The organism is Alistipes sp. An66 (assembly GCF_002161445.1).
Lineage (GTDB): Bacteria > Bacteroidota > Bacteroidia > Bacteroidales > Rikenellaceae > Alistipes > Alistipes cottocaccae.
In genome coordinates, this window is record NZ_NFHT01000002.1 from 56289 (window position 1) to 113959 (window position 57671).

At 62.0% G+C, this 57671-nt stretch carries 39 protein-coding genes (2 of these 39 cut by a window edge); 24 read left to right on the forward strand and 15 right to left on the reverse strand.

Annotation, left to right across the window (positions count from 1 at the left end; all coding sequences use genetic code 11):
• The 3 genes from B5G16_RS02085 to mnmA form a co-directional block, all read left to right on the forward strand.
• On the forward strand, positions 1-369 hold the 3' portion of the coding sequence (locus B5G16_RS02085) for a 30S ribosomal protein S16 (protein WP_087260616.1). Its footprint begins 222 nt before the window's first position; only the last 369 of its 591 coding nucleotides appear in the window; the start codon falls outside the window, past its left edge; it ends in the stop codon at positions 367-369.
• Positions 370-457: 88 nt separating this feature from the next.
• The gene (gene rimM / locus B5G16_RS02090; RefSeq protein WP_087260618.1) at positions 458-976 is read left to right on the forward strand and encodes a ribosome maturation factor RimM; all 519 of its coding nucleotides are present in this window, start codon (positions 458-460) and stop codon (positions 974-976) included.
• 1 nt (position 977) lies between these two features.
• Positions 978-2180, forward strand: coding sequence for a tRNA 2-thiouridine(34) synthase MnmA (mnmA, locus tag B5G16_RS02095; protein WP_087260620.1), 1203 nt, complete (start codon positions 978-980; stop codon positions 2178-2180).
• Between the two features lie 104 nt (positions 2181-2284).
• Here mnmA and B5G16_RS02100 read toward each other — a convergent pair whose 3' ends face one another.
• The 7 genes from B5G16_RS02100 to B5G16_RS02130 form a co-directional block, all read right to left on the reverse strand.
• Positions 2285-4996: an alpha-L-fucosidase gene (locus B5G16_RS02100; RefSeq protein ID WP_087260621.1), complete on the reverse strand. Its 2712-nt coding sequence runs from the start codon at positions 4994-4996 to the stop codon at positions 2285-2287.
• Positions 4993-8049, reverse strand: coding sequence for a glycoside hydrolase family 2 TIM barrel-domain containing protein (locus B5G16_RS02105; RefSeq protein ID WP_087260623.1), 3057 nt, complete (start codon positions 8047-8049; stop codon positions 4993-4995). Before B5G16_RS02105 ends, B5G16_RS02100 begins: the two co-directional genes overlap by 4 nt.
• Positions 8050-8070: 21 nt before the next feature.
• Complete coding sequence (locus tag B5G16_RS02110; RefSeq protein WP_087260625.1) at positions 8071-10392, reverse strand: beta-N-acetylhexosaminidase; 2322 nt, start codon at positions 10390-10392, stop codon at positions 8071-8073.
• Positions 10389-11975: a sulfatase family protein gene (locus B5G16_RS02115; RefSeq protein WP_087260628.1), complete on the reverse strand. Its 1587-nt coding sequence runs from the start codon at positions 11973-11975 to the stop codon at positions 10389-10391. The genes B5G16_RS02110 and B5G16_RS02115 overlap by 4 nt, the downstream gene beginning before the upstream one ends.
• A 238-nt stretch (positions 11976-12213) precedes the next feature.
• Positions 12214-14136: a DUF5006 domain-containing protein gene (locus tag B5G16_RS02120; protein WP_087260630.1), complete on the reverse strand. Its 1923-nt coding sequence runs from the start codon at positions 14134-14136 to the stop codon at positions 12214-12216.
• A 19-nt stretch (positions 14137-14155) separates the two neighbouring features.
• Positions 14156-15988 (reverse strand): RagB/SusD family nutrient uptake outer membrane protein, encoded by a 1833-nt coding sequence (locus B5G16_RS02125; RefSeq protein WP_087260631.1) that lies wholly within the window; start codon positions 15986-15988, stop codon positions 14156-14158.
• Positions 15989-16006: 18 nt separating this feature from the next.
• On the reverse strand, positions 16007-19222 hold the full coding sequence (locus tag B5G16_RS02130) for a SusC/RagA family TonB-linked outer membrane protein (protein WP_087260633.1): 3216 nt from the start codon (positions 19220-19222) through the stop codon (positions 16007-16009).
• Between the two features lie 233 nt (positions 19223-19455).
• On the opposite strand from B5G16_RS02130, the gene B5G16_RS02135 reads away from it, so the two are divergent.
• Positions 19456-23403, forward strand: a complete 3948-nt coding sequence (locus tag B5G16_RS02135) for an ATP-binding protein (protein WP_162612001.1) — start codon at positions 19456-19458, stop codon at positions 23401-23403.
• Positions 23404-23554: 151 nt separating this feature from the next.
• Here the strand turns inward: B5G16_RS02135 and B5G16_RS02140 are convergent, their stop codons facing one another.
• Positions 23555-24088, reverse strand: a complete 534-nt coding sequence (locus tag B5G16_RS02140) for an RNA polymerase sigma-70 factor (RefSeq protein WP_162612002.1) — start codon at positions 24086-24088, stop codon at positions 23555-23557.
• A 165-nt stretch (positions 24089-24253) separates the two neighbouring features.
• Here B5G16_RS02140 and B5G16_RS02145 point away from each other — a divergent pair, with 165 nt between their 5' ends.
• The 20 genes from B5G16_RS02145 (at position 24254) to B5G16_RS02240 (ending at position 52710) form a co-directional block, all read left to right on the forward strand.
• Complete coding sequence (locus B5G16_RS02145; protein ID WP_162612003.1) at positions 24254-25219, forward strand: FecR family protein; 966 nt, start codon at positions 24254-24256, stop codon at positions 25217-25219.
• 248 nt (positions 25220-25467) lie between these two features.
• Positions 25468-28779: a SusC/RagA family TonB-linked outer membrane protein gene (locus B5G16_RS02150; RefSeq protein WP_162612004.1), complete on the forward strand. Its 3312-nt coding sequence runs from the start codon at positions 25468-25470 to the stop codon at positions 28777-28779.
• Between the two features lie 14 nt (positions 28780-28793).
• Positions 28794-30674, forward strand: coding sequence for a RagB/SusD family nutrient uptake outer membrane protein (locus B5G16_RS02155; RefSeq protein WP_087260642.1), 1881 nt, complete (start codon positions 28794-28796; stop codon positions 30672-30674).
• A 117-nt stretch (positions 30675-30791) separates the two neighbouring features.
• Entirely contained in the window at positions 30792-32156 is a 1365-nt protein-coding gene (locus B5G16_RS02160; protein WP_087260644.1) for a neutral/alkaline non-lysosomal ceramidase N-terminal domain-containing protein, read from the forward strand.
• 9 nt (positions 32157-32165) lie between these two features.
• Entirely contained in the window at positions 32166-34004 is a 1839-nt protein-coding gene (locus B5G16_RS02165; RefSeq protein WP_087260646.1) for a beta-N-acetylhexosaminidase, read from the forward strand.
• 3 nt (positions 34005-34007) lie between these two features.
• The gene (locus tag B5G16_RS02170) at positions 34008-35852 is read left to right on the forward strand and encodes a beta-N-acetylhexosaminidase (RefSeq protein WP_087260648.1); all 1845 of its coding nucleotides are present in this window, start codon (positions 34008-34010) and stop codon (positions 35850-35852) included.
• A 37-nt stretch (positions 35853-35889) separates the two neighbouring features.
• Positions 35890-36714, forward strand: coding sequence for an N-acetylmuramic acid 6-phosphate etherase (locus B5G16_RS02175; protein ID WP_087260649.1), 825 nt, complete (start codon positions 35890-35892; stop codon positions 36712-36714).
• A 36-nt stretch (positions 36715-36750) separates the two neighbouring features.
• Complete coding sequence (locus tag B5G16_RS02180; RefSeq protein ID WP_087260651.1) at positions 36751-38700, forward strand: hypothetical protein; 1950 nt, start codon at positions 36751-36753, stop codon at positions 38698-38700.
• A gap of 60 nt (positions 38701-38760) precedes the next feature.
• Complete coding sequence (locus tag B5G16_RS02185) at positions 38761-39789, forward strand: transglutaminase-like domain-containing protein (protein WP_087260652.1); 1029 nt, start codon at positions 38761-38763, stop codon at positions 39787-39789.
• A gap of 13 nt (positions 39790-39802) precedes the next feature.
• Complete coding sequence (locus tag B5G16_RS02190) at positions 39803-41140, forward strand: putative glycoside hydrolase (RefSeq protein ID WP_087260654.1); 1338 nt, start codon at positions 39803-39805, stop codon at positions 41138-41140.
• Between the two features lie 15 nt (positions 41141-41155).
• A complete protein-coding gene (locus B5G16_RS02195) occupies positions 41156-42004 on the forward strand; it encodes an N-acetylglucosamine kinase (protein WP_087260655.1) in 849 nt (282 codons plus the stop codon).
• Between the two features lie 15 nt (positions 42005-42019).
• Entirely contained in the window at positions 42020-43219 is a 1200-nt protein-coding gene (gluP, locus tag B5G16_RS02200; protein WP_087260658.1) for a glucose/galactose MFS transporter, read from the forward strand.
• 3 nt (positions 43220-43222) lie between these two features.
• A complete protein-coding gene (locus B5G16_RS02205; RefSeq protein WP_087260660.1) occupies positions 43223-44488 on the forward strand; it encodes a carcinine hydrolase/isopenicillin-N N-acyltransferase family protein in 1266 nt (421 codons plus the stop codon).
• Positions 44485-45822 carry a sodium/glutamate symporter gene (locus B5G16_RS02210; protein ID WP_087260662.1) on the forward strand — a complete coding sequence of 446 codons (1338 nt, stop codon included), beginning with the start codon at positions 44485-44487 and terminating at the stop codon, positions 45820-45822. Before B5G16_RS02205 ends, B5G16_RS02210 begins: the two co-directional genes overlap by 4 nt.
• Complete coding sequence (locus tag B5G16_RS02215) at positions 45819-47261, forward strand: amidohydrolase (protein ID WP_087260664.1); 1443 nt, start codon at positions 45819-45821, stop codon at positions 47259-47261. The genes B5G16_RS02210 and B5G16_RS02215 overlap by 4 nt, the downstream gene beginning before the upstream one ends.
• A 601-nt stretch (positions 47262-47862) precedes the next feature.
• The gene (locus B5G16_RS12830) at positions 47863-48090 is read left to right on the forward strand and encodes a helix-turn-helix domain-containing protein (RefSeq protein ID WP_087260666.1); all 228 of its coding nucleotides are present in this window, start codon (positions 47863-47865) and stop codon (positions 48088-48090) included.
• A 28-nt stretch (positions 48091-48118) separates the two neighbouring features.
• Positions 48119-48352, forward strand: a complete 234-nt coding sequence (locus B5G16_RS02225) for a helix-turn-helix domain-containing protein (protein ID WP_239405924.1) — start codon at positions 48119-48121, stop codon at positions 48350-48352.
• A 14-nt stretch (positions 48353-48366) separates the two neighbouring features.
• Positions 48367-49182, forward strand: a complete 816-nt coding sequence (locus B5G16_RS02230; protein ID WP_239405925.1) for an endonuclease/exonuclease/phosphatase family protein — start codon at positions 48367-48369, stop codon at positions 49180-49182.
• A gap of 166 nt (positions 49183-49348) precedes the next feature.
• On the forward strand, positions 49349-52078 hold the full coding sequence (gene ppdK / locus B5G16_RS02235) for a pyruvate, phosphate dikinase (RefSeq protein ID WP_087260668.1): 2730 nt from the start codon (positions 49349-49351) through the stop codon (positions 52076-52078).
• 170 nt (positions 52079-52248) lie between these two features.
• The gene (locus B5G16_RS02240; RefSeq protein ID WP_087260670.1) at positions 52249-52710 is read left to right on the forward strand and encodes an outer membrane beta-barrel protein; all 462 of its coding nucleotides are present in this window, start codon (positions 52249-52251) and stop codon (positions 52708-52710) included.
• Between the two features lie 188 nt (positions 52711-52898).
• Here the strand turns inward: B5G16_RS02240 and B5G16_RS02245 are convergent, their stop codons facing one another.
• From B5G16_RS02245 to rnc, 7 genes are all read right to left on the reverse strand, one after another.
• Positions 52899-53378, reverse strand: a complete 480-nt coding sequence (locus B5G16_RS02245) for a hypothetical protein (RefSeq protein WP_087260673.1) — start codon at positions 53376-53378, stop codon at positions 52899-52901.
• A gap of 109 nt (positions 53379-53487) precedes the next feature.
• Complete coding sequence (locus tag B5G16_RS02250; protein WP_087260674.1) at positions 53488-53796, reverse strand: TRL-like family protein; 309 nt, start codon at positions 53794-53796, stop codon at positions 53488-53490.
• A gap of 1 nt (position 53797) precedes the next feature.
• A complete protein-coding gene (gene def, locus B5G16_RS02255) occupies positions 53798-54343 on the reverse strand; it encodes a peptide deformylase (RefSeq protein WP_087260676.1) in 546 nt (181 codons plus the stop codon).
• Positions 54340-54753: a Holliday junction resolvase RuvX gene (gene ruvX / locus B5G16_RS02260; protein WP_087260677.1), complete on the reverse strand. Its 414-nt coding sequence runs from the start codon at positions 54751-54753 to the stop codon at positions 54340-54342. The genes def and ruvX overlap by 4 nt, the downstream gene beginning before the upstream one ends.
• Before the next feature lie 22 nt (positions 54754-54775).
• Entirely contained in the window at positions 54776-56320 is a 1545-nt protein-coding gene (locus B5G16_RS02265; RefSeq protein WP_087260679.1) for a glycine--tRNA ligase, read from the reverse strand.
• A 436-nt stretch (positions 56321-56756) separates the two neighbouring features.
• Entirely contained in the window at positions 56757-57392 is a 636-nt protein-coding gene (locus B5G16_RS02270; RefSeq protein WP_239405926.1) for a JAB domain-containing protein, read from the reverse strand.
• Positions 57393-57444: 52 nt separating this feature from the next.
• Positions 57445-57671: the end of a ribonuclease III gene (gene rnc, locus B5G16_RS02275; protein WP_087260933.1), read on the reverse strand. The gene runs 532 nt beyond the window's last position; 227 of the gene's 759 nt are visible here — the last part of the coding sequence; the start codon falls outside the window, past its right edge; its stop codon occupies positions 57445-57447.

The window sequence follows — 57671 nt, forward strand, 5'->3', positions numbered from 1 at the left end:
TCGTACAAGGGCGTACTTTACAAGAAACACCTGCTGGGTGGCGTAGCCAAAGGTGCATTCTCGGAGACCGAGGCCGAGGCTCGCTTCAACAAGTGGATGGAGGCCAAGACCGGCAAGATCGAGGCCAAGACCAACAAGCTCGCTTCCGACGCCAAGTCGGCCGAAAAGGCCCGTCTGGCTGCCGAGACCAAGATCAAGGAGGAGCGCGCCGCTGCTCTCGCCGAGAAGAAGGCCGCTGCCGAAGCTGCTGCCCGTGAGGCTGCCGAAGCTGCCGCTGCCGAGGCTGCTGCCGCAACCGAGGAGGCTGCCGCAACCGAGGAGGCTGCCGCAACCGAGGAGGCTGCTCCCGAAACTCCCGCCGCCGAATAAGCAGGTTTTCAAATCCGATAAAACAGGAGATCGCCCGAAGGGGAGATTTCCTGTTTTTTTTGTACTTTTGCCGCAAATCCTTTCGCAAATGGCTGTATCCGCTGGACGTATCAACAAACTTTTCGGAACCGACGGGGGCGTCATGCTCTCGCTCTACCCCGCTTTCCCCGACGATTTCGACCCCGCCACGACCCCGCTTCTGGTCACCATCGACGCCCTGGACGTACCCCTTTGGTGCGACCGCTTCGAGCGCCGAGGCATTTCGGGAGCCACCGCCACCTTCGCCGACATCGACACCGAACGCCGGGCCGAAGAGCTGCTGGGGCTGGAATTCCGCATCGAGGAGCCCGAAGCGGAGGAGGACGACGAATTCTACCTCGAAGATCTGATCGGTTTCGCCGTGGTGGCCGAGGAGGCCGGCAAGGAGGAGAAGGTCTCCGGGACCGTATCGGACTACTACGACAGCGACGCCAACCCGCTCTTCGAACTGGAAATCGACGGCCGCAGCGTACTGGTCCCGGCCGTCGGGGAGTTCATCGCACACATCGACTTCGAAGGCCGCACGATGCACCTCGTGCTGCCCGAAGGACTCTTAACACTGGAATGACATGGCTCGCGTAGTAATCGGACTCTCGGGCGGCGTCGATTCGTCGGTGGCCGCCTGGCTGCTCAAACAACAGGGCCACGAGGTAATCGGGCTCTTCATGATCAACTGGCACGACACCACCGGCACGCTCGAAGGCGACTGTCCGTGGCACGACGACCGTCTCTTCGCCGAACTCGTGGCCAAGAAACTCGACATTCCGCTGCATGTCGTCGACCTCTCGGCCGAATACCGCACGCGCGTGGTGGACTACATGTTCGCCGAGTACGAACGGGGCCGCACGCCCAATCCCGACGTGCTGTGCAACCGCGAGATCAAGTTCGACGTCTTCCTGCGCGAGGCCCTCAAACTCGGCGCCGACTACGTCGCCACGGGACACTACTGCCGCAAGGCCGAAGAGACGCTCCCCGACGGCCGCACGCTCTATCGGCTGCTGGCCGGCAGCGACCCCAACAAGGACCAGAGCTACTTCCTCTGCCAGCTCTCGCAGGAGCAGTTGAGCCGGGCGTTGTTCCCCGTGGGCGGGCTGTTGAAGCCCGAGGTGCGGCGCATCGCCGCCGAGCAGGGGCTGGCAACCGCCAAGCGCAAGGATTCGCAGGGCATCTGCTTCGTGGGCAAGGTGGACCTGCCGACCTTCCTGCAACAGAAACTCGCCGCACGGCGCGGCAATGTTCACGAAATCCTGCCCACGTGGCCGAAATATGTGCGTGCGGAGGTTCCGGGCCCCGGCGAGGAGCCTTCGGACGAGCTGTTGGAGAAGCTTGCCCAACCCTGGCACTACACCGTGCGCGACGGCAAGAAGATCGGCGAACACAACGGAGCCCACTACTACACGATCGGGCAGCGCAAGGGACTCGGCATCGGCGGCCGCAAGGAGTCGCTGTTCATCCTTGCGACGGACACGGTGCAGAATGTCATCTACGTCGGCGAAGGAGATGCCCATCCGGGGTTGTGGCGCCCGGCGCTGCGGATGCTTCCGGGGGAGATCCACTGGGTGAACCCCGCCCGGGAGCTGGCCGTCGGGCAGAGTGCGAGCTTCTCGGTGCGCATCCGTTACCGCCAGCCGTTGCAGGGTGCGCGGCTCTTCGTCCGGGAGACGGGAGCCTGCCTGCTCTTCGACGAACCCCAGCGGGGCATCACCCCGGGGCAGTTCGCCGCCTGGTACGACGGCGACGAGCTGGTCGGTTCGGGTGTGATCGAAGCCTGACCCGGCAGGACCGGAATTTGACACGGCCTCATCGGAACCCGGCTCGACATCATCGAAGCCCGACACATGAAAAACCCGCCTTTTCGGCGGGTTTTTCATCTCCATCAGTAGTATTTCACCTCCGGCGCCGGAGCCCCGGCGTAGCGATCGTTCACGTAGACCCGGACCCAGTCGACCTCCATCGACGGCGGAGCCGCAGGATCCCATTCCGACGGTTCGACAGCCCCCGGCCAGGCTTTCGGGTCGTCGGAGATTCCCGAACTGAAAATCAGGAAAAAGCCCGCAGGATCGCTCCACGGCCAGTCGTTGTTCCCGTCGGCACCCTTGCGGTGCTCGAAATAGGCCGTGCCGTTCACCCCGCCGACAATCCGGTCGGGGTACCACTCCAACCAGTAGATGTTCCACTGGGTCATGTCCGAGAGGTCGGTCGTCGCCGTCACGCTCCCCGCACCGCCGACCACCCCGGCGTAGTGATGTTCGGAGTGAAGCGTGAAGTGAGCCCGCTGGTTGATCTTCCGTTTGGGGTTTTCCAGCAGGTCGATCTCGCCGTTCGCCGGCCACGGACGCCCGTTGTTGCCCATGAACCAGAGCGCATCGTTGAATCCCCGCGTATCGGTCCGGCGGAAGCGGATCTCGATGCGCATGTTCTCGGTGAAGTTGCACCACGCCTCGCGGCTCCCCGGGAGCGAGGTCCGGTAGCAGGCATGCGAATATTTCACCTTCCGGCCGAAGCGGTTGTCGACCGAATCGGGCTCCTCGCGCGCCCACATGTGCAGCACACCGTCCTCGACCTTCGAACAGGCGAGGTTGTCGACCCGGGCCGAGCGGCTCATCGCCCGACCGTTATGCTGCATGAAGCCCAGCGGCTGGCACTGCTGCGTATCTCCGTCGCGGAACTCGTGCGCCGTATAGAAACGCCATCCCCCGACCTTCGGATGCGGATCGCCGGGAGCCAGCGTCAACGGCGCCGAAGGTGTTGCATAGACACACGTCTCGTCGTCCTTCGGGGCTGCGAGCGTCACCCCGAACTCCTCGGAGAGGATCCGCGCCGCACCGCCCTCGGGGGTCGTCGCATCGAGACGCACCCAGCGTCCGACGACCTTGCGCGGGAAGGCGACCGTCTGCGGGAGCGGGTTGTTCACGATATTGCTGAACTCCCCGTCGGAGATGACCGTCCGCCAGTTCCGGCCGTCGTCGCTGACCGAAAGGTCGTAGCGGAACGCCATGTCGGATTTCGCCTCGCCGCCCGCCGGAGCATAGGTGAAGGCCGCGAGCGACACCTCGCGTCCGAAATCGACGGTCAGCGGCGACTCGGAGATCACCCGCCACGTCTCGCGCGGGAGGTCGTTCCACGCCGCCTGTTCGCTCTGCTCGGCAAGAGGTTCGGCCCGGAAGGCACCCACGCGGCAGATCCGGGCATCGAGGCGCGTCTGTTTCAGGCGGATGCGCAGGGCCGAGGCCTCGACCTCCGGAACGCGCAGCAGGCGTTTGTAGCCGATCGTCGTGCCCTCGCCCAGCAGCTGCCATCCGGCAGCCGTCCGGGCCTCCACGCAGAAGCCGTCGACACGCTGTCCGCAGGCGATATTCTCCTGCAACAGCACGACGTTGATCCGCGAACCGGGTTTCAGTTCCCAGATCCGCTCCTCGCCGCCCGCAGCCTGCCACGTCTCACCGCCGTCGAGGACCCGGTCGTCGGCAAAGGTTCTTTCGAGGTAGCCGGCCAGCTCCTGCAAGCGGGTGGAATCCGCGGCATGGATGCGTCCGCGGCGGTCGGGCGGAACGTTGAGCAGCAGCACCGAGTTGTAGCCCACCGACTGGAAATAGATGTCGGCCAGATGTTTCAGGCTCTTGACCTTCGCATCCTCTGTGGCATGGTAGAACCACCCCGGGCGGATCGAGACATCCACCTCCGAGGGGTACCAGAAGAGTTCCGTGGCCTTTTCCAGCATCTTGCGGCTTCCGAGGTCCGGGGCCTTGCCGTAGACGCCCAGCCGTTTGTTGTTCTCGCCGGAACGCGCATAGACACCCGGTGTGAGGACCGTCGCGCTCCACTCCATTTCACGGCCGATGCCCTTCTCGTTGCCGACCCAGCGCACGTCGTCGCCCATGATCGCCGTCACGGCGTTGGGTTGCAGGCGGCGGATCGTCCGGTAGAAGGCATCCCAGTCGTAGACCTGTTTCCGGCCGTTCGGGCCCTCGCCGTTGGCGCCGTCGAACCACACCTCGTGCACCTCGCCGTAGTTGCTCAACAGCTCGGTCAGCTGCCGGATGAAGAAGCGGTTATAGGCCTTCGAATCGCCGTAGCAGGCGGCGTTCCGGTCCCACGGCGAGAGGTAGACGCCGAATTTCATTCCGTGGCGCTCGCAGGCGTCGCGCACCTCGCGGACCACGTCGCCCCGGCCGTCCCGCCACGGCGACGAGGCCACCGAATGGCGCGTGGTCTTCGTCGGCCAGAGGCAGAAACCGTCGTGGTGCTTGGCCGTGAGGATCACCATGCGGAAGCCGGCCTGTTTGAGCGTCCGGATCCACTGGTCGGCATCGAACGCCGTCGGGTTGAACAGCGCCGGGTCCTCCGTACCGTCGCCCCACTCCCGATCGGTGAAGGTATTGATCCCGAAGTGCAGGAAGGCCGTCAGCTCCATCCGCTGCCAGGCCAGCTGGGCTTCCGAGGGGACCAGCCGGGCTGCCAGGGCGACCTTCTCGTCGAGCGTGGCACCCGCGGGGAAGACGAGGTGCTTGACAAACGGCGCCGGTTCCTGCTGGGCCGCGGCTCTTCCCGTCAGAAGCAGGAGAGCAAAGAACAACAGACGTTTCATTTCGACAATCGGGGATAAAGGGTGAATTCGAACGTATGGGGCGTCAGCGGCACCCGGAACTCGGGACGCACGCCGGGACCGCAGGTCGCCGTACCCACTCCGGCCTGCACGGCATCGAGGTGGAGCGTGATGCGGCCGTCGCTCCGCAGTTCATTGAGATGTTCGCAGTCGAAGAGCATCCGGTCCGTGAAGGGCAGCGCTCCGAATTCGAACGGTCGCGACGAGCGCACCCCGACGCCGAAGCCTTCGGCATCGGTCAGCGACACCCAGCGCACGTCGGTGCGGTTGCCCGTAGCCTGCGGGCGGACATAGGTGTGGAACATCCGTTCGGGTGAGGTGCGGTAGCGGCCGATCATGCCGCACTCCTTGCGGTCGGCATAGGTCTCGACATCCCCGCGCCCGAGGTACTCGATGCAGTCGAAGCGGTCGGAGAGTTCGCACGTCAGACCCACGCGCGCCAGCGAGCGCACCTGCGCCGTGTCGGGCGTGAAGGTCACCTGCACGCGTACCCCGCCGTCCGCCGTCGCGGCATAGCGGAACGTCGCATCGCCGACCTTCCCGCCGCGGGCGTTGCGGATCTCCGTGACGGCCTCCGTGGTGTTGCGGCTCCGCTTGAACGAGACGGCCTGCTGGGTCAGCGAGTCGAGTCCGGCCGCCTTCCAGAGCCGTTCGCCGAAGCGGTCGCGGCGGTCGTTGTCCGTGGCCGGGCGCCACAGGCAGAGCGTCAGCGGCGAGGCCAGCAGTTCGCGGCCGTCGAGCGTCAGCGACCGCAGGGCGCCCGTCGCCTCGTCGACCGCAAAGTCCGTCCGGCCCTCCGCAGCCGGGAACGGCGTCGCGGATTTCGCCGGACCCGCCAGCACGAACTGGTCGTAAGCCACGACCCAATCGGTATCGACCAGCGGCGTGGCCTCCTTGCGGCGCCATTCCAGTTCGAGGTAGGCTTCGTGCACGCCGCGCGGCAGGCGGACAGCCCCCAGCGTCGTCTCCACCGTCGCATGCGGAGCGCAGGAGAGCGTGGTCTCACCCCCGGCCAGGCGCGTGCCGTCGTCCGCAACCAGCCGCCACGTCAGTCCGAAGCGGTCGAGGTCCGTGAAGTCGAACCAGTTCTTCACCCGGATGCGGAGCGTCCGTGCGTCGAGCAGTTCCGACTTGATGTTCTGATAGATCTTCTTCACCTCCTGCAAGTGCGGATGAGGCTCACGCAGAGCGTTCACCAGTCCGTTGCAGCAGAAGTTCCCGAAGCTCGGGATTCCCTGCGGGCCGTAGTCGCCGCCGTAGGTCCAGTACCAGCGGCCCTCGGCGTCGATCTCGCGGAACGACTGGTCCACCCAGTCCCAGATGCAGCCGCCCTGCGCCATGGGTTCCGATTCGAAGAGGTCCCAGTAGGCCTTCATGCCGCCGCAGCTGTTGCCCATCGCGTGAAGGTACTCGCAGAGGATGAACGGACGGTAGATCCCCTCCTGCGAAAGGTAGGCCCGGATCTCCTCCGTCGAGCGGTACATCCGGCAGTAGATGTCCGTGTTGTAGTCCTGCTCGGCGCGTTCGTACTGCACGGGACGCAGCGTGTCGGCCGCTTTCAGCCAGTCGTAGGTCCGGTGGAAGTTGATGCCGTTGCCGGCCTCGTTGCCCAGCGACCAGATGATGACCGACGGGTGGTTCTTCGACCGTTCGTACATGCGGCGCGTGCGGTCGAGGTGGGCCGTGAGCCACGTCGAATCCTTGGCCAGCGACGCCGCTCCGTAGCCCATGCCGTGCGACTCGATGTTCGCCTCGTCGATGACGTAAAGACCGTAGCGGTCGCAGAGCTGGTACCAGTAGGGATCGGCCGGATAGTGCGAGTTGCGCACCGTATTGATGTTGTGGAGCTTCATCAGGCGGATGTCCTGCTCCATGAGCTCGCGGCTCACCGTACGGCCAAGCTGCGAGTGTTCGTGACGGTTGGTCCCCTTGACGAGGATCGGCACGCCGTTGACGCAGAGACGGCCGTTGCGGATCTCCGTCGTGCGGAAGCCCACCGCGCAGCCCGTCGTGTGGAGCGTCCGTCCGTCAGCGTCCGAGAGGGTCAGCGTCAAGGTGTAGAGATTCGGCTCCTCGGCGCTCCACCGCGCAACGTCCGGCAGGCGAAGCCGTTCGAAAGCGTACCGGCCGGGCTGCGCGGCATCGAGCTTCCCGTCCGCCACGCTCCTCCCCTCACGGTCGGTCAGCGCATAGGTGAGCGTCGCCCCGGCCGTCGCGGGACCCTCCGTCAGCACATCCAGACCGAAGAGACCGTCGGTATAACCATCGCGGTCGAGCGTCGCCGTCACCCGGTAGTCGGCAATGTGCGACGGCGCCGTGGCGTAGAGATAGACCGAACGTTCGATACCGCTCATCCGCCACATGTCCTGACATTCGAGGTAGGAACCCGCACTCCACCGGTAGACTTCCAGCGCCACGACGTTCTCACCCCCGGTCAGGTACTCCGTCACGTCCCATTCGGCCGGCGTCTTGGAGTCCTGGTTGTAACCCAACAGGTGTCCGTTCAGCCAGATGTAGTAGAAGGAGTTCACCCCCTCGCAGCAGAGCACCACGCGGCGGCCGTCCCAACCCTCGGGAACCGAGAACGTCCGTCGGTACGAACCCACCTCGTTGTGGGCATAGGGCACCAGCGGCGGGTTCTTCCGGAACGAGAACATCGGGTCGTCGAACTCATAGGTCTCATTCACATAAATCGCCGTGCCGTAGCCCTGCCGCTCCCAGTTCCCCGGGACCCGGATCTCGGCCCAGTTCCCGTCGTAGAACGACGGTTTGTAAAAATCCACGGGCCGCCGGTCGGGATTCTTCGTCCAATGGAACTTCCACAGGCCGTTCAGACTCCGGTACCAGGGCGACTCCTCGCAGACGCCGCCGCGCACCTCCTCCGCCGAAGCATAGGGCCAGACGTAGGCGTGCGGTTCGAGTTTGTTGAATCCGACGGCGTATTGGCTCTGCCATTCGGGTTGCTGCGCGGCGGCCGACGACAGCACGCCGACGGCCGACAGCAGCAGGAACAGGTTTCGTTTCCGGTTTTTCATGTCGGGTTGGTATTCGGTTGATTATTCGATGATGATTTCGTCCAGATAGAGTTTGGCAGACTGTCCCGGCCGGACGTGGTTCTCCGGACAGGGGCCGGCGTCACGCAGGCGCACCTGCACGTAGCGGGCCGTACGTCCGCCGAGGTCGAGCGTCAGATCCTCGATGAAGGTCCCTTCGCGGAAGATCTCCGCCGGGGTGAACCGACGGGAGGCCGCCTCCGTGAAGGTGCGGTTGTCGTCCGAAAGCGCCACGGAGATCTGCGAGGGAAGGTGTACGGCCATGCCGTAGTTGGTGATGCAGCCCGCCGTGAAGCGGTGCAGCGTGTCGCACGCCCCGAGGTCGATCGTGAAGGAGACCTCCTTGCCCGGCTCCCACGTGCACCACTCCGAGTCGGTATATTTGTCGCTGCCCCGCAGGCCGTTGACCAGCACATAGCCGTTCGCACCAGCCCCGAGCACCGGACATGCCGTCGCCTTGTTGAAGTCCAGCGGCAGTTCGAGCACCTCGCCCTCACGGCATCCGTCGCGGAACGTCGCGCATTTCACCGTCACGGGGCCCTCGATGCGCAGCGGCTCCGCGTAGAGCGGCGAATCGGCCGCAGGCTCCGAGCCGTCGGTCGTGTAGCGGATCTCCACGTCGGGACGGATGCACGCCAACTCCACGCGGAGCGCCCCGCCGTCGGGTTCGATCCGCTGCTGGATGTTGAACATCGAACGGGCATAGGTGACCCCCATGGCGTCGAGCCGCGGCAGGAACGTATCCAGCCGTTGCAGGAAGCCCGGCCAGTCCTTCGTGCCGCGCGGCTGCCAGGCCACCTCGGCCAGCGCCGCCAGACGCGGGAACAACAGATACTCGACATCCTCCGGCGTATCGCAGAACTCCGTCCACATCGAGGCCTGCACACCCATCAGCAGCGATTCATACTCCGGCGCCCAATCCTCCTGCACGGGTTCGTAGCCGTAGACATCCTGCAAGGTGTTGTTGCCGAAATAGGTCACCGGCTCGAAACGCTGCGGACCCTGGTAACGGATCAGGTAGAGGACGCGCGCCGGGGTCAGGATGAAGCGGTGCCCCTGCGCCGCGGCTTTCAGCGCGGCCTGTCCGTAGCCCTGCCACCCCTGGATGATAACGCCTTCGGGGAGGCGGCTGTTGGTCAGCTCGTCCCAGCCGATCACCTCGCGCCCCTTCGAACGCACATAGTCGCACACGCGGCGCATGAAGTAACCCTGCAACTCCTCGACCGAAGCCAGCTTCTCCCGGCGGATCCGGGCCTGGCACAGCGGACAGGTCTTCCAATGGGTCTTCCACGCCTCGTCGCCGCCCAGGTGGATGTAGCGCGACGGGAAGAGTTCCAGCACCTCGTCGAGGATGTTTTGCAGGAACCCGAAAACCTGCTCGTTGCCGGCACAGAAGATGATGTCGGCATTCCGGCCGCCCAGTCCGGGCAGCACGCCGATGTATCGGTTCACCACCGGGCAGGCATACTCCGGATAGGCCGCCAGCGCGGCGTTCGAGTGGGCCGGAACGTCGATCTCGGGAATCACCTCGATCTGCCGCTCCGCAGCGTAGGCGACGATCTCGCGGATGTCATCCTGCGTATAGAACCCCCCGACGGGCGTCGGTTCGCCCGGAGCCGGATTGCGCCGCGCCGGGAACGGAACCCCCGGACGGTCGACACGCCACGCCCCGACCTCCGTCAGACGCGGATAACGCTTGATTTCCAGTCGCCAGCCGTTATCGTCCGTCAGGTGCAGGTGCAGTTTGTTGAGTTTGAGCTGCGCCATGCACTCGATCAGCCGCAGCACGTGCTCCCGGGGCATGAAGAAGCGCGCCACGTCGAGGTGCATGCCCCGGTAGGCGAAGCGCGGCGCATCCTCGATCCGCACGGCCGGAACCCGCCATGCCGCATCGGCCGCCCGGCTGCCTTCGAGCGCCGCCGGCAGCAGCTGGCGCAGCGTCTGCATGGCATAGAAGAAGCCGCTCCGGTCGGCAGCCCGGACCGTGATCCCCGTCGGGGTCACATGCAGGGCGTAGCTCTCGGCCGTGCGCGTCGTATCGGTCTCGAAGCGGATGTCGCCCGCAGCCGCCGGGTCTGTCGTCACACGGGGCGTGAAACCCGCCGGAACGGTGAAGAGCGCCGCAAACGCTTCGGCAACGGCCGCCTGTTCGTCATCGCCGACCGCGAAGGTCGTGCGTTCCGAAAATTCGAAGAAACCCGTCTCGGGAACGACGGTCGCCGGCTCCGGAACAACGTGCACCGGCATCGGAGTCCGGTCGCCGCACGCCGTCAGGGCGCCCATGCAACCCAGCGTCAGGGTCAGAAGCAGAATCGGGCGTCTCATCGGGGCATGTCTTTATCGTGTTCGGGACCGAAACGCACCGGATCGCCGTACTGCTCCTGCAAAGCTTGCAGACGCGCTTTCAGATCGGCCGTCACCTCCTCCGTACCGGGCTTTCCGTAAAGGTTGTGCATCTCCGCGGGATCCGCCGCCAGGTCGTAAAGCTCCCAGACGTCGATGTCGTTGTAGAAATGGATCAGCTTCCAGCGATCCGTGCGGATGCCGTAGTGCCGCTTGACCATGTGCTCGGCCGGGTATTCGTAGAAGTGGTAGTAGAGCGCATCGCGCCATTCGGCCGGCTGTTCGCCCCGCAGCAGCGGCGCCAGCGACTCGCCGTGCATGTCGTCGGGGACCTCCACGCCGGCCATTTCGAGGAACGTCGGCGCATAGTCGATGTTCTGTACCAGCTGCGGAATGTCGCCGTGCGCCGCATAACCCTTCGGCAGGCGCATGATCAGCGGCGTGTGCATCGACTCCTCGTACATGAAGCGTTTGTCGAACCAGCCGTGCTCGCCCATGTAGAAACCCTGATCCGAGGTATAGACCACCAGCGTGTTGTCGAGCATGCCCTTCTCCTCAAGGTAGTCCAGCACGCGGCCCACGTTGTCGTCCAGCGACTTCACGGTCTTCATATAGTCGCGCATGTAGCGCGTGAATTTCCACTCGGCCAGTTCGCGCCCCTGCGGATTCTTACGGTAGAACTCCTCGATCACCGGACCGTAGAAGGCGTCCCACGCCGCCCGCTGTTCGGGGTTCATGCGCCCGATGAACTGCTCGTAGAGACTTTTCAGCCGCGTCTCGCGGTCGGGACGCAGCATTTTCAGGTCGTAGATCATGTCCATGTCGCGCACGATCGACATCTCCTGCGCGGCGGCCGCCGGACGACCCTCATAATCGTCGAAGAAGTTTTCGGGAAGCGCGAACGTGCGGTCCTCGTACAACGCCAGGTTGCACGTGTCGGCCATCCAGTTGCGGTGGATCGCCTTGTGGTGGATCAGCAGGCAGAAGGGTTTCGAAGGATCGCGCTCCTGATCCATCCAGCGGATCGCGTCATCGGTAATGATGTTCGTGACGTAACCCTCGCGACGCACCGTGTCGTTCCGCTGCGTCACGAAATCCGGATTGTAGTAGTCGCCCTGTCCCGGGAGGATCTCCCAGAAGTCGAAACCCGTCGGAAGGCTTTCGAGGTGCCACTTGCCCACCAGCGCGGTCTGATAGCCCGCCCGTTGGAGCAGTTTCGGGAAGGTCTGCTGCGAGCCGTCGAAGACGCAGGTCGTGTTGTCGAAGAAGCGGTTCGCGCACGAGTGCTTGCCCGTGATCATGCAGGCGCGGCTCGGACCGCTCAACGAGTTGGCCACGAAACTGTTCGTGAAGCGAACGCCGTCGCGGGCGATCCGGTCCAGATGGGGCGTCTCCATGTAGCGCGTATCGTAGCAGCTCATCATCTGCGCCGTATGGTCGTCCGTCATGATGTAGACGATGTTGGGGCGATCGGGCGTCTTCGGCTGCTCGTGGCAGGCCGTAGCCCCGGCCAGGAGTCCCGTCGTCAGCAAGGCCCCCGTCTTATGGTAATTCCATTCAATCATATTGTCGGTGAGGTTTTTGAGGAATAGTGCCGGAAGCACCGTTGTCTCCCGGTAAAATTAAGCATAAATTTCTGTTTCCGCAAGCGTTCCCGGACCCGGAGGTCCCGTTCCGGATGCGAAAAGCGCCCGCGCGAGGCGGATGCCGTACCGGCACTCTCCTGAATCTGAAAAAGCCCGGACGGAGATGATCCCATCGTCCGCCCGGACCTGTCAACTGGCTGAATCGATATTCAGAACATCAGAAGAAGGCATTCTTCTCCGTGTTCATCGTATAGGGACCGCCGAAATCGTAGTTCTCGTTGATCCAGAGACGGATCCAGTCGATCTCCATCCGCGGGGTGTTCTCGTCGCTCTTCGTCTGTTCGTAGGTCAGGCTCAGGAACTCCGAGGCTGCCCATCCGCCGGCATTGACCTCTTCGAGCGACAGCGGACCGCATTGCCACTCTCCGGCCAGACCTGCCGTCAGCAAGAGATGGAATCCCGTGGGATTCGCTTCATTGGTAAACGGCCAATCCTGGGCAAACCCGCCGAAATCACCGCCGCTGCCGGGCGTGAACGTTGCGGTCGTCTTGCCGTTGATTCCCACATTGATCGTGTTCCCATCGACGATCTCCACCCAGTAGATGTTCCACTCCGAAGGCTGGATGGACTTGTTGACCGTCGGATTGGCATGGGACGCACCGTCTTCCGAAACATTTCCATAGTGCAACGTCTGATGTACCGTAGTACCCGTACCTACGACCTTCCCTTGTGGATACTCCATGATGTCGATCTCACCGCAATAAGGCCACGTCTTGGTCGGAGCAACCTCGTTGCTGTTACCCATCATCCAGATCGCATAATTGAAACCGTATTGGGCGCCCCGGATACGGGCCCGCACCTCGATACGGGTACCCTCCCGGATGACGACGCTCTGGGGCACCGTGCTATTCTTGCCGATCTTGTTGGCGTAGAGTGCCGCAGCACCGAACGTCCGGGTCTTGTCCCCCGTACCTACCGTAACGGTTCCGGGATCATTGGCTGCCCACATGCGCAGGTAACCGTCGTCCGTTACGTTCGTGAACTTGTCGTTGTTCACATAGCAGGTCTCCTGAATGGTCTGCGTATCCTGCGCAGCCCAGCCGTTTGCCGTAAGCAACGGACAGTTGCCATAGCTGTTCTTGGCCATACGGCTGTAAAGACGTCCTTCGATGGCGTGGAACTCATAGGCATTGAGCAGCGTCCACGTATCAGCCAGATTGCGGTTGGGGTGCTTCGAGCCCTCGCCATAGACCGTGCTCTTGCCCATCAGCACATCGCCCTCCTTGTACGACGGGCAGGTCAGGTATTTGGCTGCCGTATTCGTCGAATAGAACGCCTGATCGGGGTTATCGTAAACCCAACGTTCGTCGAGCAGACGGTCGCCCTTGGCCAGGTCGGCGTCAATGCGCGTGATCGTGAAGGGCTTGACCGCATATTTGTCGTTTCCGACCGTTGCGGCGAAATTCCAGTCGTGATCCTCCTGCGTCTCGCCGTCGTCCCACGACACGGTGATCTCCGCACTCTCGGCCACCGTCTCACCCTTCGCAATGGTCAGCGTCGAGGGGAAATTCTCGAAATCTCCCTTCGCAGCTTCATTCTCGGGGGCAATCGCAATATCCAGATCCGCCTGTGCCGGCTCGGCGATCTGCGCCTGCAACACAAACGTCCGACCCTCGACTACGTCCATCGACGTCGCGTCCTTCACCGATACCGTAATATAATGATAGTCGCTCACCGTGATCGTCTGTGCGGCGCCCGTGATGGCACGCCCCTCGGCGCTCACCCACAGCTTCACCGTGTGCTCGCCCGTAAAGCCCGACTCCTTGATCGGGAAGTCGACCGTGATCTGCTCCTGATCCGCCGGGAAGGTCACCTCCGCGGGGAACTCGGCAAACAACTCGGAAGGCGCACCGTTTTCGAGCGACTCGAAATAGAGCTGGAAATCCTTCCGCTCCTCAACGGCATTCTCGTCCGTAGCGTCGAAACGGATCGTTGCCGTCAGCGTCTCACCCCGGCAGAGCGAGGTCGAATTGAGCGTCACTTCAAGCGGCGACCGCTGGCCGGAAAGAAGATCTTCGGTCTTGTCGTCGCTACATGCGACCATCCCGAAAAATCCCAGAAATATAAAGAGTTTTTTCATGTTCCGTCGATATTAATTATTAATAGCCGTAGTTGTTGTCCGCATTGGTAAGCGCGGAGTTCGCATCAATCTCGCTGCTCGGAATCGGCAACAGCAGATTCTTTTTCAGGAAGTGCTCCGAAAGCGCATCCTTCTGCCCGGAATCGAAGAGACGATCGGCAAAGTTGTTGGCATTCGTAGCGTAGTTGGCATCGGTCGCCGCCGTGATATTATGGTTGTTGTTCTTCAACAGCAGCAGCTCCATGTACTTCGTCCCGCGGATGCGCACCATGTCGTAGAGCGAAGGCTCGCCCATCAACTCGAACAGACGTTCGAAATAGAGTTTCTCGGTAACCTGCTCCTTCGTGAGCGACTTCGACCAGTCGGCCGGCTGCGAAGCCTCATAGCTCGTTGTGGAGTTCAGAGGTATCGACTTGCGGGCCCGGGCCAGCACCTCGTTCACCAGATCAATGGCTCTATCCTTCTGATCCAGCTCGTTGTACACATCGGCCATCAGCAGCAACATCTCCGCATAACGGAAGACAATCAGATGCTTGTGTGCATACTGCGCCGATTGTCCCTGATCGTAAAGCTTCGCCAGATAAGGCCATTTCTCGCTGTTGCCCACCTGCGTGAAATTGGTCCACATCCCCTTCACAATGTTCTGATAATCTCCCGTATAGTTGTTGAGCTCCGCCTGCGTGGGGTTGGTCTTGTCGGCAAAGAGTTCGTAGGGCAGCGTCAGCACGACGGCATCGGCATCCGTACCTCCCTCGGGCTTGTAGAGCCGTTTGGGATAGGTGTAAACCGAGTCTCCCGGGCAAAGCTGACCGTCCGTACGGACCGGATCCTTGGGGTTGGGCTGGTTGTTGCTGCTGCGGGCACGCCACTGCGTCAGGAAGTTCGTCTCCACACGCGGGTCGCCCGGGTAGGTGCCGTAATGCAGGTCATAGGCATAGCGGGTCGCCCGGTAGGTTCCCCAGTTGATACCCGAAGTCGAGGCCTGCGGTGCGAAACGGTTGCTGCCGCGGTTGTAGCAGACGCCCGACTCGGCGTTGAAGTTGAGCTGGATGATCGCCTCCTTGCTGTTGGTCACGGCTCCGGCCTGGGTGTAGGGGACGAACAGGCTGTTGAGATTCGGTTCGAGTTCATAGTCGGCGTGTTCGTAAACGTCGTCGAACATCGTCTTCGCATTGTTCAGATTCGCAGCCCGGTCGATGTCGAGCATGGCCATCTTGTAGTAAACCTTGCCCAGGAAGGCCTTCGCCGCCCACGAATTCAGACGTCCTACCGACGAGGTGGCCGAGATGTTCGTTGCGGCTTTCAGGTCGTCGACGATCGTTCCGAAGATCGTCACCCGGTCCGTACGCGGCATGGCGATGCCGTCCGACGACGAGGCTACCAGTTTCAGGGGCACGTCGCCCCACAGCGAAACGAGGTTGTAGTAGGCGATGGCGCGCAGGAAACGGGCCTCGCCGAGTTTTTGCGTTTTGACGGTTTCGTCCAGACTGCTTGCCTCCATGCTTTCGATAAAGGCATTCACTTCGGCGATCACCTTGTACATGCCTTTCCAGGTCGACGACACCAGTCCGTTGCCGGGGACTACGGCCAGCGAGGCGAGTCCGTTCTCGTCGCCGCCGTTGCGCTGTCCCCAGGCCAGACCGCTGCCTACCAGGGGCACCTCCTGCCACATCTGGCCATAGGCGCCGTTCGCCGTCATGTAGCCGTAACATCCCAGCAGGGCCAGTTCGGCATTCTCCTCGTTAGAGAAGATGATCTTGCTGTTCTGCGAGTACTGGGGATCCTCGTCCAGACAGGAGGTCGTGAAGAGCCCTGCCGCCAGCAGCAGTATTCCGTATGCTATCTTTTTCATTTCCGTGATTTTTTGCGATTAGAATGTGAGGTTGACACCGATGATGTACGAACGCGGCGTGGGGTAGGAACTCATGTCCACTCCGGGTCGCAGACCGTCGAAGGCAAAACTGTTGACCTCGGGATCATAGCCGCTGTAATCGGTGATGATGAAGGCGTTCTTCACAGAGAACGACAGCGAGCAGTAGTTGAAACCGATCTTCTTCATCCAGCGCACCGGAAGCGAGTAGCTCAACGTCAGATCCGAGCAGCGCAGGTAACTGGCATCCTCGATATAACGGTCCATCGTGTAGTTGGCGACGTTGAACGTCGAGCTCGGATAACTGTTCGAATGGTTCGTCGGGGTCCACATGCCGAGGAAGGCCTCACGCGTAAGGTTGTTCGCACGCGTTCCGGGCGTATTGATGTAACGGTTGTTGGTGTTGAACCGGTCGATGCCTGACACGCCGTTGAACGAGGCCGAGAACGAAAGACGCCGGAAGGAGAGTTTCGTCGAGAAACCATAGGTGAAGTCGGGATTCGGGTCGCCGATGATCGTACGGTCGTTCTCGTCGATCTTGCCGTCACCGTTCGAATCGAAAAACTTGACATCTCCGGCACTCGGCGTGGCATTGTTGAACGTCGTGTAATAGCCGACCGTGCCGTCATCCTTGATGTACTTCACGCCCTGGTCCGTAATATCCTCGCTTTGAACGATACCCTGCGTGCGATAGCCGAAGAACTGTCCCGGAGCCTCGCCCGCCAGGAAGATATGCGCTACGCCGAAGTGGTCGCCCAGCGAGTTGCCGTAGAAACCGACGCGTTGACCCAGACAGCCGAAGTCCGAAGGTTCGAGACCCAGATCGGTGATCTTCGACTTGTTGAAGCCGATGTTACCGTTGACGCTCCATTTCCAGTCCTTGTTGTCGATGATCTGGGCATTCAACGATACCTCGACACCCTGGTTGTCCAGACCGCCCTGGTTGTAGTAGGTCGAACCGAAGCCCGCCGAACCGGGCAGCGTGCGCGAGATGAGCAGGTCGCTCGTCTTCTTCTTGTAGATGTCCACCGTACCGCTCAACCGCGACTTGAAGAAGCCGAAATCAAGACCGACGTTCCACGAGGAGGTCTTCTCCCATTTCAGACCGCTGTTCGAGAGGTTCGTCACGATCATCGTCGTCAGGGCATCGCCGTTCTGGTCGGCGTAGATCACGTCGCCCGACGAGTTCTGGCCGTACATCGAGAAGGTCGAGTAGGGGGCAATCGACTGGTTACCGGTCACACCGTAGCTGACACGGAGTTTCAACTGGTTGAGCCACGACACGTCGCGCAGGAACTCCTCCTGCTCGATACGCCAGGCCACCGATGCCGAGGGGAAATAGCCCCAGCGGTTACCCTTGGCGAACTTCGACGAACCGTCGGCTCGCATCGAGGCCGTCACCAGATAGCGGTCCAGGAACGACAGGTTCACACGCGCCAGATACGAGAAGAGCTGGTAGTCCTTCTGTTCGGGTTGCGGGAACTCGGTCACACCGGCCTTGCTCAAACCGTTCTCGCGCAGTTCGAAGAAGGAGAACTGACGACCGATCGTATTTTCATTCAGATAGTTATAATCGTCGTAAGTAACACCCAGCGTGGCGTCGATGCGGACCAGATCGCCGATCTTGCCGTTGTAGGTCACCAGATTCTCCACCGAATAGTTGTTGCGGTTGAGGTCCGAAATCGAGAGCAGACCATTGTTGTTCATACCCTGATAGAGTTCCAGACCATACCAGCGCTTGCGGTTGTTGGTCGTCAGGTTGCCGCCCGTACGCAGGTTGTAGCGGAAATTCTTCGAGATGTCCCACGTCAGGTTGAGGCTGGCGCCGAAGACGCGGTTGACGGCCTTGTCCACATAGTCGTTGAGCCAGCTCTGCACCGTCGTCTTGTTCTCGTCGGAGAAGCTCGGGTCCCCGTCCGGCATTTCGAACGGAGCATAGTCCAGAGCCGTACGCGACACGGCTCCCGTCGAACCGCCCAGCGTATTACCGCCGGCCATCATGTCGTTCTCGCGGATCGAGCCGTTGAGCAGCAGTTCGAGTTTCACGCTCCGCGCCAGCTGGGCCGAAAGGTTGGCCCGCAGGTCGCCCTGACGCAGTCCGGTCTGCTTGACCGTACCCTCAATATCCTTGAAGTTGGCCGAAATATAATAGGTTACCTTGTCCGAACCGCCGTCGACCGATACCGAGTAGTTCTGCGAGAAGGCCGACGTATAGATCTCCTTCTGCCAGTTGCGGTTCTTCACGAGCCTGTACGTCGACGGATCTCCCGGATCGTATTTCGACTCCGAGCCGCTGAACACGTAGCGGATCTCGTCACCCACCTTGTGGAAGGGATACTGCTGGATGTCGCTCACACGCGAATTGCGGTAGTCGGCATACTCCGAAAGGTTGATCATTTCGAGCAGGTTCGTCGGCTCGGCAATGGTGAAGGTCGCCGAGGCCCGCACGCGCGCTGCACCGGCCTGTCCGCGCTTGGTGGTGATCAGGATGACGCCGTTGGCACCGCGCGAACCGTAGATGGCCGTCGAGGAGGCATCCTTCAACACGGTGATGTCGACGATGTCCGCGGGGTTGAGCTGCGAGAGAGGATCCTGCTGGATCTGGAAGTCGCCGCCGATACCCGAGCTGGAAAATTCGCCGGTCGACGCCTGCGGAACGTTGTCGATCACATAGAGCGGCTGGTTGTCTCCGCGCAGCGAGTTCGCACCACGGATCGTCACCGACGACGCGGCTCCGACGGCCGACGACGCCGAGCTCACGACCAGACCGGCGATCTTGCCTTCGAGCAGGCTGTTGACCGACGGCAGGGCAATATCCCCTTCCGAGGGCTTGATGTTGGTCAGGGCTCCCGTGACGTCCCCCTTGCGGGCCGTACCGTAAGCCACGACGACAACCTCGTCGAGCGTCTGCGCATCCTCCTTCAACTGAACGTCGATCAGAGTCTTCGCGCCCACGGGAATCTCCCGGGTCGTATATCCGATAAAGGAAAAGACCAGCACCGGATCACTCCCGGAGACATTGAGCTGATATTTACCGTCGATGTCGGTCGTGGTACCGATCGTAGTCCCCTTGACATAGACGCTTACTCCGGGCATACCGATGCTTTTATCATCGGTAACGGTACCGCTTACACTCCGTTGCTGCGCAAAAACCTGGCTGCAACATGCAAGAATGCAGAATGCACCGAGAAGAACAATTTCGGAAATTTTCTTCATGGATGAAAGGTTTTAGGTTAATAGTTATTAAAAAATTTGCAAAATCCAGCATGGATTCCACGTCAAAATTAAAAACCGTCGTCTTTTCGGATGTTCGAAAATCGTCTTTCCGACTCCAAAAATTGTCCGAATGTAAAAAAACGCTCCGGGAAGGGCTTGGAGAAAGGGTCGGCGAAGGTGAAAATAAAATTGGAAATTTCCCGCGGATTTCTTATTTTAGAGGTATGAAAAACATGAAATCCGGAATTCTCCTTTATTTATATATGGTCTGCGCCGGGCTCCTCTCCGCTTTCTGCAGGGCAACGGCCGGCGAACAGTACAACTACCGGCAGATCACGCCCCGAGACGGAATGCTCTCCAACGTCCGGTGCGTCCATGCCGAAAAACGGGGATTCGTCTGGATCGGCTCCTCGACGGAGGGACTGATGCGCTTCGACAACTACCTGCCCCGCCGCTACTCTTCGCACGACAAGGGCGAACACGCCCTGCCGGGCAACAACATCGCACAGATCGCCGAAGACAGCCTCGGACAAATCTGGGTGCTGACAAACAAGGGACTGGCCCGCTATCGTCCTGAAACAGACGATTTTTACATCCCGAAACAGCCGTCCGAGCCGGGGGGGGGAAATCTCATCGTCCACTGTGCCCGCCCGGTTGCGGGCGGCATGCTCTTCGGATCGCAGAACCAGATCTTCCGCTATGACTATGCCGACGACAAGATCCGCCTGTTGCTGAACCTCCGCCGGGAGGAGCCCTACCCCATACATGCGCTGTATCCCCTGGAGGACGGGAATTTTCTCTGCTTCAACCGCTGGCGCGGAGTGCTGGTGGCGGACTCCCGAAGCGGCGAGACCCGGCAGCCGGCATTCGGAAGCCAGAAGGAGAATACGTCGATTCTGGTCGACTCACAAGGCAGGGTGTGGCTCTCGCCCTACAACCGGGGCATCGAGTGTTTCGATCCGGAAGGGCGTCGGATCGCGGTCTACAACACCGGGAACTCGGCATTGAGCAACAACGTGGTTCTCTGCATGACCGAGCAGGAGGGCAAAATCTGGATCGGCACCGACGGCGGCGGCATCAACATCCTCGACCCGCAGACGAAGAGGATCTCGGTATTGAAACACCTGCCCGGAAACCCGTACACCCTGCCGTGCAACTCCATCCGCTCGCTCCACGGCGATGCGAACGGCACGATCTGGGCCGGACGGATCCGCGGCGGCCTGATCATCATCCGCAAATCGGACGTGAAGATCCATGTCGGCACGCAGCCGATGAGCCCCGACGGGTTGAGCGCCGAATCGGTACTCTGCCTCTACCAGGAACCGGGGTCCGAACAGGTATGGATCGGCACCGACGGCGGCGGCATCAACCGCTTCGATCCCCGCACCGAACGCTTCACCCACTATCCGTCGACCTTCGGATACAAGATCGCCTCGATTGCAGGACTTTCGCGGCAGGAGCTCCTGCTGTCGATCTTCTCGAAGGGTCTTTACACGTTCGACAAACGATCCGGACGCCTCTCCGCCCTGAATTGCGAAGACAGCCTGCTCCGCTATCAGACGACGTACAGCGGGCAGTCGGTGAACCTGCTGCGGGAGAGCGACAGCACCATTCTGTTCTTCGCCAAACCCTCGTACCGCTACCATACGCGCACGAGACGCATGGAAAGGCTCGAAACGCCGGATTGGCTCCATGCCGGCTTCCCGATCGCGCATGAAAACGGGAAAAGCTACTTCCACGACCAATGGCACGTCTACGAAACGGAACTCGGTTCGAACCGGATCGAGACCCTTTTCGGAACCGGGCAGGATACGCTCATCAACAGCATCGCGCGCACTGCGGAGGGCGCCTTCTGGATCGCCACCGACAAGGGCGTCCTCCTCCGACAGCCCGGAGCGGCGCGCTGCGAGGAGATCCCGACCCCCTTCTTCCGGACGCTGCAAGCCGTCGTCTGCGACACCCGGGGACGGGTCTGGGCCGGGACCGACAACGGCATCTTCGTCCGGCTGCCCGACGTCGGGCGCTTCATCCCGTTCGGCGAGTCGGAAGAGGACGCATGGAACGAATTCCAGCCGAAGGCGCGCCTCGCGACCGGCGACGGCAGCGTCTATCTGGGCGGAACCGGAGGGCTGTTCCATGTGAGCGCCGTCCACACGCCGCCCCCGGCGGACGCCCCCGACATCGGGTTGATGGACGCCGTTCTGGACGGCGAACGGGCCGCCAACCGGCCCCCCGACGAGGAGCTCCGGATCCCCTGGACCAACAAGACGCTCGTCATCCGGATCCGGGTGCAGGAGGACGACTTCTTCCGCAAACGCCTCTACCGGTTCCGCGTCACGGGCGACAACTACCGGGAGGAGTTCGACTCCAACAACCCGGAGCTGATGCTGCGGAACCTCGTGCCGGGGCACTACGTCATCGAGGCGACCTGCAACACCGCAGGCGGAGAGTGGGCCGCGTGGAAACCCGTATTGCGATGCGTGGTCAATCCCCCGTGGTACAGGAGCGGATGGTTCACGGCGCTGTGGATCCTCGCTGCGGCGGGGCTGATTCTGGGCCTCTTCTTCCTGCTCCTGCGCCGCAAGGAGCTCCGCATGCAGCGGGAACTCGACCGCCACAGGCAGCAGATCGCCGAGGACAAGGTGCGCTTCCTGATCAACATCAGCCACGAGCTGCGCACGCCGCTCACGTTGATCCTCGGACCGTTGGGACGGCTGATCCGAAGCGCCCCGGATGCCGTGACCGACCGTTCGCTGCTGAAAAAGATCTACAAGCAGGCACAGCGCATGAAGGAGCTGATCAACATGGTCCTCACGCTGCGCAAGATGGAAACCGGCGTCACGACGCTCCACCCCCAGTCCCGGGACGTGAACGAGTGGGTACGGGAGATCGTGGAGGATTTCCGCCTCGAGGCCGACGACCGCGAGATCGAACTCCGGGTGGAGGAGGACCCGCAGGCGGGAGTCCGGAGTTTCGACACGGAAAAGTGCATGATCGTGTTGAGCAATCTGTTGATCAACGCACTCAAACACAGCCCGGACCGAAGCCGGATCACCGTCCGGACGGAATACGAGGCCGCACGGAAACGGATCCGGATCTCGGTGATCGACCGCGGCTGCGGCTTGGAGGGCGTGGATGTGGAGCGGCTGTTCACCCGCTTCTATCAGGGCGACAGCGAGCGGAGCGGTTCGGGAATCGGGCTTTCGTATGCGAAGATTCTGGTGGAGCAGCACGGCGGGACGATCGGTGCGGCCGAGAACCCCGAAGGCGGTGCAACGTTCCATTTCGAATTGCCGGCGACGCTCTCCGGGGAGACGATCGAACACGCCCCCCGGAACTACCTCAACGAACTGCTCGAATCGGGTGCAGCCGAAAATACGGCGGGAGCGGAGCCCGACCTGTCGCAACTCTCGATGCTCGTCGTCGAAGACGACAAGGAGCTGGTGGGCTTCCTGAAAACGGAATTCGCACCCCGGACGAAACAGCTCTTCACGGCCCACGACGGAGTCGAAGCGCTGGAAATCCTCGAAAAGGCGCCGGTCGACATTATCGTCAGCGACGTGATGATGCCCCGGATGAACGGCTACGAATTGTGCCGTCAGGTCAAGGAGCGCATCGACATCAGCCACATCCCGGTGATCCTGCTCACGGCGCGCAACGACGAACAGAGTCAGCTGCTCGGCTACAATTACGGCGCGGACGGATACATGGCCAAACCCTTCGAAATCGAGATGCTGTCGGCAATGATCGCCAACCTGCTCCGCAACCGGAATCTGATCCGGGAGCGCTATCGGCAGCAGAGCGTCATGCCGGCACCGGAAGAGACGGCATTCAGTTCGGCGGACGAACGGTTTCTGATCAAACTCCGCACGCTGGTGGAGGAGAATCTGCAACAGGTACAGTTCAACATTCCGTACCTGTGCCGCGAGATCGGCATGAGCCGCACGGTTCTCTACAACAAATTGAAGCAACTCACGGGACTGAACGTCAAGGAGTACGTAACGAAGATCCGCATCGAACGGGCCTGCCGGCTCATCCGGGAGACGGACATCTCGATCACGGAGGTTGCCGAACAGACGGGCTTCTCCTCATCGCGTTATTTCAGCACGGCCTTCAAGCAGTATATGGGCGTAACGCCGTCGCAGTACAAGAGCGATCCGCAGGCGGAGCAGGAGTCGTAAGGATCCTGCTCGCGCGGGAACCCGCAAAGGCCGGCAGAGAAGCGGAAAAGCGAAAAAAGACCGGACCGGCAGAACCGGACGAAAAGAGCGAACCGGACGAAAAGTCGGCCGGGAAGACAGAAAAGAGCCGGAAAGGCAAAACGCAGTCGGATCAGAGCGTTTCCAGTTCCGCCTTCAACTCCCGGAGGGCCAGGACGATATGGTTGTTCACCGTATTGATGCTCAAATTGAGGTGACGGGCGATCTCGCTGTTGGAATACCCCAGATAACGGCTCATCCGGAAAATCCGCTGCCGTTGAGGAGGCATGCGGTCGATGACCAGTTCGATCATCATCGCCAGATTCTCGGCATTGATCTGCTCGTCGATGCTGAACATCGTCCGGGCTTTCGCACTCTTCCGCTCATACTGCATCACGATCTTCTGATGCTCGTAGATGTCGAAGATCGCATTGCGCGCCGCCCGGAAAAGATAGCGGTCCAAAGATTCCACTTTCGGAATGATCTCCCGGTTCTCCCACAAACGCATGAAGACATTGTGCACGACATCGTCCGTAAGCAGATTGTCGTGCAACAACTTGCTCACAAAACAACGCATCTTCGGAGCAAACTCCTTGTAGATCTGCGCAAAAGCCTCGGTGTCTGCATCCTGTCCGGGGGAGGGTACGAGCCGTATTTTCTTCTGCATCCGGGAAGGCATTTGCACAAAAATAGAAAAAAAATCCACGCTCCGACGCAGAAACGAAAAATATTCGAAATTCTGCAAATCGCATTGGTGAATCCCTTCGTCTGGACCGTCTTATAATAAAAAATGGCAGAAAAAATGTCCGATCAAGAGTGCATAAAGCGAATTTTGGATTCGTTCACCCGCCGCGAAACCGGCGAAGAAGCCCGTCAGAAATTCCGCCAATGGATCACCGATCCGGAGGAGCGGAAGGAGAAGGACCAGGCGCTGGAAGCGCTGTGGAACGAAACCCGGGCTGATTTCACTGCCGCCGACGAGGCGGGCTGGGAGCGGCTCGCAACGGCGATCGCCGCCCGGAAGCGCCACGTTCGGCTCCGCCTGTGGCGCCGCACGGCTCTCGGAGCCGCCGCCGTCCTGATCCTCGGACTCTTCGTCGCCCAGCATCTGCTGCTCTCGAAGCGGATCGAACGGGCCGAACAGGACCGGACGCTCTGCTACGTCACCTCGCCGGGAAGCAAGGGCGAATTCACACTGCCCGACGGCAGTTCGGTATGGCTCAACGGCAACAGCCGGCTGACGCTCTCCGAGCAGTTCGACGGGGCCCTGCGGAGCGTGAAACTCGAAGGCGAAGGATTCTTCGACGTCACCCGGAATCCCGAACGCCCCTTCATCGTCGAGATCGGGAAACGTCGGATCGAAGTGCTCGGCACGGCCTTCGATGTGAAGAGCTACGCCCATCTCGACTATCAGGAGGTGGTGCTGGTGCGCGGATCGGTAGACATCCGCTCGGAGAACGGACAGGTCGTCCGCCTGAAACCCAACGAACGCTACGTCGCCCAGACGCAGGGCGACGAAATGACGGTCTCGATGGTCAATGCCTCGGATTACAGCCACTGGATGGATCGTCTGCTGATCTTCGACAACAAGCCCTTCGGCAACATCCTCATCAGTCTCGAACGCTGGTACAACATGGAGTTCGACATCGCCCGCAACGTTGACCTCAAAGCCCACCTCTCGTTCAACGTCAAATACGAATCCGTGGACGAGATCCTGCGGGCCATCTCGCTGATCATTCCGATCCGCTACCATATCGACTATGTGAACAACCGCGTGCACATCGCAGCCAGGAAATGACCGGCAGCCGCCGCAACGAAACAACCGACCCAACCTGAATACGAACCTTAAACACACCTGCCCATGAAACAGAGCCAACCCTGACCCAAAACAAACGGGCTCCCGAAAGAGCCCGCTTGCGACTTTTCAAAGCCTTTTTGCGTAATGTCCGGCCAGATATTACCGCTAACTTCAAAAAATCTTTCAAATTTATGGATAAAATTCGAAAAATTCAGGGTTTTATCAAAAAATGTGTCCCTGAATGCGGAATGATTGCCCTGACGGCGGTATTCCTGCTCTGCTCTCTGACCCTTTTCGCGCAGGATTCGAACAAAACGATCAAGATCGACGTCAAGAATGTCAGCGTCAAAGAGTTCCTGACCCGGATCGAGACCCAAAGCGACTATTCGTTCATATATAAGGATGCCGACATCGACGCCTCGAAGGTCGTGACCCTCCAAGCCACCGGCACCGTCGAACAACTCGTCCGGCAGGTTCTTCCGGATTTCGCCATGCGGATCGAGAACCGCATGATCATCCTCACCCGCAACACGGCGTCGTCCGACGTCGCCGCAGAGAAGGGCCGGATGCGGCAGATCAAGGGCGTCGTGGCCAGCGTCAACGGCGAAGCCATCGTCGGCGCCACAATCATGGTGAAAGGCAACAACTCGCTCGGAACCGTTACGGGCGAAGGCGGACGCTTCACGCTGTCGGTACCTCCCGGGACGACACTCGTCGCCTCGTTCATCGGCTACCAGACCGAAGAGGTCCCCGTCGGCACGCGCACGAACGTCGAGATCCGCATGGCCGAGGATACGAAAGCCATCGACGAGGTGGTCGTGATGGGTTACGGCAGCCAGCGCAAGGTGACCCTGACCGGTTCGGTGGCCACGACCTCCGGCGAGTCGCTCGTCAAGAGTTCGTCGGTCAACCTCTCGCAGGGCCTCGCAGGACGTATCTCCGGCGTCATCGTCAACAACCGCTCGGGTGAGCCCGGACGCGACGACGCCGTGATGTACATCCGCGGCCGCAGCACGCTCGGCGACAACTCGCCGCTGATCATCATCGACGGAATCGCAGGCCGCGGCGACGAGTTCAGCCGTCTGTCCGGCGACGAGATCGAGAGCGTCACGGTTCTGAAAGACGCCTCGGCCGCCATCTACGGTTCGCGCTCGGCCAACGGCGTCATCCTCGTAACGACCAAGCGCGGGCAGATGAACACCGCCCCGCGGATCACCTTCAACTACGACCTCGGTCTGCAACAGCCCACACGGCTCGTCGAAATGGCCGACGCCGTGCTCTATGCCGAATCCTACAACGCCTCGAAGGCCATCGACGGAGGAGCCCCGATGTACACGCCCGAACAGATCCAGAAATACCGCGACGGTTCGGATCCCGTGCTCTACCCCAACACCGACTGGTTCGACACCATCATCAAGACCCTCTCGGCACAGCACAAATACGGCGTGTCGGTGAGCGGCGGCACCCAGCGGCTGGGCTACTTCGTACAGGTCAACGGCCAGTACCAGGACGGTATCTACGAGAAGAGCGCCACGGAATACAAGCAGTACAGCGTCCGCTCGAACCTCGACATCCAGGTAACCAACAGCCTCAAAGTGGGCTTCGACCTCTCGGCCCGCGAGCAGCACAAGAACTACTCGGCCTTTCCGAGCGACGACTACGGAATCTTCTACATCGCCACGCGCATGAAGCCCACCAGCGGCGCCTATTACCCCAACGGCATGCTGCGCGGCGGCACCAACCCCGCCGTGCTGGTGCAGGACCTGACGGGCTACGACCGCACGAAGATCAACACCCTGAACTCGACCTTCACGGCCGAGTGGGACCTGGGGTGGCTCACCAAGGGGCTGTCGGTGAAGGGCAACCTCGCCTACGACGTCGTGTCGAACTTCCGCAAGAACTGGCAGCAGCCCTGGGAGTACTACTCCTACGACGAGGTGACCCAGCAGTATGAGAAGCATACGAGCTCCTACTGGACCACGCCCACGCTGCGCGAATACCAGACCCGGACCTCGAACCTCACGCTCAACGCCACGATCAACTACAACCGGGAGTTCAACGGCCACAACGTCGACGTCATGCTCGGCTTCGAGCAGAGCCAGTACCGCAAGGACTATCTCGCGGCTTCGCGGCTCAAATACGGCTCGGACGCCCTCGACGAACTTTTCGCCGGCGATGCCGACAAGAACTATTTCGACAACGACGGCTATGCCGCCGAGACGGCCCGCCGAAGCTACTTCGGACGATTCAGCTACGACTACCGGAGCAAATATCTGTTGCAGGTGATCATGCGTTACGACGGGTCGGAGAACTTCCCGAAGGACAACCGCTGGGGCTTCTTCCCCGGCGTGTCGGCCGGCTGGCGCATCTCCGAGGAGCCGTTCGTCAAGGACAACCTCCTGTGGCTGACCAACCTCAAACTCCGCCTCTCCTACGGCGAGCAGGGTAACGACCAGATCGACGCCTTCCAGTACGTCACGACCTACGCCTACTCGGACTCGACGATCTACAAGACCAAGTACGACGACAAGGATGTCAACTTCATCATCCCGGGCACCACGCCCAACCCGTTCGTGACGTGGGAGGTCGCCAAGACCTGGAACCTCGGTCTCGACGGCGAGATCAAGGGCGGACTGCTCTCCTGGGAGCTGGAATACTTCCACACGCGGCGTGAGAATATCCTCTGCACGCGCAACGCCTCGATCCCCAACTATTCGGGACTGACCTCGCTGCCCGACGAGAACATCGGCATCGTCCAGAACAGCGGCGTCGAGTTCCAGCTGGCCCACCAGGGACGCTCGGCCGACGGCAACTTCCGCTACCGCATCGCCGGCAACTTCCTCTATGCCAAGAACAAGGTGATCTACATGGACGAGGCGCCCTGGCCCGAAGGCCACGACTACATGAAACTCGAAGGCCACCCGATGGGCTCGGGACTCTACTACCAGGTCATCGGCATCAACAAGACCGAGGAGGATCTGATGAAATACCCGCAGATGGCCGGAGCCACGCTCGGCGACTTCATCTATGCCGACCTCGACGGCGACGGCGAGATCACGAACCTCGACCGCAAGCGCTGCGACCTGACCACCGTGCCGCAGATCGTCTACGGCCTGAACTTCTCGGCCACCTACAAGAACTGGGACTTCATGGCGCTGTTCCAGGGTCAGGCCCGCGCCCGCTACTACTACGCTCCGTTGAAGGATCACGTCTCCGGGAACGTGGAACGCGAGGCCGCCGAAAAGGCCTGGACGCTCGACAACCGCGACTCGAACTACCCGCGCATGGGATCGAGCGTATCGAGCGCCAGCATCAACCGCAGTTCGTTCTACTACAAGAATGCCGCCTTCCTGCGCCTGAAAAACCTCGAAATCGGCTACACCTTCCCGCAACGCTTCTTCGGCAAGTCGGGCATCAAGGGGCTGCGGCTCTATGTCGGCGGTTACAACCTCTTCACGATCGACCAGCTGAAAACCGTCGACCCCGAAACCAGCGACGAGGAGCTGCAAACCTATCCGCAGATGCGCATCTACAATGCAGGTGTTAAAATCATGTTCTAAAACCGACCATCCCCATGAAAAAGATACTGTATATCCTGACCGCCCTCACGCTGCTCGCGTGCAGTGACGACTTTCTGGACAAAAAGCCGTTGGACAAACTCTCCGAAGAGGATGTCTTCAACAACGACGCCCTGGCCGAGGCTTATGTCAATGCGCTGTACGTGGTTCTTCCCGACCCCTTCACCGAAGGGAACATCGGCTGCTGTTCCGACGAGGGGTTCTTCCGCTACGGCGGCACCTCGACCAACTACATCGCCCGCGGACAGATGACGCCCGACAACATCATGTACATGGAGGAGGGCGGGTCGGCCCACAACACCCGCACGACGTTCCTCAACATCTGGAACCGCGCCTATGAGTTCATCCGCAACATGAACGACTTCCTGGTGCGCATGGAGACCAACACGACGCTCTCGGAGGATGTCCGCACGCGGCTGACCGGCGAAGTCTACTTCCTGCGTGCGTGGGCCTACACGAACCTCGTGCAACGTTACGGCGGCGTGCCGATCATCAAAAAGGTCTACGGCATGAACGACGAGTTCAACGCCACGCGCGACAAGTTCGACGACTGCGTGGATTTCATCCTCGAGGACCTCGCCGAAGCCAAAAAGTACCTTTCGGAGACCTCGGTGCTGGGACGCGTCAACAGCGACGTCTGCCTGGCGCTCGAATCGCGCATCACGCTCATTGCGGCCTCGCCGCTCTTCAACGACCCGGAGAACCCCACCGGTTCGATCTTCCGCGGACAATACAGCGCCGACAAGTGGGATCGGGCCCGGCAGGCCGCCAAGGCGATCGTGGACCGCGCCGATGTGGACGGAGCCTACGCGCTGGGAGCCACCTATGACGACTACTGGAAGAACATCAACTCCGACGAGGTGATCTGGGCGAAGTACTTCACCACCACCTCTGGCAACAAGGCCCAGTTGTTCTACGCCCTGATCGACTACGAGGAGACGCTCAACGGATGGTCCTCGATGGAGCCCACCGAGGCGATGGTCCTCGACTACGAGATGGCCGCCACGGGCAAGAAGATCTTCGAGGAGGGTTCGGGCTACGATCCCGCGAATCCGTGGGAAGGCCGCGACCCGCGCTTCTACAAATCCATCGGACACCCCTACGGCGAGATCTGCGGATACAAGCTCGACAATGCGTTCTACTACGCCGCAGGCGTTACCGAGGCGGATTTCGCCGCCGGCAAAACCGCGCCGTCCTACGAATCGAAGGGCAAGCACATGATCAACGAGAGCACGACGACAGGCTATGCCCTGCGCAAGTGGATCATCGAGGATGCGCCCGTCACCGAAAACGAGAACACGACGCTGATGTATCCGTGGTTCCGGCTGGCCGAGATGTACCTGAACTACGCCGAAGCGGCCTACATGTGCGGCGACGAGGAGACCTGCCGCCAGTACATCAACAAGGTCCGCGACCGCGCCGACGTGAAGATGCCGCCCGTCACCGAATCGGGTTCGGCGCTCTTCGACCGGCTGGTCAACGAACGTCGCATCGAACTGGCCTTCGAGGCGTTCCGCTACTTCGACCTGCGCCGCTGGAAGCTGGCCCCGTTCTATGAGAACATCCCCATGGCCGGCACGCGCCTGATGGTGCTGACGCCCGACGCCGCCAAGCCCGACGAGAAGCAGAACCTGATCCGCACGGTCCGGGTTTACGACGCGTCGAAGAACGACAAGAGCTACTACACGCCGAACATGGTCTACGAGTACGAGTGGCTCGGCAAGAAATACAGGATCGACTACGGCGACTGCCTCTCGGCCTTCATGGCTCCGCAGAAGAACTTCCCCGAAAACGGAAGCCATTACCTGATGCCCATCGGGCGCAACGAAATCACGAAGAGCCAGAATTCGATCGAGCAGAATCCCGGTTATATTTAACGGCAGGGCAAACGACTGACATTCAGCCGTCTGTCCCCGCACATTCCCGAAGCGGAGGAGTCCCGAAGACTCCTCCGCCGGGGGAATCTCATACCGAACCTTTCAACCATTACAGCCATGCGAGCCTATAACATACCGTTTTTCCGCATGCTGGCGGCATTGCTGGTCGTGCTGCTCTCCGGATGCCGGAGCGAACGGCTGACCTGCAACTACGCCTCCGCCGACATATCGACCAAAGAGGAGGAGCACGTCGTACTGGCGGGATTCGCCGCCCGGCACGGACTCTCGACCGGGATCCACCTTCCGTTGAAGACCCACTGCCTGGTGATCGCCAAAGGCACCGAAAAGGTGTGCATCGTCTCGAACGACCTGATGGAGGTCTCGCCGCGCGAAGCCGACCGCATGCGCACCGAGATCGCCAACCGCACGGGACTGCCTGTCAGCCACGTACTGCTGCACTGCATCCACACCCATTCGGCGCCGCGCATGGGCGGTGCCTCGGCCGTCGAGGGCGGCACGAACTACAACTACGCCACCCGTACGCTGCAAACCGTCATCGACTGTGCGGTCCGCACGGTGCTCGACGACGAGGGATTCCGTCCCTTCCGGCTCGAAATCGGCCGGAGTACGACCTCGATCAACGGCAACCGCTGCGAGAAGGAGGGGCCCGTCGACCGCAGGGTCTATGTGGCCCGCTTCCTCGACGAACGGGACAATCCCATCGTCTCGATCGTCAACCTCGCCTGCCATCCCGTCTGCATGGGCCCGGCAAGCCTGCTCGTCTCTCCCGACTACGCCGGCGTGGCGGCCCGGGAGTTGTGTGCGGACTGGGGCGGCGACGTGATGCAGCTGACCGGCGCCAGCGGCAACATGAATCCCGTCTACGGCCCGAAGACGGTCGAATATGCCGAGGAGACCGGGCGCCTGCTGGCCGATTCGCTCAAAGGCATTCCCTTCACGCCGGTCCGCGAGCGCAACGTGCTGCGGGTGGCCGACGGAGTGGCCGAGCTTCCCTTCCGCATCGACTCCGTGACGCCCGAAGCGGTCGCAGCGCATGCCGACGAGATCGCAGCCTGGGACACCGCCGTGTCGTCTACCTGGAAGAGCGACGTAAGAAACTGGGAGCAGGAGATCCTCGCCCGGTTCGATGAGAAGGGAATCCCCAGCCGGCTGCCGTTCCGGATGACGGCCGTCAACATCGACGGCATCGTCTTCTTCTTCTCCCAGGGCGAGCCCTTCGTCGAATACCAGCAGGAGGCCCGCGATGCCTTCCCCGGGACGACGATCCTCTTCGCGGGATACACCAACGGCCAGAACTCCTACCTGCCCTCCGCCCACGCCTTCGAGCACCGGAAGGGCTACGAATATGAGATCGACCAGATGCACGTCTACATCAAGGCGCCCTACCCGCTTTCCGACCGGATGCCGGAGTGCTACTCGCAGGCCGTCCGGGCGACCATCGAAGAGGCCCTTGTCGAATAAACCATTCCCATGACCCGAACAAGCACCATGAAAAAACTCATCACCCTTCTGCTGGCGGGTTCGACGCTGGCTGCGGCGGCGGGCGTCCCGGCACGCTACGGGATCATCCCCGCACCCCGGAGCCTCGAACCCGCAGAAGGAGTCTTCACGCTGAAAAGCACCACGGCACTGACCGTCGAGGCCCGGGATACGCTCTTCCGGGAGGTGGCCGAGGATTTCGCCCGGCAGGTGCGCCGGACAACCGGCTACGCCATCCTGTCCGGCGCGGAACGCCCCCGCAGCCGCATCATCCTGCGGCAGGTCGACGGGCTGGGCGAAGAGGCCTACCGGCTGACGATCGCCCCGTCGGAGGTATGCGTGGAGGCCTCCGCCGCACACGGGGCCTTCTACGGCATCCAGACCCTCTGCCAGCTCCTGCCGGCCGAAATCTACGGCGACACGCGCGCCCGGGGCGTGCGCTGGCAGGCCCCCTGCTGCCGGATCGAGGACGAGCCCCGCTTCCCCTACCGCGGGATGATGCTCGACGTCGGGCGCTATTTCCTGCCCGCGGAGAGCGTCAAAAAGTTCATCGATCTGATGGCCATGCACAAGCAGAACATGTTCCACTGGCACCTGACCGAGGATCAGGGCTGGCGCATCGAGATCCGGAAGTATCCCCGGCTGACGGAGATCGGGTCGTGGCGCCGCGAGACGGCCGGCTACGCCGGGCGTGAGAAGAGCGACGGCACGCCCCACGGCGGATTCTACACGCAGGACGACGTGCGCGAGATCGTCGAATACGCACGCCGCCGCTACGTGACCGTCATCCCCGAGATCGAGCTCCCGGGCCACTCGACGGCCGCCATCGCCGCCTATCCCGAACTGGCGTGCTTCCCCGACCGCAACTACGAGGTGGCGACGACCTGGGGCATCAAGAAGGACGTCTACTGTCCGAAGGGCTTCACGTTCCGTTTTCTCGAAGATGTCTTCACCGAACTGTTCGACCTCTTCCCGTCGCCCTACTACCACATCGGCGGCGACGAGTGCCCGAAGGAGCGCTGGAAGGAGTGTCCGCACTGCCAGGAGCTGATGGAGATCCTCGGGCTCGACGACGAGGAGCAGTTGCAGACCTTCTTCGTGAAGCGCATCGACGGCTTCCTGCGCCAACACGGCAAGACGGTGATCGGCTGGGACGAGATCCTCGACGGCGGGGCCGTCGAATCGACCGTCGCGCTCTCCTACCGCGGGCACGCCCCCGCGGCCCGGGCTTTGAGCCGCAACATGTACACCATCCTGGCTCCGAACCGCTGGTGCTACCTCGACTACAACCAGCAGGACATCGACGAGGGCGGACAGGGGCTGTTCCTGCCCCTGCGCAAGGTCTACGATTACTTCCCGAAGATCGACTCGATGCCCGACCGGAGCCGGAAATACATCCTCGGCCTGCAAGGCTGCGTCTGGGGCGAGTACATCCCGACGTCCGAACGCATGGAGTACATGGCCTTCCCGCGGGCGCTGGCACTGGCCGAAGCCGGATGGTGCGACCTCCCGGACAAGGACTGGGAGTCGTTCCGCGTGCGGATGGAGAAGGGGCTCCGGCGTCTCGACGCCAAACGGGTCGGATACTGCCCGGCCTACTACAACGTTCTCTTCCTCTTCGACCGGGAGGCCCCCTACCCGCGTGAGGTGGAGCTGGAACTCGACTATCCGGGAGCGGAGATCCGCTACACCACCGACGGTTCGGCACCCTCGCCCTCGTCGCCCCGCTACTCGGCGCCGCTCGCCGTGGAGAAGGGGACACGCATCCGCGCCTGCGGCTTCACGCCCGACGGCAAGGCCACAGGTTCCGCCGTCGAAAAAACCTTCTGACCCATGAAAAACTTCGCAACACTTCCGATAACCGCCCTGCTGCTGACCCTGCTGACGGCCTGCTCCGCCCCGGAGCCGGACAACGGCGAGATCCGCATCATCCCCCGGCCCCGGCACGTCGAGCGCTACGAGGGGCGGCTCACCCTGACGGAGCAGTGCCCGATCGTCATCGACACGGCCGACAGCGACCTGCTCCGTATCGCGGGGTTCCTCAACGAACGCCTGCGCACGGCCGCGGGATTCGAACTGCCCGTCACGGCCGCGGACGACCGGGCTGCCGTCCGCTTCGTCCCGGTCGACGGGATGAAGTCCGAGGCCTACCTGCTGCAATCCGGACCCCGGGGCGTCCGGATCGAGTACTCCGATCCGGCCGGGGCCTTCTATGCGGTCCAGACGCTGCTGCAAATGCTCCCGCCGGCGATCTATGCCGACACCCGGCAGCGCGGCACCGAATGGACGATCCCCTATGCGCGGATCGAGGACGAACCCCGCTTCGCCTACCGCGGCATGCACCTCGACGTGTGCAGCCACTTCTTCGGCACGGAGTACCTGAAACGCTACCTCGACCTGATGGCCATGCACAAGATCAACCGCTTCCACTGGCACCTGACCGAGGACCAGGGCTGGCGCATCGAGATCAAGCGCTACCCGCTGCTCACCGAGAAGGGATCCGTGCGCCGGGAGACGGTGATCGGCTCCTGCTTCTCGGGGTTCTACGACGGAAAGCCCTACGGCGGCTACTACACGCAGGAGGAGATCCGCGAGATCGTCCGCTATGCGGCCGAACGCTACATCACGGTGATTCCCGAGATCGAGATGCCGGGGCATGCGCTGGCGGCGATCTCCTGCTATCCCGAACTCTCGTGCGGATTGGAGGAGCACTACGAGCCCGCCACCAAATGGGGCGTCTTCCGGCAGGTCTACTGCCCGAAGGAGGAGACCTTCCGGTTCCTGGAAAACGTCCTGGACGAAGTCTTCGAACTCTTCCCCTCGCCGGTCATCCACATCGGCGGCGACGAGTGTCCGAAACAGAGCTGGAAGCAGTGCCCGCACTGCCAGGGGCTGATCCGCCGCATGGGGTTGAAGGACGAATTCGAGTTGCAGAGCTACTTCATCCGCCGCATGGAGCGTTTCGTCAACTCGCGCGGACGGGAGATCATCGGCTGGGACGAGATCCTGCAAGGCGGTCTGGCCCCCAACGCCAAGGTCATGTCCTGGCTCGGCGAGGAGGGCGGCATCGAGGCCGCACGGCAGGGGCACGAAGCTGTCATGGCACCCCACTCGCGCTACTACCTCGACTACTATCAGGCCGACCCCGACACGGAGGCGATCTGCATGGGGCACCTGGTCCCGCTGCGCACGATGTACGACTACAACCCCGTTCCGGAGGTGCTGACCGACGACGAGAAACGCTTCATCATCGGCGTCGAGGGGTGCGTCTGGACCGAGTACATGCCCGACGCCGCACGGGTCGAATACATGGCGTGGCCCCGCATGACGGCCATCGCCGAGACGGCATGGAGCCCCGCGGCAAAGGACTGGGAGGGGTTCACCCGACGGCTGGAATACCACTTCGGACGGCTGGACGCCCTGCACGTCGGCTACTGCCGGGCCTTCTACGACCCGCTCATCCAGCTGCACAAGGACAGCGCCTACACGCGCATCGCCACCATCGAGGTCGACGCCCCCGACGCCGAGATCCGCTACACGCTCGACGGCTCCGAGCCGACGGCCGCCTCGACGCGCTACACGCAGCCCTTCGTCGTCAACCGCTCGCAGCGGATCCGCGCCGCGGCCTTCCGCGACGGGAAGCCGATCGGAGCGACAACCTCCAAACAAATGAACTGATCCGAAAATACACATTTCAAAAATCCGATTTACTGTCATGAGACTAACCGAACAACCGTCGCTGTACGACGATTTGGAGAAGAAATCCGTCGAGGAGCTGCTCCGCGACATCAACGAGGAGGACAAGAAGGTTCCTCTGGCCATCGAAAAGGTGCTGCCCGACCTGACGCGGCTGGTCAGCGCCATCGAACATCAGCTGCGCAACGGCGGCCGCATGTTCTACCTCGGCTGCGGCACGGGAGGGCGCCTCTCGGTCCTCGACGCCATCGAGCTGCCGAACACCTACGGCATCGACCCGGAGATGATCCAGTGCGTGCTGGCCGGCGGTGTCGAGAACCTCGTGCTGGCGCTCGAAGAGCGTGAGGACGACGTCGAGGAGGGGTGGCGCACGCTGCAAGAGCGCAACATCTCGCCCAAGGACATCGTCGTCGGCATCTCGGCCAGCGGCACCACACCGTTCGTGCTCGCCGCCCTGCGCCAGTGCCGCGAGCACGGCATCCCCACCGGATCGTTCGTCAACAACCCCAACTCGCCGATCTCGGAATACTCCGACTACCCGGTCGAGGTCGTTACCGGCCCGGAGTTCGTCACCGGCAGCACCCGGATGAAGTGCGGCACCACGCAGAAACTCATCTGCGACATGATCAGCACGACGGTGCTCATCCGTCTGGGGCGCGTCGAGGGCAACCGCATGGTCAACGTGCGGCTGATCAACGACAAGGTCGTCGACCGCTCGGTGCGCATGCTCATGGACCGCAACCCCGCACTGACGGACTACGAGTTCTGCAAACAGGCGATCATCCGATGCGGCAACGTCAAGAAGACGGAACAGTACCTGCACGAACAGGGCATCCTCCGATAACCGAAAAACCAACCATCAACTCAAAACCGACCCATTATGAAAAAGTTTCTTTCCTGGTTGACCGTCGGGAGCCTTCTCACCACGCTCCTCTCCGCCGGCTGCAACACCGCGGACGACGATGATTTCGAAATCATCACCAAACCGGTCATCAAATTCGAGACGGGGACCGACGCCAGTGCGGTCAAGGCCGTCATCACCTCCGACATCGACCTCAAATCGGTCGTCGTCACCACAAGCTGGGGCTCGGGCGCCGACGCCGGGAGCGAGACCGTAGCCACGATCACCTCGTTTGCGGACCCCCACTCCTATGTCTATGAGAAGAGCTTCACGGCGCCCCAGGGCTATCTGGAAATGACCGTGAGCGTCAAGGCCGAGAACACGCGGAACCTCTCGACGACGGTTTCGACGAAGGTCAAGGGCGAAGTCGTCATCACGATGGACGATGTCATTGACGCCCTGTCCGCCGCCTATGAGGAGTGGGAGCGCACCGGATCGATGCCCGACAAGATCTCCATCCAGGGCTTCTCGTTCCCCAAAGTGCAGTATTTCGAATATGCGGCCCAGACCTTCTTCAACCTCTATGCTGGGAAGAGCAACAATCCGGTGGTTACGGGCACCTATCTGGATGCCGAAGACAACACGGTTGCGGACACCTTCGCACAGGAGGAGATCTCGAAGGAGCTGCTCAACAATGCACTGACGAGGATCGTGAACTACGCCGCCACCAACGGCCACTACCCCAACTACGCATCCTATCCCGGCACTTATGAGGATCCCGCCGGCATCGTCTACGAGGGGAACTTCACCTTCCGCCGTGCCGTGGTCTGCGTGGCCCGCATCCTCGACGCCTACAAGGAGACCAACCAGCTGCCCGCGACCCTTTCGGCCGAGTACCAGAACCTCACGCCCTATGAACCCGGCGTGGTCGGGACCTTCACGAAGAGCGCGCTGGTCGACGCCCTTGCGGCAGCCTACGCCGAGTGGGAATCCGCCGGCGCCATGCCCGAAAGCATCACCGTCGACGCCGCAACCCTCGACAAGGTGCAGTACTTCCACGCCGCCATCCGGGTGCTGCTGAACGCCCGGGCGAGCGACGACTCCGACATCGAGGTGCTCACCTACCTGATGCCCTCCAACCCCTCCCGCGACACCTATGACAAGGAGACCGTCAACGTCTTCAACGGCGCGGCGAGCGGCTCCGACACGGAGGATCTGGCCAACATCGCCCAGCGCATGCTCGACTATGCAGGCTCGATGACCGCAGGAAACGGTCTCTTCCCGAACAGCGTCTCCTTCGCCCGTCAGGATGGCTCCGTGGAGTTCTCGTTCAACCGGGCGCTGGTCAGCTTCGCACGGGCCGTCGCAGGCTTCAAGACCGACAGTTCGTGGCCCGAGAGCGTATCGACGGAGTATCTGACCGCCGCCAGCGCCACCCTGCGCGACTTTGCCGGGCAGTTCATCGGGATCCTGACCGTCTGGGAGAACACGACCGGCGACATCCAGGTTACCGACGGCGACAAGTTCGAGGATGTACGCTACGTTCCCGCCGACACCAAGATCACCGTCAACGGGGTCGAGTACGACAAGACCTCCATGTACGAGATCGCCATCCGCGGTCTGAAAGCCCTCGCCGAGCAGAACGCGACGCTCGACGCCGCCCTGCCGGCCATCACGACCTACCCGTGGGCAGCCAACCCCTACAACGAGGGACAGGGCAACGGCGGCCCGCTCACGCCCGAAGAGGCGACGCTGGAATTCCTGCTCAACTATGCCGGACGGCAGCTCACCTGGGCGGGCAACAACAACGTCTGGTCGAACTTCTGCGGATACACCGGCAATCAGGTGGCCGGCTACGGCGGCGTCTGCTGTCTGGAACGCAACCTGCTGACGATGGCCCGCTTCTACAAGTACCTGCTCGACAACAACATCTCGAACAACATCGCCACGGCCTGCGCCGACGTGAAATTCGACGCCACGCTGTATTAGTCCGAACCCGTCCGTTCCGGCGGCTGCGGCCGCCGGAACGGATCCTTTACCCGAACCGACATGAAAAAACTCTTCTGGATACTGGCCGGCATCGCGCTCTGCGCGTGCGATTCCGGCTCCGGCTCCGAGCCCCCGAAAACGGAGGGCGGATCCGGATTCGAACCCTCGACCCGCAACGGAAGGATCGTCTGCGCGCTGGCCGACGCCTATGCGGAGTTCGAGTCGACGGACAAACTGCCGTCGTCCATCGAGGTCGACGGAGAGACGCTCGACAAGGGCGCCTGGTGGGAAGCCGCCGCACGGCTGCTGCTGCTCATGACCAATGCGGAGAGCGGCTGGGAGGAGACGGAACTGACGCTCGAAGGCTACGCCGCACCGGCCGAACCGACGAAATTCGACACCTTCCCCGCCGATGAGATGCCGATCGGCGCGCTGTGCTACCAGTCGGAGGCGCAGCTGAACTTCGCCTCCGGGCGGGGGACCTTCGCCAACTACTGCACCTTCTCGAAGACGGGCTACACCGCACCCGACGGCACGACCTACGAAGGACAGATGTCGTTCGACCGGGCCGCCGTGATCTTCATGCGGGCCTTCGCCCATTACAAGGAGCACGGGCAGCTGCCCGAACGCCTCTCCTCGTGGCCGAGCGACTTCCTGCACCCGACGCTCAACTGCGACCCGTCCGACGCGACCGTCACCGCAGCTCTGGCCGGGGCCGTGGCGGGGAAGAGCACCCTGCGCGAGAAGGCCGAGGCGATCTTCCTCTACGTGCGCGACCACGTCGAGTACGAGTATTACGAAAACACCTCCTACGGAGCAGCCGGGACGCTCTCCGGCGGCAAGGGCAACTGCTGCGACCACGCGCATGCGGTCATCGCCATGGCGCGTGCAGCCGGCATCCCGACGCGCTACGTGCACGCCGAGGCGACCTATCCGAGCGGCACGGTCTATGGACACGTATGGGCCGAGCTGTATCTCGACGGCGTGTGGTATCTCTGCGACGCCACGGGCAAGGAGAACACCTTCGGGAACCACGAGAACTGGGTTTCGTTCGTCCTGAACAGCAAACTGGCCGAACTGACCTTCTAAAATTCCGAACACCATGAAAACGACCAAAACGCTTCTCGCCCTGCTGCTCGGCGCGCTGCTGCTCCCCGGATGCAAGGACTCTTCCAACGAGAACTACCCTTCGGCCGAGCAGCTCGCGGGCGTCGTTGTCAACGAGGTGTGCGGCTGTCTGGACGCGGACGACGACAGCTGGATCGAGATCTTCAACACCGCCGACCGGACCATCGATCTGAAAGGCGTCCGGTTCTTCCTCACCGACGACGACCGCTACCGGACGTGTATCGGCATCCTCCCGCAGCGGAGCATCGCTCCCGGCGGACATCTGGTCCTCGGAGTCCGCACGGGAGAGATCGATACGGGGATTCCGGCCGCCACGGTGCGGGAGATCTACATGACCGCGGCCGACGGTTCGGAGATCGACCACTTCGTACGGGCCTCGGACCTCACCCGTCCCGACGCCCACGCCGCGGGCGGGAGTTTCTCGCGCCTTCCGGACGGAACGGGGTCGTGGTACACGACGACCACCGCCACACGGGGTGCGGCCAACATCGGATACACCAGCCGGGCGGGATTCTGGCTGTGGAGTTCCTCGCTGAACAGCATCTCCTTCGAGACGCTGGCCGCAAAGGGCTACGGACACGTCATCCTCCACGAGCAGGCCTTCAAGTCCTACCCGCAGGAGACGGTGCTCGGCCGCATCGCCGAAGCCGAAGCTCTCGGCATGACGGTCCACATCTGGATGCAGTGCTTCTACGAGAACAGCACCTGGGTCAGCCCCGTGGACGACGCGAACAAGCGGTACGACCAGGAGCTCTACGACCGGATCCTCACCCGCGCCGAAGGGTATCTCGACCTGGGCATCCGGGCCATCCACTTCGACTACATCCGTTTCGGCGGCACGGCCTACAAGCACAACTTCCCCGAAGCGGGCGTCACGGGCGAAGGGGCCATCACGGAGTTCTGCCGGCAGGCCGCGGAGCGCCTCCGGGCACAGAATCCGCAGGTCATCCTCTCGGCGGCGCTCATGGCCGAACGCGAGGGCATCTACTACTACGGGCAGAACCCCGCACAGATGGGCCAATACCTCGACATTCTGATCCCGATGATCTACCGCTACTCCGAGACCGGCGGCGCCGACCGCGACGGCACCTGGGCCTGCAACATGGCCGACTACTTCGCGGAGAAGGCCGGAGGCGCCGAGGTGTGGGCCGGGACGCAGACCTACCGCTATACGTCGGGTTCGGCCGTCGGACTCGCGCAGGAGCAGCTGCGGAGCGACTGCGCGGACTTCACGCAGTCGAAAGCCGCGGGAATCTTCCTCTTCCGCTACGGGCTGGGCAACTTCCCCGACGTCAACGACCTCTGGAACTAAATCCGCACCGAAACCATGATACTCATTGCCGACAGCGGCTCGACAAAGACCGATTGGGCGTGCATCCCGTGCGACGGGAGCCGCCCGCAGGGCTTCACGAGCCAGGGGTACAACCCGAACTACATCACGCAGGAGCAGATGCGCGAGGATATCCTCCACGCGCTGCCTGCGGGATTCCCCCGCGAGGCGATCCGCGAGATCCACTTCTACGGCGCCGGGGTCACGGAGCTGCAATACGGATTCGTGCGCAGCGTGCTGCGCGGAATCTTCCCCAACGCCGAACCGATCGCCGTGGCCATGGACCTGCTGGCCGCCGCCCGTGCCCTGCTGGGGCGCGGGAGCGGCTTCGCGGCGATCCTCGGCACGGGGACCAACTCCTGCCTCTACGACGGAGAGCGCATCACGCTGAACATCGACTCGCTGGGCTTCATCCTCGGCGACGAAGGGAGCGGGGGCTACCTCGGCAAGCGGCTGATCCGCGACTTCATCCGCGGCGACATGCCCGAAGGAGCACGGCAGCTCACTGCCGCGGAGCTCGGGCTCTCGGGCGACGAGCTGATCGACCGCATCTACACGCGGCCCTTCCCGAACCGGTTCTGTGCGCAGTACAGCCGTTTCGTCGGCAAGAACCTGCACACGGATCCCTATTTCCACCAGTTGGTGGCCGACTCCTTCCGGGACTTCTTCCGCAACATCGTCAGCCACTACCCCGACTACCGCAGCTACCGTTTCAACTGCGTCGGATCGGTCGGATACGCCTACCGCGACCTGCTGCTCTCCGTGGCCGGGGAGTTCGGCATGGCGCCCGGGCGCATCATCCGGGCCCCGATGGAGGGTTTGATCGACTATCACACGAACCGCTAAAACACGTCAAAAACCATGACTCGAAAAGACAACTACCTGCTGCCGCTGGCCTTCATCGGGCTGATGTTCTTCACCGTGGGGTTCGCGCTGGGCATCAACAGCTATCTGGTGCCGCTGTTGCAAGCGACGCTCGACGTCTCGTCGGGCGAATCGTACCTGATCCTCGCGGCGACCTTCTCGGCCTTCCTGATTTTCAGCTACCCCACGGCGCAGATCATCCGCCGGATCGGATACCGCCGGACCATGGCGCTCTCGTTCGTGATCTTCGCCGCAGGGTTCCTGCTCTTCGTGCCGTCGGCCCGGACGGAGAGCCTGGGGCTGTTCCTGCTGGCCTCGTTCATCTGCGGCGTGGGCAACACCGTCCTGCAAGCGGCCATCAACCCCTACATCACCATTCTGGGACCCATCGAGAGCGCCGCGCGGCGCATCAGCATCATGGGCATCTGCAACAAGCTGGCGTGGCCCGTGGCGCCGATCTTCCTGGCGGCCGTCATCGGCAAGGAGGTCAGCCAGGCCGTGCTGACGGACATCGACCTGCCGTTCTACATCATCGTGGGCATCTTCCTTCTGCTGGGCGTGCTGATGCTCTTCGCACCGTTGGAGGAGATCAAGGCCACGGGCGAGGACGAGGCCGAAGCCGCCGACTGCCCCTATGCGACGGGGAAAAGCTCCATCCGACAGTTTCCCCACCTCATTCTGGGCGCCATCGCCCTGTTCCTCTACGTCGGGGTCGAGACCCTGGCGCTGGCCACCACGGTGGACTACGCCGCCAGCCTCGGACTCCCCGACCCGCAGGACTACGCCGTCTGGCCCAGCATCGGGCTCGTCGTCGGATACGTGGCCGGCATCCTGCTGATCCCGAAGCGGCTCGATCAGGCCGCGGCGTTGAAAATCTGCTGCTGGACGGGCGTGATCGGCACCCTGCTGATCGTCTTCACGCCGGCGGAGATCTCCGTATGGTCGGTGTCGCTCATCGCGCTGGCCTGCTCGCTGATCTGGCCGGCGATCTGGCCGCTGGCCATGGCCGACCTGGGGCGCTTCACCAAGACGGGAGCTTCGCTGCTCGTGGCCTCGATCGTCGGCGGGGCAGTTATTCCGCTGCTCTTCGGGTTCCTCAAGGACGCCGTCGGCAACCAGCAGGCCTACTGGATCTGCCTGCCCTGTTACCTTTTCATGTTGTACTATGCCTGCTACGGCTGCAAAATCCGTCGTTGAGCGATGAAAGGAATCCTTTTCCCGGCCGCACTCCTCCTGACACTCCTCGCCTTCGTCAAGGCGGAGGCCTGCACGACGGCCGTCATCCCGGCCAGCGCCAGCCGCACGGGGCGTCCGCTGCTCTGGAAGCAGCGCGACACCTCGGAGGAGGCGAACCATCTGGCCCACTTCCGGGGCGAGCGGTACGCCTTCACGGGGCTGGTCGACACGGCCGACACGCTGCTGGAAAGCGTCTGGTGCGGCGCCAACGAGGCGGGCTTCGCCATTGCGAACAACGTCTCCTACAACCTCCGCCCCGACTCGTTGGAGAACAAACCCTACGAAGGGCTGGTGATGAAACGCGCACTGGGATGCTGCGCCACGGTGGATGATTTCGAACGAATGCTGCGCGAGATGCCGCACCCGAACGGACTGGAAACCAACTACGGTGTGATCGACGCCGCGGGCGGAGCCGCCTATTTCGAGGTCTGGGACTACGGATACACGCGCTACGACGCCGCCGATACGCCGGAGGGCTACCTCTGGCGCACGAACTTCTCGCTCTCGGGACGCCCCGACGAGGGACGCGGCTATACGCGCTACGCCACGGCCGAAGAGACGATGGCGGCCGAGGCCGCGGAGAAGTTCTCGCCGGAGTGGCTTCTGGACTCCCTGGGACGGTCGTTCCGCAACGCCGTCCTCGGCACGGACCTCATGCAGGAGCCCCTGCCGGCAAGCGGGCTGGTGCTCGACGTGGACTACATCCCGCGCTACACGACCACGGCGAGCATCGTCATCGAAGGGGTGGCCGCCGGTGAGGCGCCGAACTCCGCGGTGCTGTGGTGCGCGCCGGGCTACACGCCCTGTTGCTACGCCATTCCCGTCTGGGTGGCCGCCGGCGACCGGATCCCCGCCATCCTGACGCTTCCCGCCGGGAATCCCGAAGCGATCGAAGCGGCCGGGAAGGCCAAGAAGTCCGAAAAGGCAGGGACAACCGGAGCCGTCGGGAAGAAGACCCCGGCCAACGCCACGGCGCAGCAGCTCCAACAGAGCCTCTACCCGCTCGACCGCGACGGCGGGCACGTCTATCTCGACATGCGGCGGCTGCGGGAGGGCATTCTCCCGGAGGTCCGGCGTGCCGAGGCCCTCGAATTCGAGGAGGGGAAGGAGTTGGACCGGAAATTGCGCCGCACGGGATTCGATCCCGAAGCGGTCGCGGCCTACAATGAACGCGCCTGTGAACGCTTCCGCCAATACAGAGAACGAATCATCCAATTCCTGCAACCATGAACTTCACCCCCTGGACCCTGCTGATCGACGTGGGCATCATCTCCGCGCTGCTGCTGCTCGGCAAGCTGGCGCGGGCCCGCCTGCCCTTCATCCAACGGCTCTTCATTCCTCCGAGTCTGCTGGCGGGTTTCTGCGCCCTGCTGCTGGGCCCCGAGGTGCTGGGGTGGCTGCCCCTCTCGAACAACACGGGGACCTATGCCGGAATCCTCATCGCACTGGTCTTCGGGGCCCTGCCCCTGACCTCGACGCGCCAGACCCGAAAGGGCGGCGACCACATCGGACGCATGTGGGCCTACGCCCAGGCGGGGCTCCTACTGCAATGGGCCCTGGGCGGCTTCGCAGGGCTTCTGCTGCTGGGGATGATCTGGCCGCTGAACGACGCCTTCGGACTCGCCATGCCGAGCGGTTTCTGCGGCGGCCACGGCACCGCGGCGGCCATCGGCGAGGCCTTCGCCAAATACGGCATGGAGGAGATGCTGTCGCTGGCCATGACAGCGGCGACGGTCGGGATCATCGCGGCGGTCGTCATCGGGCTGTGGCTCATCAAATGGGGCTCGGCACACGGCCAGACGACCTTCCTGAACAAGTTCACGGACCTGCCCGAAGAGCTGCAAACCGGCATCGTCCCGAAGGAGAAGCGCAGCAGCATGGGCGAAGCGTCGTTTTCGGCCATCTCGCTCGACTCGATGACCTTCAACTTCGGGGTCATCGCCCTGATCGCGCTCTGCGGCTACGGGATCAGCCAGCTCATCGCCCGCTTCTACCCGGCGCTGATGCTGCCCGTATTCAGCTGCGCCTTCATCGTGGGGCTGCTCCTGCGTCGGGCCTTCGACCTCACGCATACCCGCCAATACCTCTCGCCGAAGGTGATCGGGCACCTCTGCGGCGCCTTCACGGACTATCTGGTGGCCTTCGGCGTCGCGTCGATCAAACTCACCGTCGTGGCCCGCTACGTCGTGCCGCTCGCGCTGCTGCTCGGCATCGGGCTGCTCTGCACACTGGGCTACGTGCTCTGGATCGGGCGGCGCATCCACCGCACCTGCTGGTTCGAGAAGGCGATCTTCACCTGGGGATGGTTCACCGGGACGATGGCCATGAGCATCGCCCTGCTGCGCATCGTCGACCCCGACACGCGCAGCCGCTGTCTGGACGACTACGCCTACGCCTATATCTATATCGCACCGGTCGAAATCGCCCTCGTGACCTTCGCTCCCGTGGCCTTTGCGAACGGCTTCGGCGGCGGCTTCCTGACCCTTTGTGCCGCAGCCGGCGGAGCGATCCTGCTCTTCGCCGTGCTGAAAGGCTGGCTCACGAAAAAAACGGCGAAACCATGAGAAAAACGCTCCCGATCCTGCTTCTTGCACTGCTGCTTCCGGTCGTCGCGGCGTCGGCGAAACCGCCGCGTCAGCTCCGGAAAAATGCGGGCCTGCACTACCTCGACGACCATTTTCTGCGTTACGACTCCCTGCAAAAGCAACTCCACGGACTCGCCGAAACCGGCTACCGGGAGTTCCGGAGCGCCGAACTGCTGTGCCGCCACCTCGAACAGCACGGATTCCGCGTCGAGCGCGGCGTGGCGGGGATTCCGACGGCCTTCATCGCCGCCTTCGGCGAGGGCGGCCCGGTGATCGGCGTCATGGCCGAATACGACGCCCTGCCGGGCATGGCCCAGGATACCGTTCCCTTCCGCCGGGCGCCGGCAGGCGGCGGCGCCGGGCACGGCTGCGGCCACAACCTCCTCGGCACGGGCTCCGTGGCGGGGGCCGTCGCCGTCTCGAAGTGGCTTGCCGAAGGGCACCGCGGCACGATCCGGCTCTTCGGATGCCCGGCCGAGGAGGGCGGCGGAGGCAAGGCCTACCTGATGCGCGAAGGGTGCTTCGAGGGGCTCGACGCCATGCTCGACTGGCACCCCGACACGCGCAACACGGTGAACACCCAAACCGGGCTGGCCAACGTGCAGGTGCGCTTCACCTTCCACGGACGTTCGGCGCACGCCTCGGGGGCTCCCGAGCAGGGCCGTTCGGCCCTCGACGCCGTCGAGGCGTTCGACTTCATGATGAACCTCCTGCGCGAACACGTGCCGCAGACGACGCGCATCCACTACGTCATCACCGACGGCGGGCGTGCGCCGAACGTCGTACCCGACCGTGCCGAGGTGCTCTACTACCTGCGCAGTCCGCAGCGGACGGTGGTCGGCGAGCTGCTCGACCGGGCGTTGAAGGCCGCCGAAGGGGCCGCGCTCGGAACCGGCACGACTTTCGAACACGAAATCATCTCCGGGAACTACGAGCGACTGCCGAACCGGACCCTCTCGGAACTCCTCTACCGGAATCTCGAATGCCTCGGCGGCATCCGCTACGACGCCCGCGAGCGGGCCTTCGCCGTGGAGATGCTGCGCAACTCGGGGATTACCGACACGGCGTGTCTGGCCCGCGTCTCGCGGGTCGAGCCGCCCTCCGACGAGGGGCTTGCGGCGTGGGTGTCGAGCGACGTGGGCAACGTGACGTGGGGCGTCCCGACGGGGAGTCTCCGCATCGCCTCGTTCGTCCCGGCCGGGAGCGGGCATTGCTGGCAGCAGACGGCCAGCGGCGGCACGACCATCGGTACGAAGGGAGCCATGCAGGCCGCGCGGGTGATCTGTCTCACGGCCTGCACGCTCTACACCGATCCGGCGACGCTCGCGCGGATCCGGGCCGAATTTCTCGAACGCCGGGGTCCGGATTTCCGGTTCGAGCCGCTGATGGGCGACCGCACCCCACCCCTTCCCCTTTAAGAAAGGAGATTTGTGGGCTGCGGAGCCTTATTGGGGTTTCCGGGCCTTTTACCCGCATCGGCCGCCGCCGTGTTTTGGCACTTTTTGGATCGGCAAAAAGCCCCCCGGTTAAGAACCGGGTTCTATGGGCTGCGGGACCTCACGAGGTTTCCGACCCGGTTCCGCGCCTTGACGGTCGAAGCGCGGAATTGCTGCGGAAACCCCACAAAGGTTCCTTCGCCCATAGAACCGGTCTTTTAGACCGGCGCACTTTGCTTTTCGCGGAAAAAGAATCTTCGGAATTCCGAGCGCCCGGAACGGGAGGCTGTAAAGGCTTGATCTTACTGCACCCGTTCAGCGAGGAGTTCCGAAGATTCCCGCGAAAAGCAACTTGCGGCTGGTTTTGGTGGTACCTTTTGCCATCAAAAGGTACCGGTTTAAGAAACCGGTTTCAGGGGCGGAGGTATCAATGAAGGGTTCCCGAAGCATTTCTGCGCTTCAATTCAAAAAGGGATTTTCATTTGCAACAACGTCACCCAGTTATTACTGGGCATTGATTGTGTATACACAAGCATTCCGTTCTACAAGTTCCATAGTTTTACATTGTAAAACAGAACGAATTGTGATATACCCGATCGACCAATATATTATCGACGCCGTTCGCAAAGAGAGGAAACGGCAAAATATCTCCCAAGCCTTGCTGGCTTATGGGATCGGCGTATCCAAAAGTTTCATCGGACAGGTTGAAAGTCCCAAGTATAACATCAAATACAATCCACACCATATCAACGAAATCGCCAAATACCTCGGTTGCTCGCCCCGCGATTTCCTGCCCGAAAAACCGCTTTAATTTATCCCCAAAGGGCTTAAACTCTCCTGTGAAACTGAAAAGCGAATTCGATCAGTATGTCAGCGCAGCAGTCCGCCAAAAGCGGATCGCTCATGACATCACACAAGCCGATTTGGCCATCGGGATCGGAGTGAGCGACGGTTTCATCAGTCAGGTGGAGAGCCCCAAAAGCCCTTCCAAATACAACCTCAACCATCTGAACAAAATCGCAAAGTTCCTCGGCTGCTCGCCCCGGGACTTCCTGCCCGAAAATCCCCTTTAACCCGTCAGCCGCCCATGTCGCGTCCGCTGTCGATCTTCGCAATCCTCATACTGGCAACCCTTGCCGCCGCGGCCAGAAACTCCGTCGGCATCGCCTTCTATGACGTCGACCGCATCTACGACACCATCCCGGCACTCTTCTACGACGACTCCGACTATACGCCCGACGGGCGTTACGGCTGGAACACGGAACGCTACACGCGCAAAATCCAAAACACGGCCGCCGTCCTCGACTCCATGGCGCTCGACATCGTCGCGCTGTGGGGCGTGGAGAACGAACAGGTCGTCCGCGACCTCGCCGCCGCATGCCGCGAAGGCTACTCCTACCTCCACCGCACGCTCAATACGCTCGACGGCATGGACTTTGCCCTGCTCTACTACGGCGACCGCTTCTACCCCGAACGGGTCGAAACCGGACGCCGCTACCTCTACGTGGAGGGCGAATGCGCGGGACAGACCATCGGGTTGGCCCTCTGCGGCGATGTCCGCACGGCCGAATGGCTCGTCGCGGACCTCCGCGAGGAGCATCCCGGCGTTCCGCTTGTCGTGCTCGGGAGGGTCGGAAGGCTCCCCGCCGCGGCGTTCGGACTGCACGACGCCACGGCCCGCGCCGAAAAGGCCGGACGCGGCAACATCCGCCGTGCGGGAGGCTGGGAGATGAGGGACCGCATTCTCGTGGACACGGCGCTGAACTGCCGCGGAGGGGATGTCTACGCCCGCCGCTATCTGGTTGACCAAAAGACCGGTAGCCCGTTGCGGACCTACGACCGCGGAGTCTATCGCGGCGGTTACGGCTATTCGCTTCCGGTGTTCGCATATATCCGGCCGTGAGATTTGGATTTCCCGAAAATTTTTCCTATTTTCGCATTCCCTCCGAGCGAAAATAGCCTTTTGCAACGCGGTCGAAAAGTCGTAACCGCGATTTTTTCGGGTCCGGGGGATTGAATTTGTGAAATTTTATTTATTTTTATAGATACAATCCAAAAATCAGAAAACTATGGCAGACGTTAAACGAGTCTACACCTTCGGCAACAAAGAGGCCGAAGGAAACGGCAAAATGCGGGAACTGCTCGGCGGTAAGGGTGCGAACCTCGCCGAAATGAACCTCATCGGCATTCCCGTGCCCCCGGGATTCACCATCACCACCGAGGTGTGCACCGAATATTACAGCCACGGCAAGGAGGCGGTCATCAAACTCCTCAAACCCGAAGTCGAAAAGGCCATGACCAACATCGAGAAACTCACCGGCATGAAGTTCGGCGACAAGGAGATGCCGCTGCTCGTCTCGGTGCGTTCGGGCGCCCGCGCCTCGATGCCCGGCATGATGGACACGATCCTCAACCTCGGCATGAACGACCAGGCCGTGGAGGCCGTCGCCAAGCGTACGGGCAACCCCCGCTTCGCATGGGACTCGTACCGCCGTTTCGTACAGATGTACGGCGACGTCGTGCTCGGCATGAAACCCGTCTCGAAGGAGGACCACGACCCCTTCGAGGAGATCATCGACGCCCAGAAGAAGAAAAAGGGCGTGAAGAACGACACCGACCTGACGACCGACGACCTCAAGGAGCTCGTGAAGAACTTCAAGGCCGCCGTCAAGAAGCAGACCGGCGAGGACTTCCCGACCAATCCGTGGGACCAGCTCTGGGGTGCCATCTGCGCCGTCTTCGGATCGTGGATGAACGAGCGAGCCATCCTCTACCGCAAACTCAACAACATCCCCGCCGAGTGGGGTACGGCCGTCTCGGTGCAGGCGATGGTCTTCGGTAACATGGGCAACAACTCCGCAACGGGCGTAGCCTTCTCGCGCGACGCCGCAACGGGTGAGAACATCTTCAACGGCGAGTACCTGATCAACGCCCAGGGCGAGGACGTCGTGGCCGGCATCCGCACGCCGCAGCAGATTACGATCGAAGGCTCGAAGCGCTGGGCCAAGGCGCAGAACATCTCCGAGGAGGACCGCAAGAACAAGTATCCCTCGCTCGAAGAGGTCATGCCCGAGGTCTACAAGGAGCTGAACGAGATCCAGCACCACCTGGAACAGTACTTCACCGACATGCAGGACATCGAGTTCACGATCCAGGACGGCAAACTCTGGATGTTGCAGTGCCGCAACGGCAAGCGCACGGGTGCCGCCATGGTGAAGATCGCCATGGACATGCTACGCGAGGGGCTGATCGACGAGAAGACGGCTGTGCTGCGCTGCGAGCCCGCGAAGCTCGACGAACTGCTCCACCCGGTCTTCGACAAGAAGGCCATCGCCACGGCGCAGGTCATCACGAAGGGTCTGCCCGCCTCGCCGGGCGCCGCAACGGGTCCGGTGGTGTTCTTCGCCGAGGATGCCGAGAAGATCTACGCACAGAGCGGGCAGAAAGCCGTTCTGGTGCGCATCGAGACGTCGCCCGAGGACTTGAAGGGCATGCTGGACGCAGCCGGTATTCTGACGGCCCGCGGCGGTATGACGTCGCACGCCGCCGTGGTGGCACGCGGTATGGGCAAATGCTGCGTCTCGGGCGCCGGCGAGTTGCAGATCGACTACAAGGCCCGCACGATCCAGGTCAACGGATTCACCGTCAAGGAGGGCGACTGGATCTCGCTCAACGGTTCGACGGGTGAGGTCTACCTCGGACAGGTGGCCACGAAGGCCGCCGATTTGAGCGGCGACTTCGGCAAGCTGATGGAGCTGGCCGCAAAATATTCGGTGCTGAAAGTCCGCGCCAACGCCGACACGCCGAAGGATGCCGCACAGGCCTTCGAGTTCGGCGCCGAGGGTATCGGTCTCTGCCGCACGGAGCACATGTTCTTCGAGGGCGACCGCATCAAGGCGATCCGCGAGATGATCCTGGCCGACGACGAGGCCGGACGCCGCGTGGCGCTGGCGAAGCTGCTGCCGATGCAGCGCGGCGACTTCGAGGGTCTGTTCAAGGCCATGAACGGCTATCCGGTGACGGTGCGTCTTCTGGACCCGCCCCTGCACGAGTTCGTGCCCCACGATGAGAAGGGACAGAAGGAGATGGCACAGGAGATGGGCGTTCCGATGCAGAAGATCGTCGCCAAGGTCGAGTCGCTGGCCGAGTTCAACCCGATGCTGGGACACCGCGGCTGCCGTCTGGGCAACACCTATCCGGAGATCACCGAGATGCAGGCCCGCGCCATCATCGAGGCTGCGATGAACGTCAAGGCCATGGGCATTCCGGTACACGTGGAGATCATGGTTCCGCTGGTGGGCAACCACAAGGAGCTCCGCTACCAGAAGAACATCATCGACTCGACGGCCGAGCAGGTCTTCTCGGAGCGCAACGACAAGATCGACTACATGGTCGGCACGATGATCGAGGTTCCGCGCGCCGCCGTGACGGCCAACCAGATCGCCGAGGTCGCCGAGTTCTTCTCGTTCGGAACCAACGACCTCACGCAGATGACGCTGGGCTTCTCGCGCGACGACATCGGCAAGTTCCTGCCGATCTATCTGGACAAGGGCATTCTGAAAAACGACCCGTTCCAGATCCTCGACCGCAACGGTGTGGGCCAGCTGATCCGCGAAGCCGTCTTCAAGGGCCGCGGCACGCGCCCGACGCTCAAATGCGGCATCTGCGGCGAGCACGGAGGCGAACCCTCGTCGGTGGAATTCTGCCACTACGCAGGTCTCAACTACGTGAGCTGTTCGCCGTTCCGCGTGCCCATCGCACGTCTGGCCGCCGCACACGCTGCGCTCAACCAGAAGTAATCCGGGCCTTGCCCGTCGTTCGGAAAACCCGCGGTTTCGGCTGCGGGTTTTTCCTTTTGGTCGACAAATACACCGGATTCGTTGAATTTATTACCAGGAATCGGTATTTTTTATTATATTTGTTCTTGGCAAACAATTTGAAAGATTCGTTCACAAATATCAACAGAACCATGAAAAAGTTTTTATTCTCGGCGATTGCCGCACTGTTTGCGGTAACGGCAGCATCGGCACAGGATGCAGGTAGCTGGGCAGTGGGCCCGCGCATGAACATCTACACCAACACGGGGGATGCCGTAGTCGGACTGGGTGCCTATGGCCGTTACAGTTTCGATGGCAACTGGCGCATCGAGCCTTCGTTGATGGCATTGTTGCACGAGCACTGCTCGCTCGACATCAGCTGCGATGCCCAATATGTCTTCCATGTAGGCAGCGGCTGGCATCTCTATCCGGCAGCCGGTATTACGATCAATGATATCGGCCGTTGGGCCGCAGGTCTGAACATCGGCGGCGGGTTCGACGTCGAAGTTGCACAGAACTGGGATATCTCCGCCGGCTTGAAGTGGCAGCCCATGTTCGACGATATACGCAAGAATCCGGTCGTCATCAGCGTCGGAGCCAGCTACAAGTTCTGATCCGGGGGGGGGCCGGCAGAGAGAAGAGGAGTGAGGAGTGAGGAGTGAAGAGTGAGGAGTGAAGAGAGAGGAGTGAGGAGAGAGGAGTGAGGAGAGAGGAATAAGGAGAGAGGAGAGCGAAGAGATACAGGCCCGAAAGAGATCCCTGAAAAAACACCCCGTCACCTTATCGGTGACGGGGTATTTTTTCAGCGGGCCTCGTTCACACGAATCATCTCGAAGATCCGACAACCGATCGGCGCATAGGAACGCCAAGCGGAACGCTTGACGCGATAGACCCGCGACTGCCCGCCGACATGAAGCGTCACCTCGGGCAGAGCCGTCTCGTCGAAGAATCCGCACAGAAGCAAAGCGTCGACCTCAAACGTATAACGGTGCTTCCAACCCCGCTTTTCGGGTTCGAGATAGATCTTCGCAACCGGCCCGGCCATCACCGTACGCCCCGACACGAACCGAACCGAATCCACCGGAACGGACTCATCCGAATAACAGGTGAAATTCAGCGTTGCACGTCCCGTCCGATGCTCCTTGTAGGTGATGTCGAAGGTCAGGTCGCCCGCCTCCGGATGCTCGAACAACGTCACCGGAAAGGTGTGGTAAATCGTACCGTCAGCCTCGGCCTTCGAGACGTAGTGCGGGCGGATATTCTGCCCGGCAGCCGTCGACACGACTCCGACGGCAAAAAACCCCGCCAGAAACAGTCTCCCGATCCATGAGGCCCGACCTGCCGCAGCTGCCCACGAGTGCAGCCCGGATTCAATCTCCCGCCGTTCCCGGTCAGTCGCCGTAGACGATGATCGTATAGATCGTGTAAACCCCCACATAGGATTTGGTCTGATAGTCCACGTGGTGGATCCGCGTGATGCCGGCCTCACGGGCAGCGGTCTGGATGCTCGCATCGCCGAGCGCCACCAGTCCGACATAACCCTTGACCTCGGCGGTGCCGACCTTGCTCGATCCGGCATTGCCCGTGACGGCCAGTCCGTCCTTCACATCGGTGTAGATGCCGCCCACGACCGGCGACTTGGCGCAGCCGACACTCAACAACGCGGCGCACGCAAAAATGCCTGCAAGCAACTTTTTCATGTTATCGGGTTTTATAGGCGCAACGGTACTTACCCTTGGCCAGATTCAACAGTTTTCCTTTGAGCAGCTGACGCCGCAGGGGCGAGATACGGTCGGTGAAGACCTTGCCCTGGATGTGGTCGTACTCGTGCTGGATGACCCACGCTTTGAGGCCCGTGAACTCCTCGTCGTGCTCCACGAAGTCCGTATCGAGGTAGCGCATCCGGATCGAGAGCGAGCGCGGCACGTCGGCGTAGATCCCCGGGAAGGAGAGACACCCCTCGCTGTACGTCTTCGTCTCTTCGGAGTATTCGTAGATCTCGGCATTCACGAAGGCGCGCTTGTAGTCGGCACACGCAGGATCCTCCTCGGCCCAGGGCGTGCAGTCGACGATGAAGAAGCGGAGGTTCTTGCCGACCTGCGGGGCGGCAAGCCCCACACCGCCGGCCTCCTCCAGGGTGAGGAACATGTCCTCCTCGAACTTTTTGACGTCGAGGGTCTCGGGCGTGACGGGCGCGCAGGGTTTCCGCAGCACCTCGTCACCGTATATGACAATCGGGTATATCATCGGTTGAATTCCATGTAACTTTGTAAAATAATCGTCGCGGAGATCTTGTCCACCAGCGCCTTGTCGCGGCGTGCCATGCGTCCGATGCCGCTTTCGAGCATCGTGCGGTGGGCCATCACCGAGGTGAAGCGTTCATCGTGGAAGACCACCTCCTTGTCGGGCCAGGCCCGTTGCAGACGTCGGGCCAGCGGCTCAACGAAACGCCACGTATCGGAGGGCGTGCCGTCCATCCGCATGGGTTTCCCCAGCACGATGGTCGAGACCTCCTCCCGGGCGAAGTAGTCGGCCAGCCAGTGTTCCAGCTCCTTCGTGGGGACGGTTTCCAACCCTCCGGCAATCAACCGCAGAGGATCGCTCACCGCGATCCCCGTGCGTTTCGTGCCGTAGTCGATGGCCAGAATGCGTCCCATGCCGGAGCTTCCGAAAACCCGCTTACAGGTTCAGTTTGCGGAACAGCTTGCGGTAGGAGCACTCCTCGTCGACCAGTGCCGGAAGGGCCTCGATCTTCACGCGCTCCTGCGCCATCGTGTCGCGGTGACGGACGGTGACGGTGCCGTCTTCGAGCGTCTGGCCGTCGACCGTGACGCAGAACGGCGTACCGATGGCATCCTGACGGCGGTAGCGCTTGCCGACCGAATCCTTCTCGTCGTAGACGACGTTGTAGTCGTATTTCAGCAGGTCGACGATCTTCTGGGCCACCTCGGGCATGCCGTCCTTCCTGACGAGCGGCAGCACGGCCACCTTCACCGGAGCAAGCGCCGCCGGGAAGCGCAGCACGACACGCGAGTCGCCGCCTTCGAGCGTCTCCTCGGTGTAGGCCGCCGACATCACTTGCAGGAACATGCGGTCGACGCCGATCGACGTCTCCACGACATACGGAACATAGCTCTCGCCCGTCTCGGGATCGAAGTACTGCATCTTCTTGCCCGAATATTTCTGGTGGTTGCCCAGGTCGAAGTCCGTACGCGAGTGGATACCCTCGACCTCCTTGAATCCGAACGGGAAGTTGTACTCGATGTCGGTGGCGGCGTTGGCGTAGTGGGCCAGCTTCTCATGGTCGTGGAAGCGGTAGTTGTCGTCGCCGAAGCCCAGGGCGCGGTGCCAGGCCATACGGGTGTTGCGCCACTCGTTCCACCACTGCATCTCGGTGCCGGGGCGCACGAAGAACTGCATCTCCATCTGCTCGAATTCACGCATGCGGAAGATGAACTGACGGGCCACGATCTCGTTGCGGAAGGCCTTGCCGATCTGTGCGATACCGAACGGGAGTTTCATGCGTCCGGTCTTCTGGACATTCAGGAAGTTCACGAAGATACCCTGCGCCGTCTCGGGACGCAGGTAGATCGTCGAGGCGCCCTCGGCCGTGGAACCCATCTGCGTCGAGAACATCAGGTTGAACTGACGCACCTCGGTCCAGTTGCGCGTTCCGGAGATCGGACAGGCGATCTCGCAGTCGAGGATGATCTGCCGCAGTTCCACAAGGTCGTTGGCATTCATCGCCGCAGCGAACCGGCTGTGCACCTCGTCGCGTTTGGCAGCCGTCTCGGCCACGCGGGGCGACGTTTCGCGGTATTTCGCCTCGTCGAAGTCGGCGCCGAAGCGTTTGCGGGCCTTTTCGACCTCCTTCTCGATCTTCTCGTCCTGCTTGGCGAGCCAATCCTCGATAAGCACGTCGGCACGGTAACGCTTCTTCGAGTCCTTGTTGTCGATCAGCGGGTCGTTGAAGGCGGCCACGTGTCCCGAAGCCTCCCACGTCCTGGGGTGCATGAAGATCGCGGCGTCGATGCCGACGATGTTCTCATGCAGCTTGACCATCGAGTCCCACCAGTAGCGTTTGATGTTGTTCTTCAACTCCACGCCGTTCTGGCCGTAATCGTAGACCGCACCCAGACCGTCGTAGATCTCGCTCGAAGGGAATACGAACCCGTACTCCTTGCAGTGAGCGACCAGCTTCTTGAAAAGTTCTTCCTGCGTCATCGTATTCTGTTTTTACTGATTTTCCAAAAGGCAAATGTACAAAAAAATAGGAAACCTGGGCCCGCACTCCGATTTTATTTCCACATTTAGGGGATCCGGGAGATTTTCCGGCGGGAAAATGGTTCGAAAAAACCGGGTACGTCTGGTATGGCACGCGATACCGCCGGAAGCATGTCCTCCGGTCCGCGCTTTCCCGCACGCTCCTTGCAGCCCGCCTCCGCTCGGATCTTCTTGCGGCCCGGTTCTTCCAGCCCGCCTCCGCTCGGGTCTTCTTGCAGCCCGGTCCTTCCAGTCCCTCCCCGGCCCTTCCAGTCCCTCCCTGGCCCTTTCAGGCCCTCCCCGGTCCTTCCAGCTCCTCCCTGGCCCTTTCAGGCCCTCCCGGTCCTTCCAGCTCCGCCCGGCCCTTTCAGACCCTCCCGGTCCGCGACGGCCGCTCCTACCCGATCAGCCCCTCGCGTCGGAACGAGAAATCGCCGTCCCGCGCAATGATCAGGTGATCCAGCAGCCGGATGTCGAACAGCGCCGCAGCTTTGGCGATACGTTCGGTCAGGAGTTTGTCCTGCGCACTCGCCTCGGGAGTTCCCGACGGATGGTTGTGAATCAGGATGAGTTGTGTGGCGAGCAACTCCAACGCCCGTTTCACGATCAGCCGATGGTCGACGACCGTTCCCGTCACACCCCCCTGACTGACCCGCTGGCGTTCGATGATCCGGTTCGACGAGGTGAGATAGACCACCCAGCACTCCTCGTGGGTCAGCCGTTCGAGCCGGGGCCGGAACAGGCGGACCACATCGTCGCTCGTCGCCACGAAATCGGACTCCGCAACTCCGGCTGCCGCCACGCGGCGTCCGAATTCCGCCGCCGTCAGCAACATCCGGGCCCGTTTCAGCCCGAGGCCGCCGATCATCCGCAGCCGGGCTTCGGGTTCGGCAGCCAGTCGGGACAACGAGCCGCCGCATGACTCCCAAAGCACCCCGGCCAACGCCTCGTCCTCGACCAGCAACGACAACAACTCCCGGTCGTCGAGTGCTTCGACGCCCCGGGAGGCCATTTTATTACGGATATTCTGCATGGGTTTCGGTAAAATCGGGTGAAAAGACCCGGACAACGGCCCGGAACTCCGGTCACCGGGACATCCGGTCGACCTTGTCCAGCAACGAGGCGCACTGCTCATCGGTCATGTACTGCGACACCGAGAAGGCGGCATGCTGTTCAGCCTCCTTCTTCGAATCCCCGGCACCGTGGCCGACCTCCATGTCGTCGACCAGCACCGTACAGTAAAAAACCGGATGGTTGGGCGAAGTACCTTTTTCGGACTCCGTGCGGAAGTGGACCCGATGGCGGTTCTTCT

Bases quoted from the DNA above. Each gene is read 5' to 3' on its own strand.
- B5G16_RS02165 (WP_087260646.1), top strand. From the start codon at position 32,166: ATGACCCGAACAAGCACCATGAAAAAACTCATCACCCTTCTGCTGGCG.
- B5G16_RS02155 (WP_087260642.1), top strand. From the start codon at position 28,794: ATGAAAAAGATACTGTATATCCTGACCGCCCTCACGCTGCTCGCGTGC.
- B5G16_RS02175 (WP_087260649.1), top strand. From the start codon at position 35,890: ATGAGACTAACCGAACAACCGTCGCTGTACGACGATTTGGAGAAGAAA.
- gluP (WP_087260658.1), top strand. From the start codon at position 42,020: ATGACTCGAAAAGACAACTACCTGCTGCCGCTGGCCTTCATCGGGCTG.
- B5G16_RS02100 (WP_087260621.1), bottom strand. From the start codon at position 4,996: ATGAAACGTCTGTTGTTCTTTGCTCTCCTGCTTCTGACGGGAAGAGCC.
- def (WP_087260676.1), bottom strand. From the start codon at position 54,343: ATGATATACCCGATTGTCATATACGGTGACGAGGTGCTGCGGAAACCC.
- B5G16_RS02230 (WP_239405925.1), top strand. From the start codon at position 48,367: ATGTCGCGTCCGCTGTCGATCTTCGCAATCCTCATACTGGCAACCCTT.
- B5G16_RS02150 (WP_162612004.1), top strand. From the start codon at position 25,468: ATGATTGCCCTGACGGCGGTATTCCTGCTCTGCTCTCTGACCCTTTTC.
- mnmA (WP_087260620.1), top strand. From the start codon at position 978: ATGGCTCGCGTAGTAATCGGACTCTCGGGCGGCGTCGATTCGTCGGTG.
- B5G16_RS02240 (WP_087260670.1), top strand. From the start codon at position 52,249: ATGAAAAAGTTTTTATTCTCGGCGATTGCCGCACTGTTTGCGGTAACG.
- B5G16_RS02195 (WP_087260655.1), top strand. From the start codon at position 41,156: ATGATACTCATTGCCGACAGCGGCTCGACAAAGACCGATTGGGCGTGC.
- B5G16_RS02135 (WP_162612001.1), top strand. From the start codon at position 19,456: ATGAAATCCGGAATTCTCCTTTATTTATATATGGTCTGCGCCGGGCTC.
- B5G16_RS02160 (WP_087260644.1), top strand. From the start codon at position 30,792: ATGCGAGCCTATAACATACCGTTTTTCCGCATGCTGGCGGCATTGCTG.
- B5G16_RS02105 (WP_087260623.1), bottom strand. From the start codon at position 8,049: ATGAAAAACCGGAAACGAAACCTGTTCCTGCTGCTGTCGGCCGTCGGC.
- B5G16_RS02210 (WP_087260662.1), top strand. From the start codon at position 44,485: ATGAACTTCACCCCCTGGACCCTGCTGATCGACGTGGGCATCATCTCC.
- B5G16_RS02250 (WP_087260674.1), bottom strand. From the start codon at position 53,796: ATGAAAAAGTTGCTTGCAGGCATTTTTGCGTGCGCCGCGTTGTTGAGT.
- B5G16_RS02185 (WP_087260652.1), top strand. From the start codon at position 38,761: ATGAAAAAACTCTTCTGGATACTGGCCGGCATCGCGCTCTGCGCGTGC.
- ppdK (WP_087260668.1), top strand. From the start codon at position 49,349: ATGGCAGACGTTAAACGAGTCTACACCTTCGGCAACAAAGAGGCCGAA.
- B5G16_RS02170 (WP_087260648.1), top strand. From the start codon at position 34,008: ATGAAAAACTTCGCAACACTTCCGATAACCGCCCTGCTGCTGACCCTG.
- B5G16_RS02215 (WP_087260664.1), top strand. From the start codon at position 45,819: ATGAGAAAAACGCTCCCGATCCTGCTTCTTGCACTGCTGCTTCCGGTC.
- B5G16_RS02270 (WP_239405926.1), bottom strand. From the start codon at position 57,392: ATGCAGAATATCCGTAATAAAATGGCCTCCCGGGGCGTCGAAGCACTC.
- ruvX (WP_087260677.1), bottom strand. From the start codon at position 54,753: ATGGGACGCATTCTGGCCATCGACTACGGCACGAAACGCACGGGGATC.
- B5G16_RS02110 (WP_087260625.1), bottom strand. From the start codon at position 10,392: ATGAGACGCCCGATTCTGCTTCTGACCCTGACGCTGGGTTGCATGGGC.
- rimM (WP_087260618.1), top strand. From the start codon at position 458: ATGGCTGTATCCGCTGGACGTATCAACAAACTTTTCGGAACCGACGGG.
- B5G16_RS02190 (WP_087260654.1), top strand. From the start codon at position 39,803: ATGAAAACGACCAAAACGCTTCTCGCCCTGCTGCTCGGCGCGCTGCTG.
- B5G16_RS02125 (WP_087260631.1), bottom strand. From the start codon at position 15,988: ATGAAAAAGATAGCATACGGAATACTGCTGCTGGCGGCAGGGCTCTTC.
- B5G16_RS02205 (WP_087260660.1), top strand. From the start codon at position 43,223: ATGAAAGGAATCCTTTTCCCGGCCGCACTCCTCCTGACACTCCTCGCC.
- B5G16_RS02115 (WP_087260628.1), bottom strand. From the start codon at position 11,975: ATGATTGAATGGAATTACCATAAGACGGGGGCCTTGCTGACGACGGGA.
- B5G16_RS02180 (WP_087260651.1), top strand. From the start codon at position 36,751: ATGAAAAAGTTTCTTTCCTGGTTGACCGTCGGGAGCCTTCTCACCACG.
- B5G16_RS02130 (WP_087260633.1), bottom strand. From the start codon at position 19,222: ATGAAGAAAATTTCCGAAATTGTTCTTCTCGGTGCATTCTGCATTCTT.
- B5G16_RS02120 (WP_087260630.1), bottom strand. From the start codon at position 14,136: ATGAAAAAACTCTTTATATTTCTGGGATTTTTCGGGATGGTCGCATGT.
- B5G16_RS02265 (WP_087260679.1), bottom strand. From the start codon at position 56,320: ATGACGCAGGAAGAACTTTTCAAGAAGCTGGTCGCTCACTGCAAGGAG.
- B5G16_RS02140 (WP_162612002.1), bottom strand. From the start codon at position 24,088: ATGCAGAAGAAAATACGGCTCGTACCCTCCCCCGGACAGGATGCAGAC.